General features: G+C 70.7%; 47 protein-coding genes and 1 pseudogene (2 of these 48 cut by a window edge). 20 read left to right on the top strand and 28 right to left on the bottom strand.

Features of this window, described 5'->3' with window-relative positions; translation table 11 throughout:
* Positions 1-1,485: the 5' portion of a beta-xylosidase/alpha-l-arabinosidase gene (locus tag CLT68_RS24510; protein ID WP_099854375.1), read on the bottom strand. 891 nt of this gene lie to the left of the window's left edge; the window shows 1,485 of its 2,376 coding nt (coding positions 1-1,485); its start codon is at positions 1,483-1,485; its stop codon lies off the left edge, out of view.
* Between the two features lie 317 nt (positions 1,486-1,802).
* On the opposite strand from CLT68_RS24510, the gene CLT68_RS24515 reads away from it, so the two are divergent.
* Both CLT68_RS24515 and CLT68_RS24520 read left to right on the top strand, forming a co-directional pair.
* On the top strand, positions 1,803-2,840 hold the full coding sequence (locus CLT68_RS24515; RefSeq protein WP_099857585.1) for a LacI family DNA-binding transcriptional regulator: 1,038 nt from the start codon (positions 1,803-1,805) through the stop codon (positions 2,838-2,840).
* A 22-nt stretch (positions 2,841-2,862) separates the two neighbouring features.
* The gene (locus CLT68_RS24520) at positions 2,863-3,879 is read left to right on the top strand and encodes an acetylxylan esterase (protein ID WP_099854377.1); all 1,017 of its coding nucleotides are present in this window, start codon (positions 2,863-2,865) and stop codon (positions 3,877-3,879) included.
* Positions 3,880-4,270: 391 nt separating this feature from the next.
* Here the strand turns inward: CLT68_RS24520 and CLT68_RS24525 are convergent, their stop codons facing one another.
* From CLT68_RS24525 to CLT68_RS24580, 12 genes are all read right to left on the bottom strand, one after another.
* Complete coding sequence (locus CLT68_RS24525; RefSeq protein WP_099854379.1) at positions 4,271-5,638, bottom strand: glycoside hydrolase family 10 protein; 1,368 nt, start codon at positions 5,636-5,638, stop codon at positions 4,271-4,273.
* Between the two features lie 374 nt (positions 5,639-6,012).
* Positions 6,013-6,477: a MaoC family dehydratase gene (locus tag CLT68_RS24530; protein WP_099854381.1), complete on the bottom strand. Its 465-nt coding sequence runs from the start codon at positions 6,475-6,477 to the stop codon at positions 6,013-6,015.
* 17 nt (positions 6,478-6,494) lie between these two features.
* Entirely contained in the window at positions 6,495-7,643 is a 1,149-nt protein-coding gene (locus CLT68_RS24535) for an acyl-CoA dehydrogenase family protein (RefSeq protein ID WP_099854383.1), read from the bottom strand.
* Positions 7,644-7,689: 46 nt separating this feature from the next.
* The gene (locus tag CLT68_RS24540) at positions 7,690-10,512 is read right to left on the bottom strand and encodes a LuxR family transcriptional regulator (RefSeq protein WP_099854385.1); all 2,823 of its coding nucleotides are present in this window, start codon (positions 10,510-10,512) and stop codon (positions 7,690-7,692) included.
* Positions 10,513-10,576: 64 nt separating this feature from the next.
* On the bottom strand, positions 10,577-11,188 hold the full coding sequence (locus tag CLT68_RS24545) for a TetR/AcrR family transcriptional regulator (protein ID WP_099854387.1): 612 nt from the start codon (positions 11,186-11,188) through the stop codon (positions 10,577-10,579).
* 94 nt (positions 11,189-11,282) lie between these two features.
* Entirely contained in the window at positions 11,283-12,050 is a 768-nt protein-coding gene (locus CLT68_RS24550; protein WP_099854389.1) for an SDR family oxidoreductase, read from the bottom strand.
* A gap of 145 nt (positions 12,051-12,195) precedes the next feature.
* Positions 12,196-13,482, bottom strand: a complete 1,287-nt coding sequence (locus tag CLT68_RS24555) for an ABC transporter substrate-binding protein (protein WP_088951818.1) — start codon at positions 13,480-13,482, stop codon at positions 12,196-12,198.
* 83 nt (positions 13,483-13,565) lie between these two features.
* A complete protein-coding gene (locus tag CLT68_RS24560; RefSeq protein WP_099854391.1) occupies positions 13,566-14,663 on the bottom strand; it encodes a branched-chain amino acid ABC transporter permease in 1,098 nt (365 codons plus the stop codon).
* A complete protein-coding gene (locus CLT68_RS24565; RefSeq protein WP_099854393.1) occupies positions 14,660-15,538 on the bottom strand; it encodes a branched-chain amino acid ABC transporter permease in 879 nt (292 codons plus the stop codon). The genes CLT68_RS24560 and CLT68_RS24565 overlap by 4 nt, the downstream gene beginning before the upstream one ends.
* Before the next feature lie 30 nt (positions 15,539-15,568).
* Positions 15,569-16,300, bottom strand: a complete 732-nt coding sequence (locus CLT68_RS24570; RefSeq protein WP_231927426.1) for an ABC transporter ATP-binding protein — start codon at positions 16,298-16,300, stop codon at positions 15,569-15,571.
* Entirely contained in the window at positions 16,297-17,082 is a 786-nt protein-coding gene (locus CLT68_RS24575; RefSeq protein WP_088948641.1) for an ABC transporter ATP-binding protein, read from the bottom strand. Before CLT68_RS24575 ends, CLT68_RS24570 begins: the two co-directional genes overlap by 4 nt.
* A 136-nt stretch (positions 17,083-17,218) precedes the next feature.
* A complete protein-coding gene (locus CLT68_RS24580) occupies positions 17,219-18,118 on the bottom strand; it encodes a poly(ethylene terephthalate) hydrolase family protein (RefSeq protein WP_099857587.1) in 900 nt (299 codons plus the stop codon).
* Between the two features lie 182 nt (positions 18,119-18,300).
* Between CLT68_RS24580 and CLT68_RS24585 the strand changes: the two genes are divergently transcribed.
* The gene (locus CLT68_RS24585) at positions 18,301-20,562 is read left to right on the top strand and encodes a catalase (RefSeq protein ID WP_099854395.1); all 2,262 of its coding nucleotides are present in this window, start codon (positions 18,301-18,303) and stop codon (positions 20,560-20,562) included.
* Between the two features lie 84 nt (positions 20,563-20,646).
* Here CLT68_RS24585 and CLT68_RS24590 read toward each other — a convergent pair whose 3' ends face one another.
* Positions 20,647-22,668, bottom strand: a complete 2,022-nt coding sequence (locus CLT68_RS24590; RefSeq protein ID WP_486482299.1) for a serine/threonine protein kinase — start codon at positions 22,666-22,668, stop codon at positions 20,647-20,649.
* A gap of 400 nt (positions 22,669-23,068) precedes the next feature.
* Between CLT68_RS24590 and CLT68_RS24595 the strand changes: the two genes are divergently transcribed.
* The gene (locus tag CLT68_RS24595; RefSeq protein WP_099854399.1) at positions 23,069-23,461 is read left to right on the top strand and encodes a hypothetical protein; all 393 of its coding nucleotides are present in this window, start codon (positions 23,069-23,071) and stop codon (positions 23,459-23,461) included.
* Positions 23,462-23,535: 74 nt separating this feature from the next.
* Here the strand turns inward: CLT68_RS24595 and CLT68_RS24600 are convergent, their stop codons facing one another.
* Together CLT68_RS24600 and CLT68_RS24605 are read right to left on the bottom strand one after the other, a co-directional pair.
* The gene (locus CLT68_RS24600) at positions 23,536-24,420 is read right to left on the bottom strand and encodes a S41 family peptidase (protein ID WP_099854401.1); all 885 of its coding nucleotides are present in this window, start codon (positions 24,418-24,420) and stop codon (positions 23,536-23,538) included.
* A 57-nt stretch (positions 24,421-24,477) separates the two neighbouring features.
* On the bottom strand, positions 24,478-25,350 hold the full coding sequence (locus tag CLT68_RS24605) for an LLM class F420-dependent oxidoreductase (RefSeq protein WP_088948646.1): 873 nt from the start codon (positions 25,348-25,350) through the stop codon (positions 24,478-24,480).
* A gap of 149 nt (positions 25,351-25,499) precedes the next feature.
* On the opposite strand from CLT68_RS24605, the gene CLT68_RS24610 reads away from it, so the two are divergent.
* From CLT68_RS24610 to CLT68_RS24620, 3 genes are read left to right on the top strand one after another with little or no spacing between them, the layout of a single operon-like run.
* Entirely contained in the window at positions 25,500-26,648 is a 1,149-nt protein-coding gene (locus tag CLT68_RS24610) for an acyltransferase family protein (RefSeq protein ID WP_099854403.1), read from the top strand.
* Entirely contained in the window at positions 26,645-27,787 is a 1,143-nt protein-coding gene (gene alr / locus CLT68_RS24615; protein ID WP_099854405.1) for an alanine racemase, read from the top strand. Before CLT68_RS24610 ends, alr begins: the two co-directional genes overlap by 4 nt.
* Positions 27,784-28,803, top strand: coding sequence for a D-alanine--D-alanine ligase family protein (locus CLT68_RS24620; protein ID WP_099854407.1), 1,020 nt, complete (start codon positions 27,784-27,786; stop codon positions 28,801-28,803). Before alr ends, CLT68_RS24620 begins: the two co-directional genes overlap by 4 nt.
* 18 nt (positions 28,804-28,821) lie before the next feature.
* Here CLT68_RS24620 and CLT68_RS24625 read toward each other — a convergent pair whose 3' ends face one another.
* The 4 genes from CLT68_RS24625 to CLT68_RS24640 are packed head-to-tail and all read right to left on the bottom strand — an operon-like array spanning position 28,822 to position 32,474.
* Entirely contained in the window at positions 28,822-29,325 is a 504-nt protein-coding gene (locus tag CLT68_RS24625; RefSeq protein ID WP_486482300.1) for a hypothetical protein, read from the bottom strand.
* Positions 29,322-30,782, bottom strand: a complete 1,461-nt coding sequence (locus CLT68_RS24630; RefSeq protein WP_099854409.1) for a sensor histidine kinase — start codon at positions 30,780-30,782, stop codon at positions 29,322-29,324. The genes CLT68_RS24625 and CLT68_RS24630 overlap by 4 nt, the downstream gene beginning before the upstream one ends.
* Positions 30,779-31,474, bottom strand: coding sequence for a response regulator transcription factor (locus CLT68_RS24635; protein ID WP_099854411.1), 696 nt, complete (start codon positions 31,472-31,474; stop codon positions 30,779-30,781). Before CLT68_RS24635 ends, CLT68_RS24630 begins: the two co-directional genes overlap by 4 nt.
* A 16-nt stretch (positions 31,475-31,490) precedes the next feature.
* Positions 31,491-32,474 (bottom strand): phosphatase PAP2 family protein, encoded by a 984-nt coding sequence (locus tag CLT68_RS24640; protein WP_158240921.1) that lies wholly within the window; start codon positions 32,472-32,474, stop codon positions 31,491-31,493.
* A 268-nt stretch (positions 32,475-32,742) separates the two neighbouring features.
* Here CLT68_RS24640 and CLT68_RS24645 point away from each other — a divergent pair, with 268 nt between their 5' ends.
* Complete coding sequence (locus CLT68_RS24645; RefSeq protein WP_099854415.1) at positions 32,743-33,249, top strand: winged helix-turn-helix domain-containing protein; 507 nt, start codon at positions 32,743-32,745, stop codon at positions 33,247-33,249.
* A 42-nt stretch (positions 33,250-33,291) separates the two neighbouring features.
* Here the strand turns inward: CLT68_RS24645 and CLT68_RS24650 are convergent, their stop codons facing one another.
* Together CLT68_RS24650 and CLT68_RS24655 are read right to left on the bottom strand one after the other, a co-directional pair.
* On the bottom strand, positions 33,292-34,392 hold the full coding sequence (locus tag CLT68_RS24650) for a beta-eliminating lyase-related protein (RefSeq protein ID WP_099854430.1): 1,101 nt from the start codon (positions 34,390-34,392) through the stop codon (positions 33,292-33,294).
* 148 nt (positions 34,393-34,540) lie between these two features.
* A complete protein-coding gene (locus tag CLT68_RS24655; protein ID WP_486482301.1) occupies positions 34,541-38,866 on the bottom strand; it encodes a S8 family serine peptidase in 4,326 nt (1,441 codons plus the stop codon).
* A 285-nt stretch (positions 38,867-39,151) separates the two neighbouring features.
* On the opposite strand from CLT68_RS24655, the gene CLT68_RS24660 reads away from it, so the two are divergent.
* Together CLT68_RS24660 and CLT68_RS24665 are read left to right on the top strand one after the other, a co-directional pair.
* Positions 39,152-39,727, top strand: a complete 576-nt coding sequence (locus CLT68_RS24660) for a winged helix-turn-helix domain-containing protein (protein WP_099854433.1) — start codon at positions 39,152-39,154, stop codon at positions 39,725-39,727.
* Between the two features lie 92 nt (positions 39,728-39,819).
* Positions 39,820-40,326 (top strand): VOC family protein, encoded by a 507-nt coding sequence (locus CLT68_RS24665; protein ID WP_158240922.1) that lies wholly within the window; start codon positions 39,820-39,822, stop codon positions 40,324-40,326.
* 67 nt (positions 40,327-40,393) lie between these two features.
* Here the strand turns inward: CLT68_RS24665 and CLT68_RS24670 are convergent, their stop codons facing one another.
* The gene (locus tag CLT68_RS24670; RefSeq protein WP_099854437.1) at positions 40,394-41,290 is read right to left on the bottom strand and encodes an AurF N-oxygenase family protein; all 897 of its coding nucleotides are present in this window, start codon (positions 41,288-41,290) and stop codon (positions 40,394-40,396) included.
* A gap of 48 nt (positions 41,291-41,338) precedes the next feature.
* On the opposite strand from CLT68_RS24670, the gene CLT68_RS24675 reads away from it, so the two are divergent.
* From CLT68_RS24675 to CLT68_RS24710, 8 genes are all read left to right on the top strand, one after another.
* Positions 41,339-42,067 (top strand): TetR/AcrR family transcriptional regulator, encoded by a 729-nt coding sequence (locus CLT68_RS24675; protein WP_099854439.1) that lies wholly within the window; start codon positions 41,339-41,341, stop codon positions 42,065-42,067.
* Complete coding sequence (locus tag CLT68_RS24680) at positions 42,064-42,363, top strand: DUF4873 domain-containing protein (protein WP_099854441.1); 300 nt, start codon at positions 42,064-42,066, stop codon at positions 42,361-42,363. The genes CLT68_RS24675 and CLT68_RS24680 overlap by 4 nt, the downstream gene beginning before the upstream one ends.
* A complete protein-coding gene (locus CLT68_RS24685; RefSeq protein WP_099854443.1) occupies positions 42,364-43,857 on the top strand; it encodes a flavin-containing monooxygenase in 1,494 nt (497 codons plus the stop codon). It begins immediately after the preceding gene.
* Complete coding sequence (locus CLT68_RS24690; protein WP_099854445.1) at positions 43,847-44,719, top strand: SDR family oxidoreductase; 873 nt, start codon at positions 43,847-43,849, stop codon at positions 44,717-44,719. The genes CLT68_RS24685 and CLT68_RS24690 overlap by 11 nt, the downstream gene beginning before the upstream one ends.
* Positions 44,716-45,576 (top strand): alpha/beta fold hydrolase, encoded by an 861-nt coding sequence (locus tag CLT68_RS24695; protein ID WP_099854447.1) that lies wholly within the window; start codon positions 44,716-44,718, stop codon positions 45,574-45,576. The genes CLT68_RS24690 and CLT68_RS24695 overlap by 4 nt, the downstream gene beginning before the upstream one ends.
* A gap of 41 nt (positions 45,577-45,617) precedes the next feature.
* Positions 45,618-46,238 carry an acyl-CoA-like ligand-binding transcription factor gene (locus CLT68_RS24700; protein WP_099854449.1) on the top strand — a complete coding sequence of 207 codons (621 nt, stop codon included), beginning with the start codon at positions 45,618-45,620 and terminating at the stop codon, positions 46,236-46,238.
* 73 nt (positions 46,239-46,311) lie between these two features.
* The gene (locus CLT68_RS24705; protein ID WP_088948664.1) at positions 46,312-47,892 is read left to right on the top strand and encodes an MDR family MFS transporter; all 1,581 of its coding nucleotides are present in this window, start codon (positions 46,312-46,314) and stop codon (positions 47,890-47,892) included.
* Positions 47,893-48,139: 247 nt separating this feature from the next.
* The gene (locus tag CLT68_RS24710) at positions 48,140-49,699 is read left to right on the top strand and encodes an OFA family MFS transporter (protein ID WP_099854451.1); all 1,560 of its coding nucleotides are present in this window, start codon (positions 48,140-48,142) and stop codon (positions 49,697-49,699) included.
* Positions 49,700-49,775: 76 nt separating this feature from the next.
* On the opposite strand, the gene nrfD is transcribed toward CLT68_RS24710, so the two are convergent.
* The 4 genes and pseudogenes from nrfD to CLT68_RS24735 form a co-directional block, all read right to left on the bottom strand.
* Positions 49,776-50,840: an NrfD/PsrC family molybdoenzyme membrane anchor subunit gene (gene nrfD, locus CLT68_RS24715; RefSeq protein WP_099854453.1), complete on the bottom strand. Its 1,065-nt coding sequence runs from the start codon at positions 50,838-50,840 to the stop codon at positions 49,776-49,778.
* Positions 50,837-51,880: a 4Fe-4S dicluster domain-containing protein gene (locus CLT68_RS24720; protein WP_099854455.1), complete on the bottom strand. Its 1,044-nt coding sequence runs from the start codon at positions 51,878-51,880 to the stop codon at positions 50,837-50,839. Before CLT68_RS24720 ends, nrfD begins: the two co-directional genes overlap by 4 nt.
* 30 nt (positions 51,881-51,910) lie before the next feature.
* Positions 51,911-55,159: pseudogene (gene fdh, locus CLT68_RS24725) on the bottom strand (formate dehydrogenase); the annotation flags it as partial.
* 145 nt (positions 55,160-55,304) lie between these two features.
* Positions 55,305-56,102 (bottom strand): PrsW family glutamic-type intramembrane protease, encoded by a 798-nt coding sequence (locus tag CLT68_RS24735; protein WP_099854461.1) that lies wholly within the window; start codon positions 56,100-56,102, stop codon positions 55,305-55,307.
* 109 nt (positions 56,103-56,211) lie between these two features.
* On the opposite strand from CLT68_RS24735, the gene CLT68_RS24740 reads away from it, so the two are divergent.
* Entirely contained in the window at positions 56,212-56,916 is a 705-nt protein-coding gene (locus CLT68_RS24740) for a permease-like cell division protein FtsX (protein ID WP_099854463.1), read from the top strand.
* 116 nt (positions 56,917-57,032) lie between these two features.
* Here the strand turns inward: CLT68_RS24740 and CLT68_RS24745 are convergent, their stop codons facing one another.
* Positions 57,033-57,452, bottom strand: coding sequence for an ASCH domain-containing protein (locus CLT68_RS24745; protein ID WP_099854465.1), 420 nt, complete (start codon positions 57,450-57,452; stop codon positions 57,033-57,035).
* A gap of 77 nt (positions 57,453-57,529) precedes the next feature.
* Here CLT68_RS24745 and CLT68_RS24750 point away from each other — a divergent pair, with 77 nt between their 5' ends.
* Positions 57,530-57,671, top strand: partial view of an NUDIX domain-containing protein gene (locus CLT68_RS24750; protein ID WP_099854467.1) — the beginning only. It continues 257 nt past the right edge of the window; only the first 142 of its 399 coding nucleotides appear in the window; the start codon lies at positions 57,530-57,532; its stop codon lies off the right edge, out of view.

The following is a 57,671-nucleotide window of genomic DNA, read 5'->3' on the forward strand; positions in this document are numbered from 1 at the left end:
GGCGGCGGCAGCCGCGGCAACCGCCGCCGGGATGCCGGAGGTGTCCTCACCGGTGATGGTGCAGCCCTGCTCGTGGCTGAGCAGCGGGACGCGTCGAGCCAGCTCGTCGCGCAGCGAGGGGATGTCCAGGCCCAGCCCGAACTCGCTGTGGTGGACGCCGACGTGGTTGGGGAACGAGTAGCAGCCGAGCATGGCCATCGGGTCGTCGGCGACGGGGCCGACCAGGGCGACCCGGTTGCCCACGGGCAACGGGAGGACGCCGGTGTTGCGCAGCAGGACGACGGCCTCCCGGGCCAGGCGTACGGCGACGTCCTGGCTGGCCTCGTCGTCGAGACGCAGCGACGCCACGTCGTCGGGCAGTTCCTGCCAGCCCTCGTCGAGCAGACCGATCTCGATCTTCTGGATCAGCACCCGGCGCAGCGCGCCGTCGATCAACGCCTCGTCGACCTCGCCACGGCGCACGGCCTCCACCAGCGTGGTGCCGAAGGTGTCCACTGTGGGCAGCTCGACGTCGATCCCGGCCCGCAGGGCGAGCCTTGCCGCGTCGGCGGGGCCGTCGGCGACACCGTGCAGGGTCTCCAGGAAGCGTACGGAGAAGTAGTCAGCGACCACGGTGCCGGTGAAGCCCCACTCGTCGCGCAACAGCCCGGTCAGCAGCCCGTGGTCGGCGGCCACGGGCAGGCCGTCAATCTCGGCGTAGGAGTTCATCACCGAGCGGGCGCCGCCGTGGCGCAGCGCCATCTCGAAGGGCGGCAGGATGACGTCGGCCAACTCCCGGGGGCCCATCGGCACCGGCGCGAGGTTGCGTCCGCCACGGGAGGCGGAGTAACCGGCGAAGTGCTTCAGCGTGGCGACCACGCCGGCCCGCTCCAGGCCCCGCACGTACGCGGCACCGGTCGTCCCCACCAGGTAGGGATCCTCGCCGATCGTTTCCTCGGTGCGGCCCCAGCGGTAGTCGCGGGTGACGTCCAGGACCGGGGCGAGACCCTGGTGTACGCCGGCTGCGCGCATGGACCGCGCGATCCGGTCGGCCATCGCCTCGACCAGGTCGGGGTCGAAGGACGCGCCCCAGCTCAGCGGGGTCGGGTAGACGGTGGCCCGCCACGCGGCGAACCCGGTCAGGCATTCCTCGTGCACCTGCGCCGGGATGCCGAACCGACTGGCGGCCACGATCTGCGCCTGCGAGGCCGCCAGCGACCGGGCACCGAGCACCGGGTCGACCGGCGCGGTGCCGAACGGGCGGGTGAGCTGGCCCAGCCCGTGCTGGATGACGGTGCTCCACTGCGGCAGCTCGCTGATCATGTCGGACTGGTGTGGCGCCACACCCTCGCCGGTGGCCTCCGCGCCGACCCACACGCCGACGAGTTGGGCGATCTTCTCCTCCAGCGACATCTTCGGCAGGAGCGCGTCGGCCCGCTCGGCCGGCGTCAGCCGCGGATCGCGCCACGGCGCGGTGTCGCTGTCCCCGGGCAACTGACTACTCATGCCTTGACCCCTCAGCTCCGGCCACGTCCCCGTGCCCTCGTGGAACCCGTTCCGTGGCGGACATTTCACGATCCGAAACTTTCCGGAAATCCGCGTAACCTTTTCGGCAACCTAAGGTCCCCATCGATGTGTGTCAAGAGTCTCAATCGGACGTCCGACGGCCGCATCCTGCACACAGTGACTCCGCCGATGGCACTCCGTGGCGCACACGCCATATATGGGCCCACCTACGGCCGGACCGGCTGTCGCACCGGCTGGTGTGGCCGACTGATCGTGTTAAGGTCTGCCGAAACTTTCGGATGCTGCTTGAGGTCGCGATGACAGAGCACCGCCCGCTCGACCCACCCGCCTCCACCACCATCGCGACCATCGCCAACGATGTCGGCGTCTCGGTCGCGACGGTGTCCAAGGTCCTCAACGGACGCGGCGATGTCGCCCCCGGCACCAGAGCCCGCGTGGAGGCGAGTCTCGACCGCCACCAGTACCAGCGCCGCGCCCGCCGGCCCTCGCCCGGCGGAGGACGTGTCGAACTCGTCTTCCACGAGTTCGACACGGGATGGGCGATGGAGATCCTGCGAGGCGTGGAGGCGGTGACCACCGCGGCCGGCGTCGGGTTGTCGGTCGCCCAACTCGACGGCGCGCACCGACCGCCGGCGCGATGGCTGGAGGCGTTGCTCGCCGACCGACCATTGGGCGTGGTGTTCGTCCTCTCCCACCTGGCCGAGGCGCAACAACAGCACCTGAGGCGCCAGGGCATACCGTTCGTCGTCGTCGACACCGACAGCGCGACCTCGGCCTCCGTGCCCACCGTCGGCTCGAACAACTGGAACGGCGGCCTGCTCGCCGCCCGGCACCTGCTGGATCTGGGCCACCGGCGGATCGCCATCATCTCCGGGCCACCCGACGTGCTCTGCAGCCGCGCCCGCGCCGCCGGCTTCCAGTCGGCCCACGAGGAAGCCGGGATAGCGGTCGACCGCGAGCTGGTCCGCTACGGCAGTTTCTCCGCCGGCGCCGGGCACGCCCACGGGCTGCAACTGCTACGCCAGCCGTCCCGACCGACGGCGATCTTCGCCGGGTCGGACATCCAGGCCATGGGGGTGCTCCGGGCCGCACGCCAGTGCGGCCTCCGAGTGCCCGAGGACCTTTCGGTGATCGGGTACGACAATCTGCCCGTCTCCGCCTGGACCGACCCGGCTCTCACCACGATCAACCAGCCGTTGCGTGACATGGCTGGCATCGCCACCCAGATGTTGCTCGACCTGACCCGGGGCAACGAGCCGGCGACCAGCCGGATCGACCTGGTGACCGAGTTGGTCGTCCGGGAGAGCACCGCACCCACCGCCGATCCGCACTGATCCCGGCCCCCTGCGAGGACCCGTGTCTGACTCCGCCTTCATCCCCGACGAACTCCAGCGATACGCCCCCGAGGTCGCCGAACCCGACGACTTCGACAGGTTCTGGCGGGACACGCTCGCCGAGGCGGCTGCCCGACCGGTGCTCGTCGACGTCCGGCCGGAGCCCACCGACCTGCGGCTGCTCGACTCGTGGGACGTCACGTTCGCGGGCTTCGGCGGTGACCCCGTACGGGCCTGGTACACCCGCCCGGCCGATCGACCCGAGCCGCTGCCCACCGTGGTCGAGTACGCCGGGTACGGCCGCGGCCGTGGCCTGCCGCACGAGCGGCTGATCTGGCCCGTGGCCGGCTACGCGCACCTGCTGATGGACAACCGGGGTCAGGCGGGTCAGTACGGGGCCGGGGACACCCCCGACCCGCACGGCGCGCCGGGCGGACCCTCGCCGGTCACCTGGGGCATCCACGACCCGCGTGACTACCACTTCCGGCGTCTGATCACCGACGCGGTGCGGGCGGTCGAGGCGGTCCGCGCCCTGCCGGGGGTCGACGTCGACCGGGTCACCGTGGTCGGCAACAGCCAGGGCGGCGGTCTGGCCCTGGCGGTGGCCGGTCTGGTCGCCGACCTGAGCGCGGTGCTGACCACCGCGCCGTTCCTCTGCGACATGCGACGGGCCGTCCAGCTCAGCGAACCCGCGCCGTACGGCGAGATCGCGCGTTACCTGGCCGTGCAGCGGGAGGCCGAGGAGTCCGTGTGGCGCACCCTGTCCTACGTCGACGGTGTGAACTTCGCACGGCGTGCGACGGCGCCGGCGCACTTCGGGGTGGGCCGACGTGACACCGTCTGCCCGCCGCGCACGGCCTTCGCCGCCTACAACCATTACGGCGCCGGCAACGGGAGGCCCGTCCGGCCGGAGCGGGAGATGCACGTCTACCCGTTCAACGGCCACGAGGGCGGCGAGGCCGTCCACGTCCGGCGGCAGCTGCGCTGGCTCGACTCGGTGCTCCAACCTGACCGGTGGCAGGACTGCGCCCCGTCATGATCGACACGGCTTTCAGGAAACCGGGGTGTCGCACCGGTCCGGACACCGCGCCTTCCGGCAAACCGAGTCGATCATGGCGTGATCGCTCCGAACACCTCGGTCGACGTCGGCTTCCAGGCGACCCACACGGGCAACGCCGGCCGACCGTCCGGGTTCACCCTCAACGGCACGGCCTGCACGACCGTCTGACACCCGTCGCGGTGCCGGGCAGCCGAGGCTCGGCACCGCGATAGGAGCGCCCGCCATCGCCGACCCCTGGCGGGCGCTCCCCCGTCGCGAGGCCGACTCTCTCGTCCACGTCGCCGGGCATGGATGTCACCGCTGCCTGCGGGTGCACAGATGACAGGGCGGCGACGGGATCCGTCGCCGCCCCATCAGCGTGTGGTGGTGCTCAGGAGACGGTGCAGGAGCGCACCACCGGACGGGTCCAGGTGCCGTTGGCCATCGTGGTGAAGCCGAAGACGTTGCCGCTGCCGTTCGACCGCATGGTCATGACGTTCCCGCTGCTGTCCCAGGTCGGGCTGCCGTTCCAGGTGTTGGAGACCTTCTGCGGCGGGGTGACGGCGACCACGACGGTCCAGTTGCTCGCCCCGCTGACGGTCACCTGGCTGTTGAACCGGTCGCCCCATCGAGTGCTGTCCTGCAGCGTCGCGGTGCAACTGCCGCTGGGCGGGGTCGTCGGTGGGGTGGTGGGCGGAGTGGTGGGCGGGTCGGTCGGCGTGGTGCCGTTGTTCAGCGCCGCCAGCACGGCGTCGTACGCCGCCTTCTTCTGACCGCTGCTGTTGAACAGCAACGGTGTCTGCGACGCACGCCACGAGTCACTGTCGCGGATGCCCCACACCGTAATGCCGTTGCAGCGGGCCACGGCCAGGCAGTCCTCCACCACACTGCGGTAGGTGGCCGCCGGGGCACCCTGGATGTCCAACTCGGTGACCTGCACGTCCACACCCAGTGCCGCGAAGCTCGACAGCGTGGTGCGGTAGTTGCTCACGTAGGGCGAGTCGTTGTTGAAGTGCGACTGGAAACCGACGCAGTCGATCGGCACACCGCGAGACTTGAAGTCGCGGACCATGTTGTACACAGCCTGCGTCTTGGCGTGCGTCCAGTTGTCGGTGTTGTAGTCGTTGTAACAGAGCTTCGCACCCGGATCAGCCGCCCGCGCGGCCCGGAACGCCGCCTCGATCCAGTCGTTGCCCGTGCGCTGGAGGTTCGAGTTACGACGCGCACCGGAGGTGCCGTCCTCGAACGCCTCGTTCACGACGTCCCACGCCACGACCTGACCACGGAAATGCGTGGCCACCTGCGTCACGTGGTTGAGCATCGCCGACCGCAGCGCGCTGCCACTCATGCTCTCCATCCACGGCGGCTGCTGCGAGTGCCACGCCAGGGTGTGACCCCGCACGCTCATCCCCCGACTCCGCGCGTGGTTCACGATCTGCTCCGCGGCGCCGTAACTGAACCGACCCTGCTGCGGCTCCGTCGCGTCGATCTTCATCTCGTTCTCGGGCGTCACCGAATTGAACTCTCGGTTGAGGATCGTCGTGTAGTTGCCATCCGACAACCTGCTCGCCGCCACCGCCGTACCGAAATACCGGCCCTTCTCCGCGGCAGAAGCGCCAAGGGTCGTCCCGGCGCTCGCCGTGCCGGGCAGGAACGCGGCGCTCGTGGCGGCGAGCAGAGCCGCGGCGGCGAGAACGATCGCCGTACGCGCTCGGGGGCCCGTCCGTGGACGGGTGTCCCTCTGGCACCTTTCGGTCATGTCTCTTCCTTCCGTGGGGCCCGGGGCGGGGCAACTGACGCACCGCTCCGGCGGTGGTGGGTGCCGGGTCGGGACCGCGCACGGAAAAGGCGTCCGGGAAGAGGCGCCAACCCTCGGTCATCGACTCCGGTGGATGAGGAGTATGTCAGCGCCGTTCATTGACGAGCAAGAATTTCCGGAAGTTTAACGAGACCTGGACCGACCCGGTCATCACACCAAGAGACTGCTGCCCAGGTGGCACCCCATGCCGCAGCACGGTGAGGTCACGGCGCGTCGACCCAGGAGGAGCGAGAGGAACCCGCCGCCGCAAGTTCCGGAACTTGTTCCGCAACGCCCACCCGCCAAACGGGCAGAGCGACGTTCCCGCTAGATGATTACCGACCGGTGGCGGGGTAGAGCCGGCTCACGGTCTCGGCCACGCAGACGGGCTTGCCGCCGCTGTCGCTCTCCACGGTGACCGTCGCGACCAGCTGCACACCGCCGCTGACCGGCGACACCTCGGCGATGACGACGGTGGCGCGCACGGCGGCGCCGACCCGGACCGGCGCGGGAAAACGCACCTTGTTCAGCCCGTAGTTGACCCCCATGGCCACCCCCTCGACCCGGTAGAGCCGGCCAGCCAGGGCCGGCAGCAGCGACAGGGTCAGGTAGCCGTGGGCGATCGTGCCGCCGAACGGCCCCGCCGCAGCCCGCTCCGGGTCGAGGTGGATCCACTGGTGGTCGTCGGTGGCGTCGGCGAAGAGGTCGACGCGGCTCTGCTCGATGCGCTGCCACGGGCCGGGCCCGATGGTCTCGCCGACAGCGGCGGCCAGCTCTTCGAACGAGCCGAAGACTCTCATGCCGGATCTCCTTGGAGCTAGAAGGCGTTGACGCCGGTGAGCGCGCGTCCGATGAGGAGTTGCTGGATCTGGCTGGTGCCCTCGTAGAGGGTGGCGACCCGGGCGTCGCGCAGGTACTTGCCGACCGGGTACTCGTCGATGTAGCCGTACCCACCGAAGACCTGGACCGCGTTGTTGGCCGCGCGGACGGCGGCCTCGCTGGCGAAGAGCTTGGCCATCGACGCCTCGGTGGCGAACGGCTGGTCACGGTCGATCAGGTCGGCCACCTGCCACACCAGCAGCCGGGCGGCGGCGGTGTCCACCGCGATGGCGGCGAGGAGTTGCTGGACGAGCTGGTGCCCGGCGATCGGCTTGCCGAACTGGGTTCGCTGCCCGGCGTAGCCGACCGCCGCGTCGAGGCAGCCCTGGGCGATGCCGACGCACCCGGCGGCCACCGACATCCGTCCCTTGGCGAGGGTGGCCAGGGCCAGCCGAAACCCGCCGCCCTCGGGGCCGAGGCGGGCCGCGTCGGGCACGCGTACCTCGTCGAAGCCCAACTCGCCGGTGGCCTGGCCGCGCAGGCCCAGCTTGCCGTGGATCTCGCGTCGGGTCAGCCCCGGGCTGTCGGTGGGCACCAGGAACGCGGTGATGCCCCGGTGCCCGGGGCCGCCAGTCCGGGCGAAGACCAGCGCGACGTCGGCGGTGGTGCCATTGGTGATGAACATCTTCGTGCCCGTGAGCAGCCAGTCGTCGCCGTCGCGGACCGCGCGGGTGCGCAGCGCGGCAGCGTCCGAGCCGCTGTCCGGCTCGGTCAGCGCGAAACAGCCGAGGGCGGTGCCGGCGCAGAGCCGGGGAAGCCACTCGGCCCGCTGCTCGGCCGACCCGTGGGCGGCGATGGACTTCGCGACCAGGCCGAGGGAGACCGAGACGATGCCGCGCACCGCCGAGTCGCCCCGGCCGAGCTCCTCCAGGACCAGGCAGTACGCGAGGTGGTCGCCACCGGAGCCGCCGTCGGCCTCGGCGATGGTCAGCCCCAGGAAGCCCAGGTCACCGAGCTTGCCGACGATGGCGGGGTCGACCGACTCACGTCGATCCCAGGCGGCCGCGTGCGGCAACAGCTCCCGGTGGGCGAACTCGGCGGCCAGTTGGCGCACCGCCGCCTGCTCGGCGGAGAGAGTGAGCTCCATGGCGCTTAAACTAGCGGTGATAGTTTACCGCGTCCAGACCGGACGATCACCGATCCGAGGCCAGCCCGACCTGCCGCTCGGTGGCGAACGCTCGCGCCAGCTCGGTACGCGAGCGGATGCCCAGCCGGTGGAAGACGTTGCGCAGGTGGTGGTCGACCGTGCGGGTGGAGAGAAACATCCGGGCCGCGATCTCACGGTTGGTCGCCCCCTCCGCGACCAGCTCGGCGATCTTCAGTTGCTGGCCGGTCAGCAACCGCGCCGCCGGCAGGTCCGGCGGACCGACCGACTCCCCGGCCGCCCGCAGCTCGGTGGTCGCCTGCTCGGCCCAGCAACTCACCCCGAGCAGCGTGAACATCTCACGGGCCTGGTGCAGGTGCGTACGCGCGTCTCGCGGGCGCCGGCTGCGGCGCAGCTCCTGACCGAAGAGCAGCTCGGTGCGGGCCCGTTCGAACGTGCCGGCCTCCGTCGGGTGCAGCCGCAGCGCCGTCTGGAACTCCTGCTCGGCCTCGGGGCCGCCGCGCGGCGCGAGCAACGCGTGGCACCGGGCGGACAGGGCCCGGCGCAACGGGCTCGCGGTGCTGCTGGCCCACCTGTCGAACACGGCGAGCGCAGCCGTCGCCGCAGGTCGGCAGGGCAGGTGGGCCGCCGCCTCCACCAGGTAGGGGGTGGCCATCACCTGCACGAGAACCTGACCGCGCCCGGTGCCCAGCCGGGCCAGTGACGCCAACCGGTTCGCGGCCTCGGCGTGCCGGCCGTCGACCAGGTCGAGCACCGCAAGGGCCCACCCGGCAAACGCGTGCGGACGGCTGCCCGGCGTCGGCGTCTCGCCCATCTCGCGGATGCGCCGCAGGCTGGTGTCCCGGTCGGCCCGCACGGCGGCGAGCACGGCGAGCATGCCGAGGTGGACGTTGGCGCAGTTGGCCTGACCGGTGGCGCGCGCGACCCGCAGCCCGTCGCGGGAGGTTTCCGCCGCCGCCTCGTGCCGGCCCAACCAGTATTCGGCGACCGCCCGCAACTCCAGCGCCCGGGACAGCATGGACAGCTCACCCCGCTCCCGGGCCAGCGCGACGGCGCGATCGGCGAGCCGGTGTGCCGCGCCGTCCACGGCGACCACCAGGCCGGCAGCCGCGGCACAGCTCAGCGCGGTGGGGGTCAACGCCGACCCGGTCAGTCGGCCACCCAGCACGACGGCGCGACGCAGTGCGGGGCCGGCCCGCTCGTGGTCGCCCCGCAGGGTCGCCGCCACCCCGCCGACCAGGCTGCCCATCAGCTCCATGGATGGAGGATCGTTCGGCCGCCGCAACGCCGACGCCCGGCGGCCGACCTCGGCGTACCGGTACTGGTCACCGGCGAAGCAGACCGCCTCGCCTGCCCGTACGAGCCCGGACATCGCCAGCGCGCGGTCGGTGCCGGCCACCGCTCCGGCCGAGGCCAGCAATCTGGCCGACGCCCGGGCGGCGGTGCCGCACCGCAGCTCCAACTCACCGCGCAGCAGGTCGGCGCGACCCCGGACGGCCGGGTCCCGGTAGACCGCGCGGAGACGGTCGAGCAGGAGCCGGGCCACGTCGGGCTGGCCCCCGGTCCAGGCGTAGTGGGCGGCGGTCAGCAGGCGGGCGGCCGACTGGGTCGGCTGGTCGCTGAGGTCGGCGGCCCAGCGCAGCGCCGCCGAGGCGGTGGCCCAACCGTCGGCGCCGCCAGCTGCCGCCGCTTCCAGCTCGTCGGCGAGGGCGGGGTCGGCACCCGCCGCCGCGGCGGCGAGGTGCATCGCGCGGCGCAGCCGCTGCCCGTCGGCCACCAGCACGCCGGCGAGCAGTCGGTGCGCCGCGCGCCGCTCCGCGAGTGGGGCGCTGGCCGCGATCATCGTGCGCACCAGGGGCTGAGGAAAGGTGACGCCTCGCGGCTCGACGCGGACCAGGCCGGCGACCTCCGCCGGGGCGAGCGCCTCGATCTCGGACCCGGCGACCGCCGCGGCCCGGATCAGGGTGCCCGGCTCGCCGTCCTCGTCGAGTGCCGCGAGCAGCAGCATCCGTCGGGTGTCCGGTGGCAGCCGGTCCAGCCGGGCCCGGTACGCGCGGCCCAGAGCACCGTCCGCCGGTGGCGCGTCGGGTAGCGACTCCTCCCCCCGCCACTGGCCGGGACTGAGCACGTCGACGAGGTCCACCAGGGCCTGCGGGTTGCCGCCGCCGATCGCGGCCAGCGCGGTCACGACCGACTCGGCGGGCCGCTCGGGGAGCCGGTCGCCGCTGCCCCGCTCGATCAACGATCGGAGTCGGTCGGTGAGGATGGCGCTGCTCTCGTGCTCGGTCAGGGCGCGAAGCCGGTGTGCCGGTATCCCGTCGACAGTGGTGGTCACGTCCGCGGTGAGCAGGATGGCGATCGGCAGGTGGCGCAGCCGGCGGGCCACGAAGGCCAGCACCTGGGCGGTCTGCGGGTCACCCCGGTCGACGTCGTCCATCGTGGCGAGCAGCGGACGGTCGCCGGCGGCGGCGGTGAGCAACCCCAGCACCGCCATCGACAGCGTCAGCTGGCGGTCGGCCGGGCAGCTCTCGCCGCCCAGCGCGCGCCGCAGCAGCCGGCGCTGCTCGTCCGGGAGGACGGTGGCCCGGTCGAGCACGGGGTCGACCAGACGTTGCAGGCCGGCGTACGGCAGGGTGGCCTCCTCGGCGAGCCCGCTCCCGCCGAGCACAGTGCAGCCCTCGGCGTGCCGGTGGGCGTAGCCGACCAGCGCCGTCCGACCCGATCCGGGCTCACCGTGCAGCAGCAGGGCACCGCCGCCGTTGGGCATGCCGTCGAGGAGGCTCCGGACAGACCGGCACTCGTCGTCCCGGCCACGCAGCACGGTTAGTTGCACTCTCGATGCAGTAACCATGCATGTCAGTGTCACTCATCGGAAACCGAATGGAAAGAGGGGGCGATATCGGGCCGGACCGGAGTCAGTCGGCCGCGACCTCCGCCAACAGGGCCCCCACCGTCCGGGTCATCACCGCGCGGGCCTGGTCCACGCCCAGCCCGAGGCCGTAGCGCAGCATCGACCAGGCTGGCCACATGCTCGCCGCGACCAGGGCGTTGAGCAGTTGCTCCCGACCCCGACCGGCCTGGGCCAACTCGGCGGCGAAGAGCTCCTCGACCTCGTCGCGGACCCGGTCGATGTGCTTGAGGCGGTTGCGGTGCAGTTGGTCGGAGACCGGCTCGCGCATCTGCGCGGCACGCGCCGACGGCGTGATGAGCTGGAGCAGCCGGGCCCGCTGCCGGCAGTACGCGTCGACCCGCTTCGCCAGCGGCAACCCGGGCGAGACCGGCCGGTAGGCGGCGTCCTGCTGGCGGAGCACCTCCGCGCCGCTCGCCTCGAAGAGCGTCTCCATGTCCTTGAAGTTGGTCCAGAGCGTCCGCAGCGAGATGCCGGCCCGTTCGGCGATGCGCTCCCCGGTCGGGCGGAGGTCCCCCTCGCCGATGAGCGCGAGATGAGCCTCGACGATGGCCGCGCGGGTGCGCTCGGCCCGGGCGGTACGCCCGTCGACCCGGCTCGCGACCTCGACCCCGTCCATCCGCCCCCGCCCTCTCACCGCCACGGCGCCTCCTGACGCACCGCCGAGTCTAGACAGGCGGTGATCAGCGGTTCCGGGCCGACCGCCGGGGCTGTCATCCGGCTCGACCGGTCAGCGTGACGCCGCCGTCGCAGACGATGGTCTGCCCGGTGATCCAGCTGGCGTCGTCGGAGGCGAGGAAGGCGACCGCGCCCGCCACGTCCTGCGGCAGGCCGAGGCGGCCCAGCGGGTACCGTGCCGCGACCTCGTCCTCGCGACCCTCGTAGAGCGCGGCGGCGAAGCGGGTCTTCACCACGCCGGGTGCGACGGCGTTGACCCGGACCGTCGGCCCCAGCTCCACGGCGAGACTGGCGGTGAGGTGGTTGAGCGCGGCCTTGCTCACCCCGTAGAAGGCGATGCCGGGCGACGGCGTGAGACCGGCGATCGACGAGACGTTGACCACGCAGCCGCCGCGCTCGGTCATGCCGGCGGCACACACCTCCTGCACCCAGCCGAGTGTGGCGACGACGTTGACGTCCAGGATCTTGCGGGCCGCGGCCGGGTCCAGCCCGATCAGCGGACCGTGCACCGGGTTGATGCCGGTGTTGTTGACCAGCAGGTCCACCGGCCCGAACGCCTCACTGACCTGGCGCACCGCCTGGGCGCGATGCTCGGGGTCGTCGGAGCGGCCGGGCACGGCGACGGCGTACGCCGACCCGCCCAGGGCCGCGACCGCCTCGGCGAGCGCCTCGGGATGTCGGGCGGTCAGCCCGACCCGGGCGCCTTCGGCGACGAGGCGTTGGGCGATGGCCAGACCGATGCCCCGACTGGCGCCGGTCACGATGGCGACCCGTTCCGCGAGCCGACCCGAATATGCATTCACGGTGCAGATAGTAGGAGGGCTGATCGGTGTCGGTCAACGTCCCGGACAGCCGGTCGGGAGACCCCGTCACCCGAGCGCGGACAGCCGTCCGACCGGGCGTGGTCACGCGAGACCACGCCCGGTCGGGCGTCGCTGGTGCGGGCAATCAGGAGACGGTCGGCACCCCGTTCGCCGGCGGCGCGGCCGGGGTGGCGGTGTACTCGTTGACCGGTCCGTCCGCCTCGTCGGTCTCGTACGCGGGCCCGAAGTAGGTCTGCACTCCCCCGGTCACCCGGCTCAGCCGCTGGCCGCCGTAGCCGGAGTGGTCCTTGGCGGAGAAGCGCAGCGGCACCAGCCCGGGGCCCTGGAAGCCGCCCTTCTGCACGGCGTCCAGCACCTTCTCCCGGGTGACGTCCTTGCCGGCGGCGAGCAGCACCTGCACGAAGAGGTAGCCGACCGACATGCCGTAGACGGTGTTGCCGTCGAACGGCGCGTCCCCGTTGTGCTCCTTGTTGATCTTCGTGAAGAGCTGCACCCACGGGTTCGCGGTGTCGTTCTGCATCGGCAGGTAGTTGGTGCCGACCATGCCCTCCAGCAGCGGGGCGGCGGCACCGAGCTGCTTGGCCAGGGTCGGGTGGTCGGCGCCGACGTTGGACACCAGCCACTGCGGCTTGAAGCCCAGCCGAGCGGCGGTGCCGACGGACAGCGCGGTGAAGCCGGGCACTGTGGCGAGCACGACGACCTGGCAACCAGCCGCCTTGAACGCGCCGATCTGCGGCGCCACGTTGGTGTTGCTGGTGACGTACGTCTGCTTGACCGCCACGGCCGACGCACCGAGCACCTTCTCCACGCCGGCCAGGCTGTCCCGGCCGAAGTCGTCGTCCTGCCCGAGGAAGCAGACCTTCTGACCGGCCAGGTTCGTCTTCGCGTAGGTGGCGAGGATCTTGCCCTCCACCGTGTAGTCCGGGTTGAACCCGAACGTCCCGGGATACTTGTCCGGCTGGTCCCAGCTGCGGCTGCCGGAGGCGACGAAGAGGTCCGGGACCCGGTTGGTCTTCAGGAAGTCGAGCACGCCACTGTGCGTCGGTGTGCCGAGGCCGTTGAGGATCGCGAAGACCTTGTCCTGGAGGACGAGCTGACGGACCACCTGCTGGGTGTTCGCCGGGTTGTAGCCGTCGTCCATGACCTTGTAGGTGATCTTCCGACCGTGCACACCGCCGTTGGCGTTGACGTAGTCGAAGTACGCCTTCGTCGCCGGGGAGATCTTCGAGTAGCCGGCCGAGGCCGGCCCGGTGAGCGGCATGTGGGTGCCGACGACGATCTCGGTGTCGGTCACGCCCGGCACCGACGCCGCGCCGGGACCGGAGCCGTCGTCACCACTGCAACCAGCGGCGGCGGCCAACAGGGCAATGGTGCTGGCGATCGCGAGACCACGTTGTGCCAAACGGTGCATGGAGAACACCGACCTTTCTCGGTCCGGTTCGGGGGAACGGTGTGTGTGGTGGAACGCCCGGCCGGGGCCGGGCGCGGAGCAGCTCAGGAACGCCGGGCCCGCAGGCGCCGACCAAGACGGGACAGCAGCCCGTGGATGCCACCGGGTGCGGCGATCATGACGACGATCAGGGTGAGGCCGAAGATCGCCAGCGGCAGGTTTCCCTCCAGCCGCTGCGCCACCGCGGGCGAGAGCGTGAGCATCTCGGTCGCGGAGTGGGTGAGGTCGGGCAGCGCGACCAGCAGGACGGCCCCCCAGAGCGCGCCGGTGAGCCGGCCGAGACCGCCGATCACGACGGCCATCAGCAGGAACAGCGACAGGGTCAGCGAGAACGCCCCGGGCGAGACGCTCTGCGCGAGCACCGCCAGCAACGCCCCGCCGAGCCCGGCGGTGGCGGCACTGACCACGAATGCGAGGACCTGGGTGCGGGCCACGTGGATGCCGGCGAGGCGGGCCGCCACCTCGTCGTCCCGGACCGCCCGGAAGGTGCGCCCGTACCGGCTGCGGATGAGGTTGGCCAGCAGCAGCAGGGCGAGCAGGGTGGCCGCGCCGGTGAGCCAGAGCTGCCACCGCTCGTAGGGGAAGTACGGGCCGAGCGACATCGGCGGTGGCTCCACCGGCACCGACAGCCCCTGCTCGCCGTTGAAGACGCCGTCGAAGGTGACGGCCAACGCCGGCACGACGACGGCCACCGCCAGGGTGACCCCGGCCAGGTAGGGACCACGCAGCCGGGCCGCCGCCACGCCGACGACCGCGCCGATCGCGACCGTGCTGACGATCGCCGCGACCAGCGAGAGCGGCAACAGCCAGCCGCCGGTCATCCCCCGGTCGGAGAACGCGTTCTGGCACAGCGCGACGGTGTACGCCCCGGTGGCCATCAACGCGCCGTGCCCGAGCGACAGTTGACCGTTGAGGCCGGTGAGGACGGTCAGCCCGGCGGTCGCGCAGAGGTAGGCCGCCACGGTGGCGAGCTGGAAGTTGCGGAACGGCTCGACGGCGTAGCTGACCCCGACCAGCAGGAGCCCGACGACGAGCACGATCGCGAGGTGCCGCAGCAGTGTCGAGCCGCGTCGCCGGTCGACGGGTCGGCCCTTGTCGACGAGCTGCTGTGTCGGCGGCAGGGCCGCCCTCGTGGCGCTCACACCCGCCTCGCCGCGACCGGGGCGAACAGCCCACCGGGCCGGACCAGCAGCACCGCCAGCAGCAGGACCAGCACCGCGAGCGGCGTGAGGTCACTGCCGGCGTAACCGCTCACGTAGGAGAGCAACAGACCCACCACCAGGCCACCGACCACCGCCCCCGGTGGACTGTCCAGCCCACCGACCACCGCCGCGGTGAACGCGGAGACGAACACCAGGTCCATCGCGTGCGGGTGCAGGCCCAGCTCGGTCGGGATGACCAGCATGGCGGCCAGCGCGCCCACCCCGGAGGCGAGCGCCCACCCGAGGGTCAACATGCCACCGACGTTGACCCCGAGCAGCCGGGACACCTCGGGGGCGAAGGCCGCCGCGCGCATCCGCAACCCCACCGGGGTACGGGCGAACATCCAGGCCAGCCCGCTGACCACCACCCCGATGGTGGCGAAGACGAACAGGTCGTACGGCGACAGCACGGCCAACCCGCCCACGGTGAGAGCGGACCGACTGAACGGCGCCTCGGCGGGGCGAAACTCGTTGCCGTACACCATGCCCAGCACTGCCTGGATCAACAGCACCAGACCGAGCGCGACGATCACGGGGTTGAGGTGTGAGGCGTGGTCGACGTGCCGCATCACGACGCGGTCCACCAGCGCACCGAGCAACAGGCCGGCGACGATCGCGACAGCGAAGCCCAACCAGTAGGAACCGGTCGCGGCGGAGACGGTGTAGGCGACGTATGCGGCGGCGACGGCCATCGCGCCCTGGGCGAAGTTGACGACCCGCGCCGCCCGCCAGATGAGCACCAGGGCCAGCGCGAACGCGGCGTACACCGCGCCTCGGGACAGGCCGTCGATGGTGAGGAAGACGAAGCGGTCCAACAGTCCTCCCTCCGGGGGACGAGGTGGTGGTCAGAAACCGAGGTACGCGTGGCGCAGGTCGACGTCGTCGCGCAGCTTCGCCGCCGGGGCGGCGATCACCACCCGGCCGAGGGACATCACGACGCCCTGGTCGGCGACGGCGAGCGCGCTGCGGACGTTCTGCTCGACAAGCAGCACGGTCAGGCCGGTGCGGTCGCGTAGCTGACGGAGCAGTGCCATGGTCCGGGCGACCACCCGCGGCGCCAGGCCGAGCGACGGCTCGTCGAGCAGCAGCAGCCGGGGCCGGCCGACGAGGGCCCGACCGAGCGCGAGCATCTGCCGTTCACCGCCGGAGAGCTGGTGGCCGAGGTGCTTGCGACGCCGGGCCAGGGGCTCGAAGAGTTCGTAGACCTCGTCGAGGGCGCGCCCGGCGTCGGCCCGGTCGCGTCGCCACAACCCGCCGAGGCGCAGGTTCTCGTCGACCGTCAGTTCGCTGATCACGCCCCGTCCCTCCGGCACGTGCGCCATGCCGCGTCGGACGAGCTGCTCCACAGGCGTGCCGCGCAGGTCCTCCCCGGCGAGGAGCACCTGGCCGGCGACCGGGCGGATCATGCCGGAGAGCGCGCGCAGCAGTGTGGTCTTGCCGGCGCCGTTGGCGCCGACGACCGCGGCGATCGTGCCGGCCGGGACGGTGAGGTCGATGGCCTGCAACACGGGCGCGGCACCGTAACCGGCCACCAGCCCTCGCACCACGAGCAGGTCAGGTGTGCTGTCCGCGCTCACGGATAGGCCTCCTCGACGGCGGCGCCGAGGTAGGCGTCCGTCACCGCCGGGTCGTCGCGGATCTCGTCGGGGGTGCCGGCGGCGATCACCCGGCCGAAGTCGAGCACCACGAGCTCGTCGCAGACCGCCATCACCAGGTCCATGTGGTGCTCGACCAGCAGCACCGCACAGGGGTTGTCGTCGCGCCGGGGCAGCTGCCGGACCAGCTCGGCCAGCTCGGCGATGTCGTCGGCACCGAGGCCACCGGCGGGTTCGTCGAGCAGCAGCAGCCGGGGTCGCGCGGCGAGCGCACGGGCCAGGGCGACCCGCTGACGTACGGCGAAGGGCAGTGTGGTCGGTGCGGCCTCGGCGTGCCCGGCGATCCCCAGGTCGTCGAGGATGTCCAGGGCGTCGCGGCGCAGTCGGCGCTCATCGCGGTCGCTGGCCGGCAGCCCGAGCAGCGCCGGGACGAAGCCCGCCCGGGCGGTGTGGGAGGCGCCGGTCATCACGTTCTCCAGCACGGTCAGACCGGCGAAGAGCCCGGTGCCCTGGAGGGTTCGGGCGATGCCGAGCCGGGTGAGCCGGTGCGGCCGTGGCCGCAGCGGTCGACCGTCGAGGGTGAGCGAACCCGTCTCCGGTGCGACGAAGCCGCAGATCACGTTGAACAAGGTGGTCTTGCCGGCGCCGTTGGGCCCGATGACGCCCACCACCCGGTTGGGTGGCACGCGCAGTGAGACGTCGTCGAGGGCGGTGAGGCCGCCGAAACGGACGCCGATGTGGTGCAGTTCGAGGCCGCGCTCCATCACCCATCCCTCTGTCGTGGCGGGTGTTTATTTACACTCGCAGTGTACGTTTCTCGGGTATCGCGTCAAGACCTTCAATACCCGGCCCCACACGCGGACGGGGCGGTCGCCACCGGCGACCGCCCCGCGACCACGGTCAGGCGCTGGGACAGGTGTTGCGGTACTCCTGGATCTGCGAACCGCTCGGGCCGGGGCACAGGAACTGCTCGTAGCGGGTGTCGTCGTCGACGAAACGCTTCAACCAGGCCACCATCTGCCGGGCGGTCGGCGTGTTCGTCGTCTGCGGGAAGAAGTGGCTCGCCCCGTTCAGCTCCAGGTACGCCTTCTCGGCGGAGGCCGGGATGCTGTTGTAGAACGGCACCGAGTGCGACGAGACCGGCGCCACGGAGTCGCTCTCCCCGCCGATGATCAGCGTGGGCACCCGCAGCTCCGACCAGCTCTTGTCCGAGTTCCACGGCGCGAGCGGCACCGCGGCCTGCAACGACGGCCGGGACGAGGCCGCTTCCAGGCTGCCCCCGCCACCCATGGAGTGACCGGCCACCGCGAGTCGACTGCTGTCGATCCGGGTGCGCACCGAGCTGCGCTGGGTGAGGTAGTCCAGCGCGGCGAGGAGCTGCCGACCCCGGCTGTCCGGCTGGTCCAGCCGGCTGTTGGTCTCGATGCCGATCACCACGAACCCGTGCGAGGCGAGACGCGGCCCGAGCCAGCTGATGCTGGACCATGCGGCGGTGAAACCGGGCGAGATGGCGATGGCACCGAAGGTGCCCTCGCTGGTGCTGGTCGGGTAGTAGATGACGCCGCCGCCGAAGCCGGTGACACTCAGCGAGGACACGCTCTGTGAGGCCGTGGCGAACGGACCGCGACTGGCCTCCAGGATCGCGGTGGTCGGGGCAGGGCCCCGCTCGTACGGGCTCGCGGCCTGGGCGGCGCCGGACGATCCGGCCAGGACGCCGCTGGCGGCCAGGACGGCGGCCAGCGCGAACCGGGTCGCTCGGGCGGCGACGGAACGGGGACGGGTGGTGGTTGGTGACGACACGTCGGGCACTCCCTAGAGTCGAGGGATATCGACGTGCGTCAGTTTTGGCTGCTCCTCCGATCCACGCATCGGTGAAATCACCAGTCCCGGTGGCGGATGCCACGACCAGTTGTGTTTCGAGCCTCTGACCAGGGGTAGCAGGGCAGGCGTCTGCCCGACACGCACCACCGAGAGGTTGTTCAGTGGATTCAAGCAAGCCCGCCGAGGCGGTCAAGAACGTTGTGAAGAGCGCCACGGGGAAGATCTCCGACGCCCTGTCCCCCGATGTTCCCGGCGCACCGGGCAGCGGGACGCCCACCGTCGAGGAGCCGACGACGCCACACGACCCGCTGCCGCCGAAGCCGGAGCAGGGGACGCCGCAGACGCGTACGCCGACCGGCGCCGAGACCGGCGTGCCGGCGATCGCGAACGGTCAGCAGGGCGCCTACCTCACGACCGCGAACGGGGCGCGGCTGCGCGACACCGATCACTCGCTCAAGGCCGGCCCGCGCGGCCCGGTGTTGCTCCAGGACCACCACCTGCGCGAGAAGATCATGCATTTCGACCACGAGCGCATCCCGGAGCGCGTGGTGCACGCCCGGGGCGCCGGTGCACACGGGGTGTTCACCGCGTACGGCACCGCCGAGGCGGTCACCAGGGCCGGCTTCCTCAAGAATGGGCGTGAGACCGAGGTCTTCGTCCGGTTCTCCACGGTGCTCGGCTCGCGGGGATCGGCCGACACGGTCCGCGACACCCGTGGCTTCGCCACGAAGTTCTACACCGACGAGGGCACCTTCGACCTGGTCGGCAACAACATGCCGGTCTTCTTCATCCAGGACGCGATCAAGTTCCCGGACATCATCCACGCGGCCAAGCCGCACCCGGACCGGGAGATCCCGCAGGCGCAGAGCGCCCACGACACGTTCTGGGACTTCGTGTCGCTGCACACCGAGGCGCAGCACCACGCCATGTGGAACATGTCCGACCGGGGCATCCCGCGCTCGTACCGGACCATGGAAGGGTTCGGCGTACACACCTTCCGCCTGGTCAACGAGGCCGGCGAGACAGTGCTGGCCAAGTTCCACTGGAAGCCCAAGCTGGGCGTGCACTCCCTGACCTGGGAGGAGGCCCAGATGCTGAACGGCATCGACCCGGACTTCCACCGGCGGGACCTCTACGACGCCATCGAGGCCGGCGCGTACCCCGAGTGGGAGCTCGGCATCCAGGTCTTTCCCGACACTCCTGAGGAGACCTTCGCGGGGATCGACCTGCTGGACCCGACGAAGATCGTTCCGGAGGAGCTGGCGGAGGTGCAGCCCATCGGAAAGCTGGTGCTCAACCGGACGCCGACAAACTTCTTCGCCGAGACCGAGCAGGTCGCCTTCCACCTGGGTCACCTGCCGCCGGGCATCGACGTCACGAACGACCCGCTGCTGCAGGGCCGACTCTTCTCGTACCTCGACACGCAGCTGACCCGCCTCGGCGGGCCCAACTTCACGCAGATCCCGATCAACCGCCCGCACGCGGCCGTCAATGACATGCTGCGCGACGGTTTCCACCAGCACGCCGTGCACGCGGGTGTCGCCCCGTACCGGCCGAACTCGCTCGACGGCGGTAACCCGTTCCCGGCGGGCGACGCCGAGAACGCGTTCGTCGACGTGCCGGTCACGGTGGCCCAGGCGCCGAAGGTGCGCGCGAACCCGGCCTCGTTCGACGACCACTACAGCCAGGTACGCCTGTTCTGGCTGAGCATGTCGCCGGTCGAGAAGGAGCACATCATCCGGGCGTACACCTTCGAGCTGGGCAAGTGCTACCACCAGGCGATCAAGGAGCGTCAGCTGCAGAGCCTCGCCAACATCGACCCGGTGTTGTGCGAGCAGGTCGCCACCGGTCTGGGCCTGCCCGCCCCGCAGCCCACAGTGCCGCTGGCCGATGTCGCGCCCAGCCCGGCGCTGTCGCAGGTCGGCCGGGAGTGGCCGGCGGACGGGCGGATGGTCGGGATCGTGGTCGACCCCGACGGTGACCTGGACGGCGTCGCCGAGGTGCGTCAGGCCGTGTTCGACGCCGGCATGGTGCCGCTGCTGATCGCCCCGCACGGCGGCATGGTCGGCGGCATGCCGGTCCAGCGCACCTTCGCCACCGGCCGGTCGGTCGAGTTCGACGCGGTCCTGCTGGCGGGAGCGCCAGCACCCGCGCCGGATGCGATCCCGGCCCGTGACGACAAGGCGGGCAGGCCGGGCCCGGCGGCCGTGGACCCCCGCGTGCTGCTCCTCGTCGAGGAGTGCTGGCGGCACGCCAAGGCGATCGGCGCCTGGGGCGCCGGCGTCACAGTGCTGGAGCAGGCCGGGGTGGCCGGCACCCCCGGCATCGTGGCGGCGGGCTCCGGCGCCGAGGCCCTGACGGCGGTGCAGCAGTTGATGGCCGCACACCGGGTGTGGGAACGGTTCCCGGCCTCGGTCGCCTGACCCGTCACCGAGTCGCCTGACCGATCACCGGCGAGGGCTGTCCTCCGCAGTACGGGAGGACAGCCCTCGCCCGTGCTCAGGCTGTCATCTCCGGATCCACCGCAGGTGGTCCGTGCCGGCGCCACAGCTCCGCTGCTCGATCAGCGCCCCGCTCGCGGTGCTCTGGCCGACCGCACCCAGGCACATCCCGCTGTGGACGTTGACCAGGTGCTGGTCCCCGTCCAGGGTGAACCGCTGGGCCGGTGTCGTGTTGCAGGTGGTGAGCTGGATTGCCGCTCCGGCGTCGCTGGACGCTCCGAGCACGTCCAGGCAGCGCCCGCCCAGCTGCACACTCCCGTCCGGCTTCATCGTCCAGAGCTGGTTGCGGGCCCGGTCGTCCCGGCAGTCCGCGAGCTGGAGCCGGACCGGATCCGGTGAGTCCGGCGCCGCGATGTCCAGGCACCTGTTGCTCGCCACCCCGACGAGCCGGTGGCCCGACCGGGCCGCAGGTGCGCTCGGCGTCGGCGACACGCTGAGGTCGGGCCTGGCCGACGGCGTGGCGTCGCCCGGTGCCGACCCCGGCCGGAAGCCCGCGGTGACCTCCCGGAACGCCTCCACCCCGGCCGCCCAGGTGGCCTCGGGCGTCAACCAGGCGATGCTGTAGCCCTTCCGTTTCGCCGTCGTGAAGGTGCGCTGGCGCGCGTGCATCGCCGTGCCCGCGTCGCTGGTGTAGACCCACTCCAGTTCGGCAGCCTTGAGCTGGTAGTTGACGGCGTGCAGTTCGACCCGGCGATAGTCGCGGTACCGCTCGCCGACGGCCGGGCGGCCCAGCTCGACCGCCGGGTCGGTGGGCGGCGAGTCGGTCTGGCTGACGACCAGCGTCCGTTCACCGTTCGGCTCGCGGAACTCGACCTGCTGGCCGTGCCGGACGACCCGCCAGTCGCGTGGCGCCGGCACGGCGAACCCGGTGCCGTCCCGGTAGAGAGACCACGAAATCGGCGGGAGGGTCACGGTGGTCGGCGTGCTGCCATTCGTCGACGGCGCACCCGGCGCGGCGGCGTCCACCAGCTCGGCTCCGCTGCCGGGCACGCGCGGCTGGCGGCGTCCGACCAGCGGAATCCCGATCACCAGGCCGAGCGCGACCAGGGCCGCGAGGCCACCGAGGAGCCAGGTCCGTCGTCGGCGGGCCGGCCCCGGCCGGTCACCCTCCGCCGCGACACCGGCCGGTGCTGGGGGTACGCCGTGAGCGCCGATCGGGTGCGGCACCGCCCTCGCCTGCGGCACGGTTGCCGCCGCTGACGGGGGCGCGGTGGGCGCTGGACGCCAGGTCACCGTGATGGGCTGTGCTGCCCCGTCGAGCGCCGCGCGCAGCAACCGCTCGGCGGTGTCGGCGTCCATCCGCTCGGCCGGGTCCTTGCGCAGCAGGCCGGTCAGCACCGGTGCGAGCGGTCCCGCGTGTCGCGCCGTCGGTGGTGGTTCGGTGACCAGCGCGGTGAGGCTCATCAGACTCGACGGCCGGGCGTACGGCGACTGACCCTCGACCGCGGCGTAGAGGGTCGCGCCGAGCGACCAGAAGTCCCCCTCCGGGCCCACGGTGCCGCTCATGGCCCGCTCGGGCGAGACGTACGCGGGCGAGCCGAGCACCACACCGCTGAGCGTCAGGTTCACGTCCTCGACGGCGGTGGCCAGGCCGAAGTCGGTGAGCACGACCCGGCCATCCGCGCCGACGAGGATGTTGGCCGGTTTGACGTCGCGATGCATGATCCCGGCGCGGTGGGCGGCGCGCAGCGCACCGAGCACGGCCAGCCCGATGGCGGCCGCCCGCACCGGCGGGATCGGGCCGTCGGTGGTGATGGCGTCGTGCAGGGAACGGGACGGCACGTACTCCATCACGATCTGCGGGTCACCGTCGGCGCTCAACAGCACATCGAAGACCCGGACGACGTTGACGTGGTCGAGCTGGGCGATCACCCGGGCCTCCCGGAGTGACCGAACCCGCAATTCCTGTCGCGCCTCAGTGGTCAGATTGGGCGGCGGAACGATCTCCTTGATGGCGACGTCCCGTTGCAGCATCCGGTCGCGGGCTTTCCACACTCGACCCATTCCGCCCTGGCCAAGGAGCTCCACGACGTCATACCGATCGGTAACAAGAAGCGGTGGGATCTGCGGCACCCGGAGAGGCTACCTGGCACGCCGCGCGAACAATTTTCGGCAGCCCGGGCGACCTTTATCTGGGGGACCATTCTGCGTCTGCAACAACTGGGACCATCTGCGGAGAGCCCCGTAACGACTCCGACCCTGGGTGAAAGCACGGTCGGCTCCACCGTCGGGGGTGGTCGGATGCTGGCAGGCCGTGGTGCCATCCGACAGATACCACCCTGAAACTACCTCAATCGTCATCAGACACAGGTGGACGCCAGCTTCCGATTGACCCGCCGGACTACGTCGTTTCAGGTGCTTGACGTGTCAATTTTCCGCCGGTAGTTTAAATTTGCATCTACAAGCATCTATCTAAAGCAGGTGAACCGTGCTGTTGAAATCCATCGCCATCGCCATCGCCGCGTCCGTCGCAGGCGTGCTGGCCGCCGCCCCCACCGCCTCGGCGGCAGCACCCGGAGTGTCGATACAGGGCTGGGGGTCCGGGAACTGCCCGCAGGGCATGCTCTGCATCTGGCCCAACTGGAATCACCCGCCGCAGGGTCCCGTGGAGACGCCGTCTCTGACGACCAACAGCGAGTGGACCGGCAGCATCCAGGGATTCAACTTCTACAACGGCACCGGCCGCGACGCCGTAATATCCGGGTTCACTTTCGGCTCGTCGATTCCCTTCAAAAACTGCGCTCCTGCCGGCGGGACCGGGGGCGACCTGTATATACCGGTCAACGTGACGAAGGTGACCTGGCAGCTGACCCCCTGCTGATCCTCCACTGGGCCTTTCCGAGTAAGGACTTGGAAAGGCTCGGTGAGCCGACCGCGTGACGGACGCAGCCGCGCCTACGCGCCCGAGATGGCAGTGAGTGCCGTGTCGAGTGCCTGGTCCGCCGGGACCTGCACATCGGGGACCACTCCGACGCCTTCCCAGTTGGTGCCGGTGACGCTGTTGATGGTCCGGGCGGTCGGCACGGTCACGAGGATGTGTTCGGTGACCGCGTGGCGGGCCGTCGGATGCGCACCGCCACGTGTCGTCTCACCGACGACGACGCTCCGGCCGTGCGCCTGCAGCGTGTACGCCACGTCCTCGCCCCCGGAGAACGTGATCGCGCTGGTGAGCACGTAGACCGGGCGGTCCGTGTAGCGCGGCGCGGGAAGGTGCGCGGTCGTCCAGAACTGGCGGGTGGCGTCGGTGGACCGCTCGTAGAAGTCGTTGAGGTGCACCTGATCGTCGGGGAAGAAGTAGCTGCACCACATCGCGGCTCCCTCGGGTGCTCCGCCGGCGCATGCGCGCAGGTCCAGGATGAGCGCGGAGCTGAGGGCGACCAGTCGCATGGCCGCGCCGATCGCCTCGGCGCCTTCGTTGGCGTACGCGATGCGCCGCACGTCGATGAGCCCGACGTTCCCGTCCAGGTGCTCGACCCGGCGGATGCCCTGGTTCTCCGCCCGGAGCAGCGCGAGGAAGGCGGCCCGTCCTCCGTCCTCGTCCGCTGGATCCAGCGACTGCGGCTGGTCGGACCACAGCAACCGCAGATGCTTGTCCGGGCACGCCTCTTGAAGGTGAGCGGTCACCGTCTCGCAGAGCGTCGGCCCGGCCAAGCCGTCGTACTCGCCCGCCGCGAGACGGCGCCGGATCGCGGCGTCGATGTCCACGACCTTCGCAGGAAAGACGTACCCTGCCTCGATCCGATCCAGGGCCTGTCCGACGATCTGTTCGTTGGTGAGCACGGCGGGCCACGGTAGACCGTGGACAGCCCCACGACCACCGAATTTCGCGCAGCGGGATCAGCCGATGTCGGCCAACCGTGGCAGCACCTCGTCGCCGAGCCGCTGGGCGAACTCCACCGGGTGCCGATCCGGCGTGACCTGCACCTCGGTGACCCCGAGCGCGGCGTAGGCGGACACCTCGGCCAGGAACCCGTCGGTGTCGTCCAGTGGCGACCGGTCGGCGACCACCGTCTTCTCGATGGTGTCGTAGTCGCGGCCCTCGGTGGCGCAGTGCCCGCGCAGGACATCCAGTTTGCGCGCGACGTCGTCGGTGCCGCCGCGACCGAACAGGTTGCAGGCGTCGGCGTACCGGGCCACCAGCAGGAGGGTCTTCTTCTCGCCGCCGCCACCGATCATGATGGGCGGGTGCGGTCGGCTCAACGGCTGCGGTGAGTTGATGGTCTCGGCGAGCTGGTAGTGCTGTCCGTTGAACGGGCCGTCGTCGGCACTCCACATCTGCAGGCAGATGCGCAGCGTCTCCTCAAGCCGCTCGAACCGCTCGGCCACCGGAACGACCGGCACGCCCAGCCCGAGCTGCTCCCGCTCGTACCAGGACGCGCCGATACCGAGGCGGGCCCGGCCGCCGGACAGCACGTCGAGGGTCGACACGGTCTTGGCGAGCAACCCCGGGTAGCGGTACATCACACCGGTGACCAGCACACCCAGCGTCATCCTCTGCGTCTTCGCCGCGACGTAGCCCAGCGTGGTGTACGCCTCCAGCATCGGCTCCTCGGCCGCGAACACCGCGTCCATCTGGAAGAAGTGGTCCATCACAGTGAACGACGCGACACCGGCCTGCTCGGCGGTGGTCGCCGCCTCCGCCAGGGTGGGTGCGATCGCGGCCGGGTCGGCCGGGGTGGAGTAGTTCCAGTAGTGCAGCCCGAGCTTCATGTTCGGCACCTCCGCAACGAGCCTAGTGCTCCTCGGCGTCACCGGTATGCGGCTCGGGGACCCCGCCGGCCCGCCCCGCGCGACGTCCATTACCGGTTCATGACAATTCGTGGATCACCTGCGGATATCCGGCTGGCAGCTTCTGATGGGTGATCCAACAGCTGTCTCCCACCAATCCCAGGCCCGCCGACACGGTGCCCGACACGACGCGCGTCCGGTTCCGCCACCGGCAACGGATCGGGATCGCACCCGCCGCGGGACTGTCACAGCGGGCGGAGTGGGCCGACGCCGCGAAGGGTGCCTGCATCATTCTCGTCGTCCTGTGGCACGTCGTCGTCAAGGACTACCTGCAGATCGACTGGCACATCGGCGTACCGGTGCCGGGCCTGTGGGGCACGTTGGGTGAGCAGTTCCTGCCGCTGCGGATGCCGTTGTTCTTCACCATCTCCGGCGTCTTCGCGGCGAACGCCGCCCAGCGGCCCTGGCGGGTCGTCGCCCGCAGCCGGATCGCCGGGTTCCTCTACCTGTACGCCGTCTGGCTGCTGATCCACACCGCCATCCTCGCCGCCGCCCCGCAGCTGCCGACCGACCGCGCCACCTCCGCCCTCGGCCTGCTGGAGCAGCTCACCATCACGCCGTCCAACCTCTGGTACCTGTACGCCCTGGCGGTGTACTTCACGATCGCCAAGGTGACCCGCCGGGCGCCCCGGGCGCTGGTGCTCGTACCCGCCGCCCTGCTGTCCGCCGTCGCCGCCGCCGGCCTGCTCGACACCCCGGGCAACCGCGCCGGTCTCTACCAGAACCTGGTCTTCTTCCTGGCCGGCCTGTACCTGCGGCCGCAGATCCAGCAGTGGGCCGCCACCGCCAGCCGGCGTCGGCTCGCGCTGACCTCCGGCGCCTATGTCCTCGCGCTCGCCGCGATGGCGGTGGCCGGCGCCCAGCAGTGGTTCGGCGTATGGATTGCCGTCTCGGTGGTGGCGGTCGCCTTCGGTGTGACCGCCGCCGCCCGACTGGCTCACTGGTCGGCCATCAGCAGACCGCTGGCCAGGCTCGGCCGCATCACCCTGCCGATCTACGTCGTCCATATGCCGGTTCTGGCCGTACTGCACCGGCTGTTGCTCGTACCGGTTTCCGGCCTGGGCGGGTCCGCTCAGGGCCTGCTCGTGCTCGGATATCCGATTCTGCTGACCGGTCTGGTGATCGGCCTGAGCCTGGCCGTCCACCGCGGGCTCCTGGCACTTCGCGCGGGGTGGCTGTTCGCGCTCCCCGGGCCGCGACGGGTGGAGGCGGCCGGATGAGCGCCCTGGCCGAGGCGCTGGTCGACCTGGACGCGGTCGCCAGCAACGTGCGGGCCATCACGTCGGTCACCGGCACCAGCCTGATGGCGGTGGTGAAGGCGGACGGGTTCGGTCACGGCGCGGTGCGGGTGGCCCGTGCCGCGCTCCGCGCCGGCGCCACCTGGCTGGGGGTGACCTCGGTGACCGAGGCGCTGGCCCTGCGCGACGCGGGTGTGACAGCACCCACGTTGAGCTGGCTGCACGGGCCGAACGACGACTTCGGTACCTTGATCAAGAGTGGTGTCGACGTCGGTGTGTCGACGACGACGCACCTGCACGCCGTCGCCGACGCGGTCCACCTGCTCGGCGTGCCAGCGATGGTGCAGCTCAAGGCGGACACCGGCCTGTCCCGCAACGGAGCCGCCGGGGACGACTGGCCCGAGTTGGTCGCCTGGGCCCGCAAGTACGAACGGGAGGGCGGGATCCGGGTGCGCGGCGTGTGGTCCCACCTCGTCGACGCGGACCTGCCCGGCGCTCCCGAGTTGAGCCGACAGGTGGCCACCTTCGAGGAGGCCCTGCGGATCGCGCGGTCGGCCGGTCTCGACCCCGATCTCGTCCACCTGGCCAACTCGGCGGCCGCGCTGTCGGCGCCCCGGACCCGCTTCGACCTCTGCCGGATCGGGATCGCGTTGTACGGAGTCGACCCGTTCGGCGCCACCGGCCCGGGCGAGTTCGGCCTGCACGCCGCGATGACCCTGCGCACGAGCGTGATCAACGTCAAACGGGTGCCCGCGGGCACGGGCGTCTCCTACGGGCCGGAACACGTGACCGGGGCGCCGACCACGCTGGCACTGCTGCCGCTCGGTTACGCCGACGGGCTGCCCCGGGCCGCCGGAGGCCGCGCCGAGGTGTGGCTCGGCGGCCGGCGGTGCCCGATCGTCGGGCGCATCGCCATGGACCAGTGCGTGGTCGACGTCGGGGACCTTCCCGTGGCGATCGGCGACCCGGTCGTGGTGTTCGGTCCCGCCGAGGGTGACCAGAGCCCACCGACGGTCGTCGAGTGGGCCCGCTGGGCGGGCACCAACCCGCACGAGATCTTGACCGGCATCGGGGCCCGGGTGGCCCGCGACCACCTCCACGGAAGGGCACGGACCTCATGACGATCCGACTGGCAGTGCTGTACGGCGGGCAGAGCGGCGAGCACGACGTGTCCTGCCGCTCGGCGGCCAGCATCCTCGCCAACCTGGACCGGAAGCGGTACCAGGTCACCGAGGTGCTCATCGACCGCGACGGCGGGTGGCATGTCGGGGGACGCCCGACGCCACTGCCTGCGGCGCTGCGTGTCCTGCGCGCCCAGGATGTGGTGTTCCCGGCCCTGCACGGCCCGTACGGCGAGGACGGCACAGTGGCGTCGCTGCTGGAATGGCTCGGCGTGCCGTATGTCGGCAACGGTGTCTTCGCCAGTGCCGCCGGAATGGACAAGGGTGTCACCAAGCGGCTCCTCGCCGCGGAGGGCCTGCGGGTCAGCCCGGGAGTGACACTGCGGCCGGGCGATGAGCTGTCGCCCGACGACCGGCGACGACTGGACCTACCGGTCTTCGTCAAGCCGGCTCGGGCCGGGTCCAGCCTGGGCGTCGTCAAGGTGGACGACTGGGCGGGAGTTCCCGCCGCTCTGGAGCTGGCCCGACAGGTCGACCCGAAGGTGCTCGTCGAGCAGGGAGCCCGGGGGCGGGAGATCGACGTGGCGGTCCTCCAACACCCGGACGGCCGGGTGCAGGCCGGCCCACCGCTGGAGATCCGGGTGACCGGTGCCGGCTTCTTCGACTACGACGCGAAGTACGACGGTGGGGCGGTCTTCCAGATCCCCGCCCCGCTCGACGCGGCCACCACCGAGGTGCTCCAGGACCGCGCGATCCGCACCTTCCAGGCCCTCGACTGTCGCGGCCTGCTGCGGGTCGACTTCTTCCTGCCCGCCGAGGGGTCACCGGAGCCCATCGTGAACGAGGTCAACACGTTCCCCGGTTTCACCGCCGCGTCGCAGTTCCCACAGATCTGGCAGAAGGCCGGCATCGGGTTCGCCGCCCTGATCGACATCCTGATCTCCGGCGCGCTGGTCGACCGGGACCGGACCAGCCACAGTGGGTTGCCCCGGCCACGAGCGGCCAACCTGGTCTGAGGCGGTGGCCGTGCCCGCTCACCTGATCGGGCACGGCCGGGGCGGTCGGGCGCCGTCGGACCCGACGATGGTGACCGGCGCGGAGCTGTCAGCGAAACCGTCCTGCTGGGCGGCGTCGACGACAGTGCAGATGATCTGGTCGGCCGCGTCGGCCGACAACGTCCGCACGGCGGTGGTCGTGCGGACTGTGAGACCACCGGCCGGATCGGCCCCCGACGTCACAGTGACCGGGTCGAGCCCGGCCGGAACGTCGCTGGTGAAACCCTGGCGCCGCTCGTTCTCGTCCGGACCGGCGGCGAGCAGGGCGAGCGTGTCGGCGGGCGACGAGTCCACCTTCACCGGGCGCAGGACGAGCACGAGTTCGCCCCGCGCGAGCAGGTAGAGCCCCGTGCCCTGTGCCGGGCCGCTGACCGCCGGGCGACCCCTGATGACCTCGCTGGGCCGTACCCCACAACCAGGCGTGAGCAGCGCGAGCAGCAGTCCACCGGCGAGCAGCGCGCGGCCCGTCCGCCGGCCGTTCACCGGGCACCTCCGGTGTCCGCCGTGTCCCGGGGCAGGCGAAGCGTGAACACCGCGCCTCCGCCGGGGCCGTTGGCCGCGACGAGACTCCCCCGCCGCTCGCCGTGGCGGTGCAGGCGGGCGTTCTCCCAGGAGATGGCGAGGCCGAGGCCGCTTCCCTCGGAGCGGGTCCGCGCGGTGTCGGCCTTGTAGAAGCGGTCGAAGACGTGCGGCAGCACCTCCGGGTCCAGCCCCGGCCCCTCGTCGGTCACCTCGATCGTGATCCAGTCCCTGTCGGCGTCCAGGCGTACGGACACCGGCTCGGCACCGTGCCGGAAGGCGTTGCCGACCAGGTTGGCGACGATGACGTCGAGCCGACGGGGGTCGATTCGAGCCACCACTCCGGGTGGCAGCTCGGTGCGCACCCGGTCCAGCCAGCCCCGGATCCGCAGGGTCGCGGTCACCGCCGCGGCCACGTCCACGTCGTCCAGGGCGAGCCGAGCGGTGCCGGAGTCGAACCTGCTGACCTCGATGAGGTCGTTGACCAGCTGGGTGAGGTTCTGCGTCTCCTGGCTGACCAGCCGGGCGGCCCGCCCCGCGTCCCCGGGCAGGTGGTCCGCCTCCTCGTCCAGCACGTCGGTGACCGCCGTCATCGCGGCCAACGGCGTACGGAGCTCGTGCGAGACGTCGGCCACGAAGCGGCGGGCGTCGGACTCCATCCGCCGCAGCTCACCGACCTGCCGCTCCAGCGTGCCCGCGGTGTCGTTGAAGGTCCGCGCCACGTCCGCCAGCTCGTCGGCGCCCCGAACCGTCAGCCGGGTGCTCAGGTCGCCCTCACCGAGGCGGCGCGCCGCCCGGCCGAGGTCGCGGACGGGTCGCAGCACGCCGCGGGCGGACAGCAGGGCCAGCAGGACGGCGAGGATCAGGGACAGGCCGCCGGTCATCCACGCCCGGTTGGCGAGACGGTCGATGCTCTGCTGCTCGGGCGCGAGGTTGCGCACGGAGTAGACCTCCAGCCCGGAGGCCCGGGACGTGCCGTCGGGCCGGTCGAGCTCCAGCTGGGTGCCGATGAGCAGCCAGGGCTGCCCGTCGAGCGAGACACGTTGCCAGGCGATCCTGCCGTCGCCGACCTCCTGCCGCAGCTCGGGGGTGAGCGGGTCGGCGAAATCGGAGCCGCCCCGCGACCGCATGTCCCGGTAGACGACCACCGCGAAGCCCTCCCGATCGGAGAGACGCTGGGCCAACAGGTCCAGATCGCCCTGGGTCGGCGGAAGCTGGGCTATCGGGTAGACCTTGGTGATCTGGTCGGTCAGCGACATCACCGCGGCGTCCTGCGCCTGTTGGAGAATGACGGTCCGAGCCTGGAAGTAGCTGCCGCTGGCCACGACCGCCGTCGTGGTCACGCCCAGCAACGCGAACGCCAGGAGCAGCCGGACCCGCAGGCCCGAAACCCGGGCGCCGACCCAGCGCCACGGTGTCACAGCGGCCCGAACCGGTATCCGAAGCCGCGCACGGTCTGGATGAAGACCGGTGCCGACGAGTCGGCCTCGATCTTGGCGCGTACCCGCTGGACGCAGGCGTCCACGAGCCGCGAGTCACCGAGATAGCCGTGTTCCCACACCGCCTCCAGCAGTTGCTGGCGGCTGAGCACCTGACCTGGGGTGTGTGAGAGCTCCAGGAGCAGGCGCAGCTCCGTCGGGGCGAGGCTGACCGGCGCCCCGTCCCTGCTGACCACCAGCGCGGCCCGGTCGATGGTCAGCGCGCCGTGCTGTTCCACGCCGGCCCGCTCGCCACCGGCACGCCGCGACTCGCCACCGGTCCGCCGGAGCACCGCGCGGATGCGTGCCTCCAGCACCCGGGCCTGCACGGGCTTGACCACGTAGTCGTCGGCGCCGGCCTCCAGGCCCGCCACCACGTCCATGTCGTCGTTGCGGGCGGTCAGCATGATGATCGGCAGATCGCCGAGCTGCCGGATCCGGCGGCAGACCTCGAAGCCGTCCATGCCGGGCAGCATGAGATCGAGGACGACGACGTCGGCCGAGGTGGTGCGCAGCCGCTCCAGGCCCTGCTCCCCCGTCCCCACGGCGTGCACCGTGTGGCCCTGTCGCGTGAGCGCCAGCTGAAGCCCGTCGCGCACCGTCTGGTGGTCTTCGATCAGCAGGACCTGGGACATGTCGTCAAGTATCCCATCATGAGATCTTTTGGGGTTCGACCACCGGTTGCGGTGGTCCGCCACGGCACGCGGAGAGCGGGGCCGCGAAATCGGCCGAACGCACCAGGAACACCACTGAACCCACCAGGAACATCGTGGACGCGCCGGCCGCCACGATGGCGACGAGCGCCCCGCGCGGCACCGACGCCGCCAGGCCTGGCACGACGACCACCAGTGTCCAGACAAGCGCGACCAGCGCGAGCGCCGTCTCGGTCAACCGGCGCCACAGACCGCCGCCGTCGGGCCCGCCGACCCTGTCGTGGTCGCCACGCCAACCGGCCAGCGAGGCCGCGGCCAGGCAGAACAGCGCCACACCCAGCAGTACGCCGCCGAGCGCGTCACTGAACCGGTGCCACCCCGCGACCATCGTGGCCGCCGCGATCACCGAGACACCTGCCGCGCCCGGCACCACGAGCCAGCGTCGGGCCCACCCGGGCAGGACCAGCATGAACGCCAGCAGCAGTGTCGTCGCCGCCGCGACGTGGCCGCTGGGGAAACTGTTGTGGGTTGTCGAACTCTCGATCTGCAGGTCCGGGCGGGGCAACGCCGACTTCACCGCACCGGCCACCACCACCGAGCAGAGGACCATGCCCACGCCGACGATGCCCGCCACCAGCCGGCGGCGGAGCACACCCACCAGCAGCATCGCGCCGAGCAGGGCAGCGAGCAGTGTCGGGCTGCCGAACGTGGCCAGCACGGTCCTGGCCGGACCCACCAGGACGGTCTGCTGCTCGTACCCCCCGCCCCGCTCCGCCCTCGGCAGGAGCACTCCGTCCAGCCACTGACCGGGGTACGTCCGCACGAAGACGGTGGCGGTGAGGGTCAGGGCGAGCAGACAGCACAGCGCCACCGCGAGCAGCCGGAGACCGAGAGGCGCCGCCGCGTGGGCGTGCGGCAGCGGTCGCGCCGGCTGCGGACCGGGCGTCGACCGCCCGACGGGGTACGACGATCCGATGGACATGCCGACCATGCTCGCCCCGGCAGGTCCGTACGCCGTACTCGAATTGTCTTGGTTCTGTCACAACCGCCCCCGGCGCTTCCGGAAAGCGGATCGTCGGCGGTAGGGCCGGGTGGGCCCGGACGAGGCAGCGGGATTCACATGCCTGCATGCAACGATGTTTTACCCAGCCGAGATCAGCCACCACTAGGGTCAGGACGCTGATCGATGTCTGGTCGACGGTGCAGGAAATCCATCCGGAGTGAGTTGGGGAACCGGAAGGGGTTGGGGAATGCAGGAAATTCCAGTCGCCAGCCTGGTCATCGGCATCGCGTCCTCGCCGGCCGAGCGCCGGCACCTGGCTCGGCTGCTCGGCGGCAGTGACGCCTTTCTGATCGTTTCGAACGTCGACCAGGCCCGGGAGTTCCTCGGGGTGATCGAGGCACCTCCGGTCGCGGCCCCGCAGGCCGTCGCCGTGCTCGCCGAGGTGGCGCCGAGCCCGCAGCCGCCGCCACCGGATCTGGCCGTCGACTCCGACCGCCGGGTGCTGCGGTGGCGCGACCAGGAGATCGACCTGACCCGGTTGGAGCACGACGTCCTGCTCTGCCTGGTGCACGCGCCCGGGCAGATCTGGACCTACGAGCGTCTGCACCTCGAGGTCTGGGGCAACCGGCACCTCGGCCGCAACTCCGACATGCACTCGGTGGTCCGCCGGGTGCGCGGCAAGCTCGCGCGACTCAACGCCGCGACGACGATCCACTCGGTACGCGGGGTCGGCTTCCGCCTCGCCCCGATCTAGGACGTCGGCGGCGTGCGGGCCCCTCGTTCACCGGCGGGAGGGTCAGCGGTCCTGGACGCGGCTGAGGAAGCGTGCTCCGATCTCGGTGACGTCCTCGGTGGTCAAGTCGAGAGCAGGATCGGCGACGGTGATCTCGGTCATCGCCAGGCCGGGCACGTCCGTCTCCTGCCAGCCGGCGGCGAACCACACCTTCTCGTCCTCCGCGAGCGCCAGTGCGGCGTCATCGAGCGCCTGCGCCGGATGCGGCAGGAACAGGCGGAATCTCTGGGTGTGCGGGGGCTGCGGGTACACCAACGCGCCGGGCAGGGCGGTGAGCGCCGTGGCGACGGTCCGTGCGTGTCGCACGTACTCGGGGATGCGGGGCAACTCCCGTTCGAGACCGGCGAGCGCGCTCAGCGCGGCCGGCCACTGCTGGAACACCTGACCGCCGTAGCGGTGCCGCCAGACGCGGGCGTAGGAGGCGAGCTGCTCGGTGCCCGCGAGCGCCGCGCCGCTGAGACCGCCGATCGTCTTGTAGAACGAGACGTAGGTGCTGTCGGCGAGATCGGCGATCTCGCTGAGGGTGTGCGCCAGATAGGGGGTGGATTCCCACAGTCGGGCACCGTCGAGGTGGAGGCGGGCGCCGATGGAGTGCGCGGCGGCGGACGCGGCGGCGAGTTCGTCCCAGGTGGGGAGGACGAAGCCGGCGTCGCGCAGCGGGAGTTCGATGACGACGCTGCTCACGGGGTCGGCGAGCGCGCTGATCTCGGCGGCGGTGGGGTTTCGGGGTTCGGTGGTCGGCCAGGTGCTGCGCAGCCCGCTCAGGTTGGCGTAGGCATGCCGTTCGTGCACCTCCAGGTGGCCGAGCGGGTGCAGAGCCACAGTCGGGTGTCCGCTGTGCTCGGCGCCGTAGCGCAGCGCGACCTGCTGTGCCATCGTGCCGGTCGGGAAGAAGACGGCGGCCTCGGTGCCCAACAGCTCCGCCACGCGTTCCTCCAGCGTGGTGACCGGGCCGTCGCCGTAGAAGTCGGGCTGGCCATCCAGGTCGCCGCCCGCGGCCAGGTCGACGAGCCGCTCCCGCATGGTCGCGGGCCGGCTGCCGGACAGGATTCGGTCGCAGGCGCGCTGGGCGGCCAGCCGACGCTGCCGTGTGTTGTGGGACATCGGCGGATCTTCGCACTTCAGCGCGCGAGGACCAATCAGTTTGCCGACGGCGGGCGAACGGTGTCGTCCCGCGACGACCCTCCGGACACGGTCCGGCCCGCCTGGTCGGTGACCAGGCGGGCCGGAGGTGTGCGCTACCGCTCAGACGTCAGCACTTGATGGGCGCCAACCCGAAGTTCTCCACCGTCGGAGCGGCGGTGACGATCTTCGTCTGACGGGTCTGGGGCTTCCAGCCGTCCTTGGCGACGATCATGGTGAGCGGGTTGTTGCGGCGGTCCATCCAGTAGGCGTACCTGCCCTCGGCATCGGTGGCGAAGGTGTACGACGCCGCCCACGAGTCGACCTGGACGACCGCGCCGGTGAGCGGCGAGGTCGCACCCTGGCAGCTGGTGCCGGTGACCGTACCCATGAGCTTGCCCCAGGTCTTCGGGGGGTTCGCGGTCATGGTCACCGCGACCGGCGCCACCGAGTACGGGGTGTTCTCCGAGATCCCGACCGAGCCGGAGTAGGTGCCCGGCTGGTCCACGTTCGCCGTCATTCCGACGGTGACAGTGACCTTCGCGCCCGGCGCGAGGGTGGCCGACGACTTGTCGATGGTCATCCAGCTGACGTCGGCCGCCGACTCGGCGCACCCCTCGAAGCCCGGGAGCACCTCACTGTTGGCGGCCGCGTTGAAGCTGCCGGACGAACCACCGACCTTGTAGAAGCCGCACGCCGCACCACCGCGGTAGCGGGCCGTGTTGGCGTTCGGCAGGTTGGACCACGAGCCGACGGCCGGGTCGAAGGCGAAGCCGGCGTTGCTGATGGCCCCACCCTGCGAGCCACCGACGACGAGCAGCTTGCCGTTGGCGACGGCGTACGAGCTGGCCCAGTTGTCGGCCGGCGCGTCGGCGATCGCCGTCCAGGTGTTGGCACCCGGGTCGAAGGCGTAGCTGGACTTCTGCGAGGCGGAACCGTCGTTGCCGCCGGTGCAGTAGAGGATGCCGTCGATCCCGCCGCAGGAGGCGAAGGCCACCGACTTCGGGTAGTTGGCCATCGTCTCCCACGTGTTCCCGGCCGGGTCGTACCGGACGACGCTGTTCGACATCGGCAGGCACTCCGCGGTGGTGCAGCCACCGACGGCGTACAGCTTGCCGTCGACGACGGCCTGACCGGCCGCGGCCCGTGGCGCCGGGTTGTCGGCCAGCTCCGTCCAGGTGTTGGCCCCCGGGTCGTACGACCAGGTGGCGGAGTCCGGGCCGGCGTCGCCCCAGCCACCGGTAGCGATGATCTTCCCGTCCGCGACACCCACGGTCAGGGCGTTGCGGGCACCCGGAAGGTCGGCGATCGCCGTCCAGGCCTGGGCGGCCGGGTCGTAGGCGTAGGCCTTCGCGGTGGAGGCGCTACCGTCGCCACCACCGAGCGAGTACACCTTGCCGTCCAGGTGCACCACCCGGTTGTCCATGATCGCGGACGGGTAGTTGGCGATGTCGGTCCACGGTGCCGCGTGCGGGCCGACCCCGGCGACGGCGGCCTTGGCGAACTTGCCGGACGCCTTGGCGGCGAACGACGTCGGGGCGTTGAGCCGCTGCTCCGGCGCGCCGCTGGCCCCGAGCACCTGTTGCCTGGTGACAGTGGACCCGTCCGCGCGGAGGAGTTCGAACCCGTTGTCCCGCTCGCTGAACTTCACCTCGACCGGCGCGCCGCCGGTGTTGGTCACCGTGAACGTCTTGCTGGCCTTGCCGTTGGGCATCTGGAGCGTCGCGCTCAACTGCGTCGGGGTCACCGACAGCCGACCGGCCGCGAGCTGGAAGTTCGCCACGGTCGCCCAGTCGGCCTCGACGTCGACCTGCTTGGTCTGGCTGACGTAGTTGCCGGCGCTGGCGGTGAACGGGTGCGTGCCGGTCACCGTCGAGTAGATCCAGTAGAAGCCGTCGGCCAGCCCCGGGTCGTCCGGGGTCGCCACGGTGACGGCCTTCTCGGCGGGCCGGTCCTTGCTGGTGACGGTAGCGCCGTTGACGTAGCTGTTGTCGTTCTTGTCGCGGACGTTACCGACGACCAGACCGCCGTCGACCGGCACGCAGGTGACCTGGCTGCCGATCAGCACGTTGTCGACCTCCCACCACCACTCGTACGAGGCGTCGTAGTAGCGGAACCGCACCTGCACCTGCGCCTGGCCGGCCGCCTGCGGGATCGGGATCTCGGTCACCTTCGGTCCCCGGACGTCGGTCTCCTGCCGGAGCAGGTTGGTCCAGGTGGTGCCACCGTCGATGCTCAGATCGACGTCGGCGGTGTCGTCGGCCAGCTGGTTGAAGTCCTGGTTGAAGCGGACGACCGGGGCCGTCACACCGGTCAGGTCGACCACCGGGCTGACCAGCGAGGTGTCCTGGCTGCTACCCGCGCCGTACGCGTCGCTGTCGATCATCGCGAAGTTGCCGGTGCCGCCGGTCAGGTTGCCCCGGTCGCCGTCGTCGGTGAACTTCCAGACCTGACCGCTGCCCGCGTTGTCCACGACGGTCCAGCCGGCCGGCGTGGTCGTGCCGTCGAAGGTCTCGTACTCACCGTCCGAGCCGAACGTGTATCCGGGGGCGGTGGTGCAGGTGGTGGTGTCCACAGGAACGGCGACGTTGGCGGTGACGTTGCCGGAACCAACCACGACCTCCTTGGTGACGGTCTGGTAGCCCGGGTACTGCGACTCGTACTTCAGGGTGTACGTCTGCCCGGCCGGCAGCGAGATGCTGTAACGGCCGTTCGACGGGGTGGTGTAGTCGTAGACGCCGGACACGCCCGTGACGGTCACCTTCGCGTACAACGGCCACCCGTGGCCGGAGCCGTCGGTGACCGCGCCGGTGACGTTGACACTCGGCACCGGCGTCAACGCGACGGTGAGCGTCGTGGTCGCGCCCTTGGTGACCGTCGCCGGCTTCGTGGTGCTGGCGTAGCCGAAGGCCGCCACGGCGACCTGGTAGTCACCGGTGGGCAGCTGGGTCGAGAACTTGCCGTCCGCGCCGGTGGTCAGCTCGCGGGCGCTCGGGCCGGTGAGGGTGAGGGTCGCGCCGGCGATCGGGGCTCCGGTGGCCGCGTCGGTGACCGTGCCGGCCAGGGTGCCGATGTCGCCGGTCGGAGCGGCGTTGAGCAACGCGAGTGCGTCGAGCCGGCCCTCTCCGTAGACGTTGTTGTCGGCCGCGGTGCCACCGCACTGGTCGTCGGCCTTGTCGACGGCCGCGCCGTTGAGCAGCGCACGGGTCGCGTCGACGTCACCGATGAGCGACGGGGCCGCCGAGTACAGCAGCGCGATCGCGCCCGCGAGGTGCGGCGCGGCCATCGAGGTGCCGCTGATGCTGCCGTAGGAGTTGCCGGGAATGCTCGACCGGACGTTCACGCCGGGGGCCGAGATGTTGGGCTTGATCTCGCCGTTCTGCCCGGTGCCCCGGGCGGAGAAGCCGGCGATGTTGTTGTTGACGTCGTACGCGCCGGTCGAGTAGTTGCTGGCGAGGCTGCCCGGCGAGCCGCTGGTCTGGCATGCCGGTCCGCTGTTGCCGTTGGACCAGACACCGAAGATCCCGGACGCGGTCCAGGCGTTGGTCACGTCCTCCATGAAGGGCTCGTTGGACGGGTCCCGGGTGCCCCACGAGTTGTTGATGACGTTCGGTCGCTTGCTCGCGTCCGCGTTCTGGCCGTTGAGGTCCAGCGGTTCGAGCATCCACTGACCGGATTCGATCAGAGCGGCGTCGCTGGGGCAGCAACCGTTCGCCGAGATCCACCTGACCCCGGGGGCGACACCGATCTGGTTCGCGCCGTCGGAGCCGGCCATGGTGCCCATCGTGTGCGTACCGTGGCCGTCGTCGTCGCAGGGGGCGGTCGCGCAGGTGCCGGCGGCGTCGAACCAGTTGTAGTTGTGGTCGAACGTCCCGTCGCCGTTGTTGCCGCGGTAGGAGTTCACCAGCGCCGGGTGGTCGAACTGGACACCGCTGTCAATGCTCGCGATGGTGATGCCCTCGCCCTTGACGCCGTACTGGGACCAGACGTCGTCGGCGTTGATGTTGGCAACGCCCCACTCGAGGGCGTTCACGGTCTTCTCGTCGGTGCCCTTGGTGGTCTCGGGCACCTTGTAGGCAACCGGGGCGTAGAGGCCCTCGACCTCCGAGTGGCCGGCGAACCTCTGCGCCATCGCGAGCGAGCCGCTGCTCACCTTGATCGCGTTGGTGGCCCAGAAGGTCTGGTACTTCGCGCCCGAACTGTCGAGGTCGGCCCGAATCTTGCCCTGGCTCGCCGCGGCGGTCTTGCGCAGAGCGTCCGCAACAGCGGTGCCACGCTTCGACCAGTCCTTGATGGCGCTGGCCTTGCTGAGGTCCGCCCGGTCCTTGAACCGGATCCAGAAGTCCCCTTCACTCTTGGCCTGGAGCTGCCTGGCGAGCTCCGGTCGGATCTTGTCGCCGGTCGGGGCGCCCGCCCCCATCCCGCCGCCCGGCGCGGCCTGCGCGCCCGAGCCCATGGTGGCCAAGCATGTCGCGGCGAGGATCGTCGCCGCCCCGGCGCTCACCAGTGATCTGGCTGCGCGCCGCCATTGTGGACGTCTGAACATCGGTGCTGCCTCCCTCAGAACGACCCAGGGTGAAAATGGGCCATGGTGGACCTCCCCCATGCACCGCGCGGGTCACGCCGGTTGCCCGAGTGGACACTATGATCGAGAAGAAAGGACGATCAAGAACTTGCCGTGAGCAACTTGTCGCTAAGAGTTGCCCTGCTGGCGGCGCGCTTGCCAATCATTGTCAGGACCATGACGAGAGTTGGGCAGGGATGCCCATCGATCCCGGGCGGTGCTGTGGCCGAGGACGACGAGGCAACGTTGAACAGGGGTGATCCGGCCGACGAGCCGTTCCCGCTGCTGATCGCGGTGACCTCGTCGCCGGCCGAGCGCATCCGGCTCGCGGAGCGCCTCGACGGCATCGCGCCACTGCTGCTGGTGGCCGACCTCGACGAGCTACGCCGGCTGATCGCCGCCCCGCAGCAGGTGGCCGCCGCCGCGTCCGAGCCGCCGCCGGTCGCCGCCCTGGTGATCGACTCGTCCCGCTCCAGCGCCCGCTGCGGTGATCGCGAAATCGATCTCACCCGCCTGGAACACGACCTGTTGACCTGCCTGATCACCGAGCCGGCCCGGGTCTGGAGCTACGCGGAGTTGCACCGGTCGGTCTGGGGTGACGAGGGGCGCGAACGCAAGGCGGACGTGCAGTCACTCGTGAAGCGGCTGCGCCGCAAGCTGCACGACCTCGGCACCGGGACCACCATCGACGTCGTTCGAGGGGTGGGGCTCCGGCTGACCGACCACCAGCAGGCGCGGGTCGAACGGGCCTGACGGCGCCGTCGCATGAACCGGTCTCACGGGGGGTACGACGTGAAGATCAGCAACACGACAGGCGACGAAGAACGCTGGTAAGGAGAGTCAAAGTGGCATTCCCGAACCTCGCGAACGTGTCCATCGGCCTCAGGTCGGCAGCGCACGTCGGGATCGCGGTGAGTGACCTGGACCGCTCGGTCGCGTTCTACCAGGCCCTGCTCGGCAAGGAACCGGTCGTACGGGACGAGAGCATGCACGGGGCCGGCTTCGCGCAGTCGCAGGGGCTGCCGACGACGAAGCTGCGGTACGCCACCTTCAACCTCGACAACCTCGGGATCGATCTGATCCAGTTCCAGGAGCCGGTCGGTGACATCGCCCAGGTGGCGGCCAACCGCCCCGGTTCGATGCACCTGTGCTTCCACGTGGACGACGTGCGCTCGGTCTTCGACCGGATGAGCGAGGCCGGGTTCGAGTTCCTCGGTCAGCCGTACACCTTCGCTGCCGGCGAGGTGAACCCGCCGGCTGCGGTCGGCACCGAGGTCGCGTACTTCAACGATCCCGACGGCACGAACCTTGAGATCATCGCGCCGAAGGGTGGCTTCGCCCGCAGCGAGTGAGCCCACCGGGCGGCGTGGGGGCCGGCCGGAGACGGCGCCCCCATGCCGTTCCACGAGCGACGACAGGTCAGATCAGCCCGGCCCGCGCCCACAGCAGACGCCCCGGCCCGGCCACCAGGCCGACGCCCGCCAGGTTGGCGTGCACCCGCTCCGCCGACCAGCGCAGGGTGGCACGCCAGTGCGGGTTGGCGCGGGCAGCGGCACGACCGACCGCCGGTGGGATGCCCACCGCCGCGTACGCGTCGGGATGGACCAGGCGGTTGGCGATCGTGTAGGCGGCGCGACCAACCAACAGCCGCGCGTACGCCATGCCCACCGGGCCGGTGGCCTCGACGGCGGCGGCCAGTTCCTCACGGGCGAACCGGACGTGTCGCGCCTCCTCCACCACGTGGATGCGGGAGACCATCCGGATGAGCGGCTGGAGCGACTCGTCCGCCATGATCTCGCGCTGGAACGCGTCGAGGATCTCCTCCGCGATGAGGATCGCGGCGTACATCCGGGGGCCGCTGGCGGTGGCCTTGAGGAAGCGCCCGAGGTGGTGGTCCACAGTGCTCGCGCGGTAGACCGGACAACCCATCGCCTCGATCAGCCGGCCGAACATGATGGAGTGCCGGCACTCGTCGGCGACCTCGGTCAACGCGTACTGGGCCTGCCGACTGGTCGGGTCGGCGCGGTAGTACTCCCGGATCAGCATCTGCATGAGGATCGTCTCGAACCACAGCCCGGCGCTGGCCGCGCTGGCCACCTCGTGCTTGGTGAGCTCGACGCGCTGCTCCTCGCTGAGCTGCTCCCACAGTGGCGTGCCGTAGAGGCTGCTGCGCTGCGGCGGGAGCCAGTAGGCGCCGGGGGTGTGCGGGGCGTCCCAGTCGATTTCGACTGTGGGGTCGTAGCTGGTCCGCAGTGAGGACGTGAGTAGTCGCTCGGCGACCGCCGCACGCCCGGTCTCCGCCGATGCGGCTTCCATGGCTCCTCCATATTGACGTGACGACCGGTAACTGTTACGAGTAGTAGCATGCAATCGCCGCTCACCGATGTCAATGCATCCGACCCGCCGGTCACGCCCCCCGACGGCGGTCCGAAGGCGAAGGGCAACGGCCGCCGGGACCGCTGGGCAGACCATCGTGAGCAACGACGGCAGGAGCTGGTCGGGGCTGCCGTGCAGGCGCTGCTGCGGCACGGGCCGGAGGTCGACATGGAACAGGTCGCCGCCACGGCAGGCGTCAGCAAACCGGTCCTGTACCGCTACTTCGCCGACAAGTCGCAGCTCTGGGTCGCGGTCAGCGAGGTGGTGGCGGCCCGGGTGGTCGACGCCATCGCGCCGGCGATCGAGCAGGTCCGCGAGGAGCGTGACCTGGTCGAGGCGACGATCGACGCGTACCTCGGGGTGATCGAGTCACAGCCCACGCTCTACCGGTTCCTGATGCGACAGTCCGGCCAACCCGGCATCCACCAGGTGGTCGCCGGCACCAGCCGACAGGTTGCCGCCGGGCTGGCCCGGGTGATCGGTGACCGCCTGCGGGCTCTGGGCCTGGACGCCGGCCCGGCGGAGCCGTGGGCGTACGGCCTGGTGGGTTTCGTGCAGGCGGTCGGTGACTGGTGGACCACGCACGGCCAGCCGATCAGTCGGGCCGCCCTCACCGACTACCTGACCGCTCTGCTGTGGAGCGGCATCGAGGGGGTACGGGCCAGCGCCGACCTGCCGCACGAGCTCACCCGCGCCCACGAGCGGATCGTGCCGTGAGCTACCACGGCCCGGCGGGTGTCGAGGGCACCTCGGTCCGGGTGCACCTCAGCGGGCGGTGGGAGCCGGTCGACGGCCGCTTCCACTGGGGTGGGCGGATCGAGCCCGAGCCACGGGTGGCCCACCTACTGCGCTCCGGCCGACGCGACGTCGAGTTGCGCATCGCCGACCGCGTCCGGGCCGCCCGACTGGCCGAGGTCGACCCGTGGGGCGGCGTACGGATCACCGGCGTGGGCGATCCGCCCTGGCCGCCCGTGGCCGACCCGACTTCCGCGTCCGAGCTCACGGAGGGGTGAATGGAGACAGACGTTGCCATCATCGGCGCCGGCTTCGGTGGCCTGGGCGCCGCCATCCGCCTCCAGCGGGCCGGCTTCACCGACTTTCTCGTCTTCGACCGGGGTGAGGACGTCGGCGGCACCTGGCGTGACAACACCTACCCGGGCTGCGCCTGCGACGTCCCGTCGCACCTCTACTCGTTCTCCTTCGCCCCCAACCCCCGCTGGTCGAACACGTTCTCCGGTCAGCCGGAGATCTGGGACTACCTGCGCGGCTGCGTCGACCGCTTCGGGATCCGCCCGAGGTTGCGGTTGCGCCACGAGGTGCACGAGGTGAGGTGGGACGACCAGCGCCAACGCTGGCTGCTGCGCACCTCCGGCGGCGACCACAGCGCCCGCGTCCTGATCTGTGCCGCCGGCCCGCTCAGTGACCCGGCCGTCCCCGACCTGCCCGGGATCGACGGGTTCGCCGGCACGGTGTTCCACTCCGCCCGTTGGCGGCACGACCACGACCTGGCCGGCCGGCGCGTCGCGGTGATCGGCACCGGCGCCTCGGCCGTCCAGTTCGTGCCACAGATCCAGCCGACGGTCGAGAAGCTGACGCTCTTCCAGCGCACCCCCGCGTGGATCATGCCGAGGTTGTCGCGCCGGATCAGCGGGGTCGAGCAGGCCGCGTTCCGCACCGTGCCCGGCGCGCAACGGGCCGCCCGGGCAGGGCTCTATCTGGTACGCGAGGGCATGGGCCTGGGCTTCCTGCACCCGGCGGTCAACCGCCTCGCCTCGCGCCTGTCCCTGCGTACGCTGCGGCGTCAGGTCCCCGACCCGCACCTGCGGGACAAGCTCACCCCCCGCTACGCGATGGGCTGCAAGCGGGTGCTGATCTCCAACGACTACTGGCCGTCGCTCACCCGACCGAACGTCGACGTGGTCACCGCCGGCATCGCTCGGATCGTGCCGGACGGCCTCGTCACCGACGACGACGTCCACCACCCGGCGGACACGATCATCTTCGGCACCGGCTTCCACGTCACCGACTCCCCCGTCGTCCGACGCATCCACGGTCGGGGTGGGCGCAGCCTGGCAGATGCGTGGACCCCCAGCATGCACGCGTACCGGGGCACGACCATCGCAGGCTTCCCCAACCTGTTCTTCCTGCTCGGCCCGAACACCGGGCTCGGGCACACCTCCGTGGTGCTGATGATCGAGGCACAGCTGCAGCTGGTGCTCGCGGCACTGCGTCACATGCGGGCCAAGGGCATCGGGGCCATCGAGCCCACCGGTGACGCGCAACAGCGCTGGACCGAACGGATCGATCAGAAGATGACCGGCACCGTGTGGGAGACCGGCTGTCAGAGCTGGTATCTCGACAGCACCGGCCGCAACACCACCATCTGGCCGGGCTTCGCCACCAGCTTCCGGATGCGGCTGCGCCGGTTCCGACCGGCCGACTACCAGGTCGTCACGCCCGGGAACACCCCCAACGACGCGGAACGGGAGCACGCCGATGCGGTATGACCTGGCGGGCAGGACAGTGCTCATCACCGGCGCGGCGCGCGGCATCGGGGCGCAGATGGCCCGCGAGGCGGTCGCGCGGGGCGCCCAGGTCGCCGTCGTTGGTCTGGAGGGCGAGCTGCTCAAACAGCTCGGTGCCGACCTCGACGCGCACTGGTACGAGTGTGACGTCACCGACCAGGCGGCGTTGGACGCGGCAGTGGCGTCCACTGTCGACCGCTTCGGTGGCATCGACGTTGTCGTGGCCAACGCGGGCATCGCGAACCTCGGCACCGTCGCCGTGGGACCGGTCGACGCGCTGGTCCGTACCGTCGAGGTGAATCTCTGCGGCGCGATCCGCACGGTCAGCGCGGCGCTGCCGCACGTCACCGCCGCCCGTGGCCACGTCCTGATCATCTCGTCGGCCGCCGCTTTCACGGCGATGCCCGGGATGGCGGCCTACTGCGCGTCCAAGGCGGGTGTGGAGCAGTTCGCCAACGTGCTGCGCCTGGAGACCCGCTCACGCGGCGTCACCGTCGGCACGGCGCATCCGATCTGGATCGACACCGACCTGGTCCGCGACATCCGTGACGACCTGGCGTCCTTCCGCGCCACACTGCGCCGGTTGCCGTGGCCCCTGTCCACCGTCGTCCCGGTCGAGCAGTGCGTCGAGGCCCTGCTCCGCGGCATCGAGCGCCGCAAACGCAAGGTGTACGTGCCACGGTCGCTGGCCATGGTGCAGGCGCTGCGGCCGGTGGTGCTGAGCGGCCCCTCCGACGCGTTGATCACCCGCTTCGGTGGCCAGACCATGGTCGGCCAGATGGAAGACGAGGTACGCCAGCTCGGGCGTTCCTTCGGCAGGACGTCGGTGGGAGGGCAGTCATGAGCATTCAGTTCCGACGTGCGGGCAGCGGCGAGCCCCTCCTGCTCATCCACGGCATCGGTCACCGTCACCAGGCGTGGGAGCCGGTGTTCGAGCGGCTCACCGCCCACCACGAGGTGATCGCGCTCGACCTGCCCGGATTCGGGAACTCTCCGGTGCCGGGCACCGGCATGCCCGCCGACATGGCCGCTACCGTGGCCGGGGTCCTGCCGGTCCTGACCGAGTGGGGGCTGGAGCGTCCGCACGTCGCCGGCTACAGCCTCGGTGGGGCGATCGCCCTGGAGCTTGCGGCGATGGGGGCGGCCGCCTCGGCCACCGCCTTCTCCCCCGCCGGCTTCTTCACCCCGGCGGAGCGCCGACGGGCGCTGGCCATCCTCCGGATGCTGCGGGCCAACTCGTACCTGCCCACCCCGATCATGCGGGTCGCGCTGCGCTCGGCGTACCTGCGGGCGTTGTGCTTCGCGCCGCTGATGGCCCGCCCGACCCTGCTGGACGTCGAGCGCGCGCTGGGTGACGCGCTCGCTCTGCGACGTGGGCTCGGCTTCAACGCCGTGGCCCGAGCCGCCCGCGACTATCGCTTCGACTGCCTTCGGCTGTCCGACCCGACGGTGCCGGTGACCATCGGCTGGGGCGACCGCGACCGGATCTTCGGCGTCCACCAGGCCGAGCGCGCCCGGGCGGGCCTGCCGGCGGCACGGGTGGTGACGCTGCCCAGGTGCGGGCACGTCCCGATGAGCGACGACCCGGACCTGGTCGCCGGGCTCATCCTGGAGACCACCGGCGCCGTGCCCCGCACCGAGAGACCGATCCGTCCGGCTCCGACCAGCATCGCGAGTCAGGAAGATCACTTCACACTCTAAAAACTTGCAGGGTGTGCAAGTTCGCTCCTAATCTCGCTCGCGTGACCGACACCGACCAAGCCGCGCCCGGGCGTCGCGACCGCAAGAAGGCGCAGACGCGGGCCGCGCTGACCGCCGCCGCGCTGCGGCTGGTCGCCGAACGCGGCCTGGAGCACGTGACGGTGGAGGAGATCAGCGAGGCCGCGGACGTGTCCTCGCGGACCTTCTTCAACTACTTCACCTGCAAGGACGAGGCTCTCACCGACGATCCGGCGCTCGACGGCAACCCCGTCGTGGCGCGTCTGGCGGCCGCCCCTGCGCAGGTGCCGACGTTGCAGGCCGTCCGGCTGGCCCTCGACGAGGCGATCGACACGATCCAGGCCGATCGGGAATTGTGGCGGCTACGGCTGGCGGTCATCACCCAGAACCCCGCGCTGCTGCCCCGGCTGGTGTCCGGCAACATCGCGACGGAGCGAGCCATGGTCTCGGTCATCGCCACCCGCCTCGGCGTAGGTGCCGACCACGGACTCCCGCCGCTCATCACCGCTGTCACCAGTGCTGCCTTCCACACCGCGATGCTGCGCTGGTCCGCCGACGACGACACCCGCCCCCTGCGCGACTTCGTCGACGAGGCGTTCGCCGCGATCGCCGCCGGGCTGCCGGATCCGCCGTCCCCCTCCTGACCCGCCACTGCCCGCCCCGCCGCACCAGCTGCTGGGCCAGTCACCCCGCCACAAACCCGCCGAGGGAGCGTCAATGACCACCACCGTCCCGCCCGCCGACACCGCCGAGGTCGGCACGCGCATGTCGCGTCGGGAGGTTCTCCAGGCCCTTTCCGGCCTGATGGTCGGCATGTTCGTGTCCATCCTCGCCTCCACGGTGGTGGCGAACGCGCTGCCGCGGATCATCGCGGACCTGAACGGCAGCCAGACCGTCTACACGTGGATCGTCACCAGCGAACTGCTCGCCATGACGGCGACGGTGCCGCTGTGGGGCAAGATGGCCGACCTGTACAGCAAGAAGCTGCTGATCCAACTCTCGCTGGGCCTGTTCGTGGTGGGTTCGCTCATCGCGGGCTTCACGCCGAACGTCGAGGTGCTGCTGCTCAGCCGTGTCGTCCAGGGCATCGGCGCCGGCGGCATGACGGCGCTGGCCACGATCGTCATGGCGGCGATGATCCCTCCCCGTGAGCTGGGCCGCTACGCCGGCATCTTCGGCGCGGTCTTCGGTGTGGGCACCATCGCCGGTCCGCTGATCGGTGGCCTGCTCGTCGACACGTCCTGGCTGGGCTGGCGGTGGTGCTTCCTGATCGGCGTCCCGTTCAGCATCATCTCCATCGCCCTGCTCCAGCGCACCCTGCACCTGCCGGTCATCCGCCGCAAGGCAAAGATCGACTGGCTGGGCGCCCTGCTCATCACCTCTGGTGTCTCCACGCTGCTGATCTGGTCGTCCCTGGCCGGGAACAAGTTCGAGTGGGCCTCCGGCTGGACGGCCCTGATGGTCGTCGGCGGTCTGGTCCTGCTGGCGCTGGCCGTGCTCGTCGAATCTCGCGCCGAGGAGCCGATCGTCCCGCTGGGCATCTTCCGCAACCGCACGGTCTCCCTGGCCACGATCGCCAGCGTGCTGGTCGGTGTCGCGCTGTTCGGCGGCACCGTCTTCCTGTCCCAGTACTTCCAGATCTCGCTGGGCAAGTCGCCCACCGTCGCGGGCCTGATGAGCCTCCCGATGATCTTCGGCCTGCTCGTCTCGTCGACGGTCGCCGGACAGCTCATCACCAAGTACGGCCGGTGGAAGGCATACCTGGTGGCCGGCGCCGCGGTGATGAGCGTCGGGATGCTGCTCCTGGGCACCATCGACGCCAACACCAGCGTCCTCGTGCTGTCGATCTACATGGCCGTGCTGGGCGTCGGCGTCGGCATGCTCATGCAGAACCTCGTGCTGGCCGCACAGAACGACGTACCGGCCCACGAGCTCGGCGTCACCACCTCCGTGCTGACGTTCTTCCGCAGCATGGGCGGCGCCATCGGGGTCAGTGCCCTCGGCGCGGTCCTGGCGAACCGGGTGGCCTCGCTGACCGCCGAGCGGCTCGGCCCGGCGGCGACGGCCGGCGGTGGCTCCGCCGAGGTGCCCGACCTGTCCACCCTGCCCGAGCCGGTGCTGCGCATCGTGCAGGACGTGTACGGCATCGCCACCGCGGATCTCTTCCTGGTCGGCGCGCCGTTCGCCCTGCTCGCGCTGATCGTCGTGCTGTTCATCAGGGAGAAGCCGCTGCACACCCTCAGCGGGGAGGAACGACGCGTCCAGGAGGAGGCGGCCGCGAAGGCCGCGATCCACTGAGCGGTACGACAGCAGTCGGGGGCGGGCCGGTAGGCCCGCCCCCGTTCTGTTTCCACCTCCCGCCGCGTTTTTCGGTAATGACATGGCGTGAACCAGCCGACACGTAACGTGAGGTTAAGCCGGAAATCGGCTGACGCCAGACGTGCGCCGGGCCGCCACTGCGGCGGCGCCGCTCGGCCAACTGCCGGGTCGGGACAGCTCGGCAACGTCGCGGCCTACTCAGCCGCAGGAGGTGTGGACGATGCCCATGCTGTCGGTCTTCGATCCCCGGCACACTGTCGCTCCCCCGGGATACAGCCGCTGGCTCATCCCGACCGCGGCACTGGCGGTGCACGTCTGCATCGGCCAGGTCTACGCGACGAGTGTCTACAAGAACTCCCTCATCGCGCACTTCGACACCAGTCAGACGGCGATCGGCGCGATCTTCAGTATCGCCATCGTCATGCTGGGTTCGTCCGCGGCGGTGGGTGGCCGTTGGGTGGAGCGCAACGGGCCGCGCCGGGCCATGTTCGTCTCGGCGTGCTTCTGGGCCGTCGGGTTCCTGGTCGGCGCGCTCGGCATCGCGACCCAGCAGCTGTGGCTGCTCTACCTCGGGTACGGCGTCATCGGCGGCATCGGGCTCGGCATCGGTTACATCTCGCCCGTCTCGACCCTGATCAAGTGGTTCCCGGACCGCCCCGGCCTGGCAACCGGTCTGGCCATCATGGGGTTCGGCGGTGGCGCCCTGGTCGCTGGCCCGCTCGCGCGCCAACTGCTCTCCCTCTACGACTCCGGCTACAACCCCGACAACCCGGCCGCCGTGGCGTCGGGCAGTGCCCTCGTGGCGCTCTTCGTCACGTTCGGCATCGGGTATTTCGTGATCATGATGTTCGGCCCGTTCAACGTCCGGGTTCCGGCGCCGGACTGGCGCCCCGCCGGGTTCGACCCCGCGACCGTGGCCGCTCGACCTCTGGTGACGACGGCGAGCGTGTCGGCGTCGAACGCCGTGCGTACCCGGTCGTTCTGGTTGCTGTGGATCGTGCTGTTCTGCAACGTCACCGCGGGCATCGGCATCCTGGAGCAGGCGAGCCCGATGATCCAGGACTTCTTCCGGGACAACGGGACCGCCACCACTGTCTCGGTGTCGGCTGCGGCCGGTTTCGTGGGAGTGCTGTCGCTGTTCAACATGGCTGGGCGGTTCGTCTGGTCGACGACGTCCGACCTCATCGGCCGCAAGCCCATCTACATGGTCTACCTCGGCGTGGGCATGGTGCTGTACGTGCTGCTCGCCGTGGCCGGCCACTCCGCGACCGCGGTCTTCGTGCTGATCGCCGCCGCGATCATCTCCTTCTACGGCGGTGGCTTCGCCACCATGCCCGCCTACCTGCGTGACCTGTTCGGCACCTTCCAGGTCGGGGCCATCCACGGCCGGATCCTGACCGCCTGGTCGGCCGCGGGTGTCGCCGGCCCGCTGATCGTCAACGGGATCCTCGACACGCAGGGCAAGCCCGGCACCCTCACCGCGGCGGCGTACCGGCCCGCGCTGTTCACCATGGTCGGCATCCTCGCCATCGGGTTCATCGCGAACCTGCTGGTGCGTTCCGTGCCCGAGCGGTTCCACGAACCGGACCGAGGGCCGACCTCGCCCGTGGCGAAGGCGAGTGTCACCGAGCCGGTCGCTCTCGGGCGGGAAAGCCAGCCTCCCGCGCCTCCGCGGGTCGGTAGCCAGACCGGGCGGCTCTGGTTGTCGTGGCTGCTGGTCGCGGTGCTGCTCGGCTACGGCATCGTCCAGACCGCCATCACCGCCGCGAAGCTGTTCACCGGCTGACGCGCGGCGGCCAGACCTCTTGCATCACAACGGAAGGCGCCCCTTCACAGGGGCGCCTTCCGTTTCACCGATCCGCTCAGAGCTGGGTGGTCGACCTGAGCCGCTCCCGTTGTGGCACCACCGTGTACTTCGGATCGCGTGCCGACACCCGTCCCGCCTCGAAGACGCCGAACCGGGTGGCGACCGACGATGCCACGAGGGCGGCGCCGGAGATCGCCGACAGGACCCGGCTGCGTCGGCTGAGCAGGGCGGTGACGGTGCCCACGGCGAGCAGGACGCGTCCCGCCTTCACCAGCCGGCCGCTGCGTCCGTGCTGGTAGGGCTCGCTGGTGAGGCCCTGCCGCTCCAACTGGTGCCCTCCGCCGAACTCGACGGCCGCGGCGGCCAGGGCGAGTCGGCGCAGTGGGGCGGTCTCCGCGGCCGGTGCCGCGATCAGTCCCACCCCGGACGCGGCGGCGAGCGCGCTGCCGGCGAAGACGAACGGCAGCGACGGGTAGGCGTCGTGCCAGGACGGCACGGCCGTGTCGGCGAGCAGCACCCCGGTGTACGTCGCCAGCGCCGGTGCGGTGGCCGCGGCGGCCAGGCCGGCGACGTTGCCGATGGGCGGTGCGATCCGACGGGCGAGGCCGAGCACACCGTGCTGCGGGAGCAGCGGCGCGAGCTCGGCGACCGCGGCCACGCCGGCCAGAGGTCCGAACGCGGCGAGGATCCAGGTGCCGACCGACATCGGCGAGGTCACCTTGGCGACCCGGAGCATGTGATGGAACCGGGACGGCCGGCCGAGGTCGTGAACCAGCAGGTACGTGCTGGCGGCGACACCGCCGAGGGCCGTCCAGCGGCCCACCTTGCGCAGCCCGGGTCGTCCGGTCAGTTGGCCGCCCGCGCCGATCAGCGCACTTCCCGCGGCGAGGCCTCCGGTGAACAGGTAGCCGGCGATGTCGTACTTCCACACCGGCGGCTTCAGAACCGGCCGGCCGTAGTAGGAGGCGAAGTCGGCCGGCGGCACCGTGAGCTGCTCACCGCCGTCGCCGCCTCGTCTGCGGGGCTGCCGGTGACGTTTCCCGTCGGGCTGATCGAGGCCGGCCTGGAACTCGCGGAACCGGGCGCCGACCGGCTCGTTCGATGGTGTCTCGTCGGTCATTGCCGCCTACCCAGGAACGCGACCGCCGTGGCGACCGCCATCGTCATCGCCGCCAGGCCGGCGCGCTTCCACATGGCCGGCAGGTCGCGGGTGGTCACGATCGGGTCCGGTGGCAGCCCATACACCTCCGGCTCGTCCAGCAGCAGGAAGAACGCACCGTCACCACCGACGCCGTCGTTCGGGTCGTGCCCGTACAACCGCGCCTCCGGCACTCCCCGCTCGTGCAGCTTCGCCACCCGCTCGGCGGCCCGCTCCCGCAACTCGTCGAGCGGCCCGTACTGGATCGACTCCGTCGGACACGCCTGCGCGCACGCCGGCGTCATGCCCGCACCCAACCGGTCGTAGCACAGCGTGCACTTCCACGCCCGACCGTCATCCTTACGCTGATCGATCACCCCGTACGGACAGGCGGAGATGCAGTAACCGCAGCCGTTGCAGATGTCCTCCTGCACCACCACGGTGCCGAACTCCGTCCGGAACAACGAACCCGTCGGACAGACATCCAGACACGCCGCGTGCGTGCAGTGCTTACACACGTCCGACATCATCAACCACCGGAAATCCGTCCGCCCCTCCGCACCCGAGCCACGCCCCGGCGGCTGCGTACCCGGCATCCCCAGAAACTCCGGGCCGCCCGACATGCGGGCGGCCGCTGCGGGTGAGCCGGTGGGCAGTCCGGGGTCCGTGCCGGTGTCGGTGCTGGTACCCGCGCCCACGGCCGCCGTGAGCGGGCTGACCGATGGCCCGTCGGGTTGCTCCTGGAACGCCGGAGTCGCCCACCCGGCCGAGCGGGGCTGCTCCACGAACGCGACGTGGCGCCACGAGTTCGCGGTCAGCGCGCCCGTGTTGTCGTACGACATGCCCAGCAGGTCGAGCCCGCTCTCGGGGACGCCGTTCCACTCCTTGCAGGCCACCTCGCACGCTTTGCAGCCGATGCAGACGCTGGTGTCGGTGAAGAACCCCATCCGCGGCGGCGGGTTCTCGTAGCCGGCGTCCGGTGCGGGGTCCAGCGGCCCGTACAGGGCGTTGGCGTGGGGCATCGGTCAGGCCTCCTGGTCGCTACTGCTGTCGGCGACGTCGGTCGTGACCATCGGCGGGTATCGGTGGACGAGGTTCCCCGACCGCCGCCGGTAGTCGACGACGAGGCCCAACAGGTCCTGTCCTCTGGGGCGCCGTCCGGGCCGGACGTCGCAGGTGCCGACCTTGCTCTCCTGGATCAGGACGTTGGGGTCGAGGGTGATGCCGAACAGGTCGTTCGCCGAGTCGCCGGTCACCAGGCCCTCGTAGCCGAAGTGGTACGGCAGCCAGACCTGGTGGATGATCCGGCCATCCACGCGCAGCGGCGTGACGCGGTCGGTCACCAGCACCTTCGCCTCGACGGCCGCGCGGCTGGTGACCAGGTGGGCCCAGCCCAGGTGACTCAACCCTCGCAGGGCCGCCAACTCCGGCGACACCTCGACGAACAGCTCGGGTTGCAACTCGGCCAGGGGCGACACGTTGCGGCTCATCGCGCCGGCGGTGTGGTGTTCGGTGAGCCGGCTGATCGTGAACACGTACGGGAAGACGTCGCTGTGCTCCTGCGGCGGGCTGGGATTCAACGAGTTGATCGGGTGCGTGTAGACCTTGCGGGTCGGGTTGGCCTGCTGCCGGTACAGCGGGTTGCGCACCGGCGACTCGACCGGCTCGTAGTGGGTGGGCATCGGTCCGTCGAGCACGCCGGTGGGCGCGTACAACCAGCCCTTGCCGTCGCCCTGGAGGATGAACGGATCGTCGCCGGCAATGCCCGCCACGCCCGAGGCGTCGTGGGCGGGTCGGTATGACGGCGCCTTGTTCTTCTCGAAGTCCGGGACGTCGTAGCCGGTCCACTCGCCCTTCTCCGGGTCCCACCAGACGTAGCGCTTTCGTTCACTCCACGGGTTGCCGTCCGGATCGGCCGAGGCACGGTTGTAGAGGATGCGACGGTTCGCCGGCCAGGCCCAGCCCCACTCCAGGGCGACCAGGGACTGCTCGCTGGCGGGTTTGCGCCGGGCGGCCTGGTTGACACCGTCGGCGTACACGCCGCTGTAGATCCAGCACCCGCAGGCGGTGGAGCCGTCGTCCTTCATCTCCGTGAAGGACGCCAGTGGCCGGCCGGTCGCCACGTCGTACCCGTTGATCTCACGCAGCACCGCCTCGGCGCTCGGCTCGGCGTTCGGGCCGTGCGTGGGGTAGTTCCAGTTCAGGTCGAGCAGCGCCCGGTCGCGCTGCAGGGTCGACTGCGCCAGCCGTTCCCGGATGATGCGGCCGAGGTGATAGAAGAACCACAGCTCGGAGCGGGCGTCGCCTGGCGGCTCGACGGCCTTCTCCCGCCACTGCAACAGGCGCTGCGTCTGGGTGAAGGTGCCCTCCTTCTCCACGTGGGAGGCGGCGGGTAGGAAGAACACCTCGGTGCGGCACTGCTCCGGCGTGATCTCGCCGGTCTCAATCTCCGGCGCGTGCTTCCAGAACGTGGCGCTCTCGATCTCGAACAGGTCCCGGACCACGAGCCAGTCGAGATTGGCCATGCCGAGACGCTGCGCCCGGCCGTGCGCCGAACCGACCGCCGGGTTCTGCCCGAGCAGGAAATAGCCCTTGATCTTGCCGTCGATCATGTCGAGCACCTGCTGGTAGGTGCCGTGGTCGCCGGTCATCCGCGGCATGTACCCGTAGCAGTAGTCGTTCTCCGCGGTGGCGGCCTCACCCCAGTACGCCTTGAGCAGGTTGACGCCGTAGGTGCGGGCGTTGCCCCAGAAGCCCTTCTGGCCGGGGTGGTGGATGCTGTCCACCCACTCGTCGAAGGTGGGGTGGTCGGCGTGGTGCGGCATCGGCAGGTAGCCGGGCAGCAGGTTGAACAGCGTCGGAATGTCCGTGGAGCCCTGGATGCTGGCATGACCGCGCAGCGCCAGGACTCCGCCACCCGGGCGACCCATGTTGCCCAGCAGCAGTTGGATGATCGCGCCGGTGCGGATGTACTGCACACCCACACTGTGCTGCGTCCACCCCACCGAGTAGACGAGCATGCTCGTCCGTTCCCGGCCCGAGTTCGCCGCCCAAGCCTGAGCCAGCTCCAGGAACCGGTCCTGCGGGATCCCACAGACCCGCTCGACCATCTCCGGGGTGTAGCGGGAGTAGTGCCGCTTGAGGATCTGGTAGACGCAGCGCGGATGCTGCAACGTCTCGTCGCGTTCGGTATCGCCGTCGACCGGAGCACCGTGCGACTCGTGCTCCAGCCCGGACGCGGTCTCCCGCTGCGTCTCGGTGTCGCGGGTCGTCTTGTTCTGCCCGTTGCCCGCGTACCGCCAACTGGCCTGGTCGTAGGAGGCGTTCTCCTCCTTGAAGCCGGAGAAGAGCCCGTGCAGGTCCTCGGTGTCGGCGTAGTCCTCGGTCACGATGGTCGCCGCGTTGGTGTACGCGACGACGTACTCCCGGAAGTCCAGCTCGTTTTCGAGGATGTAGCGGATCACGCCGCCGAGCATCGCGATGTCGGTGCCCGCCCGGATCGGCAGGTACGCGTCGGCCACGGCGCTGGTCCGGGTGAACCTCGGATCGACGTGGAACACCTTCGCCCCGCGGCGCTTGGCCTCCATCACCCACTGGAAACCCACCGGGTGCGCCTCGGCCATGTTCGAACCCTGAATGATGATCATGTCGGAGTTCGACAGGTCCTGCTGGTACTGGGTGGCGCCGCCACGACCGAAGCTGGTCCCCAGACCGGGGACGGTGGCGGAGTGTCAAATACGCGCCTGGTTCTCGATCTGCAACGCACCGGCCGCCGTGAACAACTTCTTGATGAGGTAGTTCTCCTCGTTGTCCAGCGTCGCCCCACCCAGACTGGAGATGCCCAGCGTCCGGTTGAGCGGTCGGCCCTCGGCGTCGACGTCCTCCCAGGTCTCGTCCCGGGCGGCCAGGAGCCGATCGGCGATCATGTTCATCGCGGTGTCGAGGTCGAGGTCCTCCCACTCGGTGCCGTACGGCCGGCGGTAGCGGACCGTGGTCTGCCGTAGTGGGCTGGTGACCAGACTCTTGCTGGCCGCGCCCTTCGGGCAGAGCCGACCCCGCGAGATCGGGCTGTCCGGGTCACCCTCGATCTGACTGACCCGCCCGTCCTTGACGAACACCCGCTGACCGCAACCCACCGCGCAGTACGGGCACACCGATCGGGCCATCGAGTCGGCGGTTTCCGTGCGAGCCGTTAGCGCTCGGGATCCATCGGACTTCGCCGCGGCACCCCGCCCCAACGGGTCGGTGCCGGTGAACTGGCGGTAGACCGGCCAGCCCTCGATCCAGCTACGCACCCCCATTGCCGCACCTTCCCGACCAAGCACGCCAAATATGAACACTCTGACGTTAGATGAGGTGCCGGTCCGGTCGCAGCGGGATCACCAACAGTCATGCCTCTCCCGACCTGATCGTGCGGGCCGGGAGAGGCATGAAGTACGGCGATGGTCAGTTCGGTTGGAGCTGACCGAGGGGGTGCTCGGCGAAGGTCCGGTAACGGCGCAGCTCCCAGAACAGCCAGCCGATGCTGATGATCGCCAGCACGATGAAGACCAACGAGCCGGAGAACGTGTCCCAGAGGGTGTGCAGGACGACGACGCCCAGGAACGTACCGATGAACCCGATGAGCCGGCCGACGCTCGGGCTGGCCAACAGCGCCCACAACGCGCCGGCGGTGAGCCCGGTCCAGGCGGTGTGACCGGCGGGCGCGGTCAGACCACGGACGAACAGCGTCTGCTCCACCGCACCGATGTTGCCCTGCGAGCTCAGCAGCGCGCTGAAGGCGTAGCCCATCGTCTCCAGCGCGGCGAACCCCATGCCGGCGGCGATGCCGATGATCAGCCCGTCGGAGGGCACCCGGCGGCGACGCTGGGCCACCACCGTGAACAGCAGGACCACCGGGACGATCAGCTTCGCCGACTCCTCGATCAGCGCGACGAACAGCATCGGCAGGGTGCCGAGCCGGCGCAGGGTGTCGTACTCCAGCGTGCCGGCGACGACAGTGCCGATCACACCACCGAAGAACGCCGACGTCACCAGCACCGACGCCGGCACCTGCCATCGCCCGGTGCGAGCCTGCGCGAACGTCAGGAACGTCAGCGGCACCAGCGTCGCCCCGAGCAGGATCAACGCGGGTACGAAATTCGGGTTCTTGGTGCTGACCAGGGTCCACAGCACCGCCAGGTAAAGGATCAGCCCGACGACGAGCACTCCGACCCACGCCCACCGGCGCCAACGATCACCCATACGGCGCAGTCTGGCGGATCCAGGTTACGAAGACCAGCCACGGAGTTGAGATCCAGACAACGACGCAGGGGCACACTGCCAGCGTCTTGATCACCTACGATCTGCCCCCATGCGTCGCGTAGCACGGTCCCTGGCACTCACACTCCTGCTGGTCCTGTCCACCTGCGCCTCGAAGCCCGAGGTTGCCGGGGACGTGGCATTGACCGTCTTCCTGGACAACGACGCGACGGCGACGCAGAGAGAGGCCGTGCAGCAACGACTCCGGTCGATGCCAAGTGTCGAAGGGGTGGCTCTCGAAACCCGCGAACAGGTGCACGAGCGCTTCAAGGTCGATTTCAAGGACCAACCCGACCTGCTGGCGGACCTCAAGCCGGAGTACGCGCCAGAGCTGGTCCACGCCACCGTCACCGACTCTCTGATCGCCGAAGCGATCGAGGCGGTGATGACCGAGGTCGACGGCGTCGATGAGGTGGCGCTCCGGATCGCCGACGTCGACCCTCGGCCTTCGTGGATCGGGATCATCGTTCGGTTGAAATCCTCGGCGACCAGCGAGCAACGGGCCGCCATCCAGGACGCCGTCCGTGGACTGCCACACGCGAAGTCGGTCGGGTTCGAGGACCGCGACGCCGCGTACGAGCGCCTACGCAAGCGGTGCCAGGGCAAGGGCGACCTCACCGCGCAGCTCAAACCGCCGATGCCGCACGAGTCGTGGCGGTTCGAGCATCCCCTCAACGGCACGGGATCCGGAGTGTCACATCTGATGGACCTCGACGGAGTAGACGGCATCAAACTGGTTCCGGTCGAGATGCTGTAACGCCCTGCTCGCCCGTTGATCGTTGGCAGCTGAGCAGCTCGACACGCCGAGCATCGCACTGCTGAGCTGCCAACGATCGCCCGCCCCGGAGGCCAACCGACGACTCCGCCCGCTGGTCAGACGACGTGCGCCAGCCGGAAGCGCTCGGCTACCACCAAGGTGTCGTCGTCGACGGTGAAGCCGGGGTCGCCCAACTCGGCCCGCACCTCAGCGCTGTGCCAGAACGCCTCGTGCCCCGCGCGCCACTGCGCCACCGACTCGTCACCCTCGCCCTCGTCCAGGGCGTGTTGCAGGTCGACGTCGCCGAGCCGGACCACCCGTACGTCGGTCAGCTCGATGATCGCGACGCGCCGCCCCTCGGAGTCCACCACCGCGGACAGTTGACCCACCTCGGGCAGCGGCTCGTTCGCGCGCTCGTACCCGATCAGCAGGCCGGTCGTCGAGGTCTTCGCGCCGGAGAGGATCGCGGCGACGAGGCTGTCGCGCAGCGGTCCCGGGAACGCGAACTCGGCCAGCGGAAGATCATCGAGTTCCATCAGCGGAGGGTACGCGATCCGGCGTCCCGCGAGGCGACGCCGTCGACAAGCTCGGGGCGACATGGCACGGTCCTCTGGTGGCAACCTATGGCGTCGCTCTCGTGCTGCTGGTCGATCCGTCGGGCGCGGTGCTGCTTCAGCACCGTGATGAGGATGCGCCCGCGTCGCCGGGTCAGTGGAGTCTGCCGGGTGGCCACATCGAGCCCGGCGAGTCACCGG

The organism is Micromonospora sp. CNZ299 (genome assembly GCF_002754415.1).

What these genes read in the sequence shown, in the direction of transcription:
- CLT68_RS24745 (WP_099854465.1), bottom strand. Translation starts at nt 57,452, where the DNA reads ATGGAACTCGATGATCTTCCGCTGGCCGAGTTCGCGTTCCCGGGACCG.
- CLT68_RS24685 (WP_099854443.1), top strand. Translation starts at nt 42,364, where the DNA reads ATGGAGACAGACGTTGCCATCATCGGCGCCGGCTTCGGTGGCCTGGGC.
- CLT68_RS24540 (WP_099854385.1), bottom strand. Translation starts at nt 10,512, where the DNA reads ATGGTTACTGCATCGAGAGTGCAACTAACCGTGCTGCGTGGCCGGGAC.
- CLT68_RS24640 (WP_158240921.1), bottom strand. Translation starts at nt 32,474, where the DNA reads ATGTCCATCGGATCGTCGTACCCCGTCGGGCGGTCGACGCCCGGTCCG.
- CLT68_RS24555 (WP_088951818.1), bottom strand. Translation starts at nt 13,482, where the DNA reads ATGCACCGTTTGGCACAACGTGGTCTCGCGATCGCCAGCACCATTGCC.
- CLT68_RS24530 (WP_099854381.1), bottom strand. Translation starts at nt 6,477, where the DNA reads ATGAGAGTCTTCGGCTCGTTCGAAGAGCTGGCCGCCGCTGTCGGCGAG.
- CLT68_RS24710 (WP_099854451.1), top strand. Translation starts at nt 48,140, where the DNA reads ATGCTGTCGGTCTTCGATCCCCGGCACACTGTCGCTCCCCCGGGATAC.
- CLT68_RS24605 (WP_088948646.1), bottom strand. Translation starts at nt 25,350, where the DNA reads ATGAAGCTCGGGCTGCACTACTGGAACTACTCCACCCCGGCCGACCCG.
- CLT68_RS24635 (WP_099854411.1), bottom strand. Translation starts at nt 31,474, where the DNA reads ATGTCCCAGGTCCTGCTGATCGAAGACCACCAGACGGTGCGCGACGGG.
- CLT68_RS24620 (WP_099854407.1), top strand. Translation starts at nt 27,784, where the DNA reads ATGACGATCCGACTGGCAGTGCTGTACGGCGGGCAGAGCGGCGAGCAC.
- CLT68_RS24690 (WP_099854445.1), top strand. Translation starts at nt 43,847, where the DNA reads ATGCGGTATGACCTGGCGGGCAGGACAGTGCTCATCACCGGCGCGGCG.
- CLT68_RS24650 (WP_099854430.1), bottom strand. Translation starts at nt 34,392, where the DNA reads ATGTCCCACAACACACGGCAGCGTCGGCTGGCCGCCCAGCGCGCCTGC.
- CLT68_RS24655 (WP_486482301.1), bottom strand. Translation starts at nt 38,866, where the DNA reads ATGGGCTCGGGCGCGCAGGCCGCGCCGGGCGGCGGGATGGGGGCGGGC.
- CLT68_RS24670 (WP_099854437.1), bottom strand. Translation starts at nt 41,290, where the DNA reads ATGGAAGCCGCATCGGCGGAGACCGGGCGTGCGGCGGTCGCCGAGCGA.
- nrfD (WP_099854453.1), bottom strand. Translation starts at nt 50,840, where the DNA reads ATGACCGACGAGACACCATCGAACGAGCCGGTCGGCGCCCGGTTCCGC.
- alr (WP_099854405.1), top strand. Translation starts at nt 26,645, where the DNA reads ATGAGCGCCCTGGCCGAGGCGCTGGTCGACCTGGACGCGGTCGCCAGC.
- CLT68_RS24575 (WP_088948641.1), bottom strand. Translation starts at nt 17,082, where the DNA reads ATGGAGCGCGGCCTCGAACTGCACCACATCGGCGTCCGTTTCGGCGGC.
- CLT68_RS24740 (WP_099854463.1), top strand. Translation starts at nt 56,212, where the DNA reads ATGCGTCGCGTAGCACGGTCCCTGGCACTCACACTCCTGCTGGTCCTG.
- CLT68_RS24720 (WP_099854455.1), bottom strand. Translation starts at nt 51,880, where the DNA reads ATGCCCCACGCCAACGCCCTGTACGGGCCGCTGGACCCCGCACCGGAC.
- CLT68_RS24645 (WP_099854415.1), top strand. Translation starts at nt 32,743, where the DNA reads ATGCAGGAAATTCCAGTCGCCAGCCTGGTCATCGGCATCGCGTCCTCG.
- CLT68_RS24705 (WP_088948664.1), top strand. Translation starts at nt 46,312, where the DNA reads ATGACCACCACCGTCCCGCCCGCCGACACCGCCGAGGTCGGCACGCGC.
- CLT68_RS24675 (WP_099854439.1), top strand. Translation starts at nt 41,339, where the DNA reads ATGCAATCGCCGCTCACCGATGTCAATGCATCCGACCCGCCGGTCACG.
- CLT68_RS24515 (WP_099857585.1), top strand. Translation starts at nt 1,803, where the DNA reads ATGACAGAGCACCGCCCGCTCGACCCACCCGCCTCCACCACCATCGCG.
- CLT68_RS24525 (WP_099854379.1), bottom strand. Translation starts at nt 5,638, where the DNA reads ATGACCGAAAGGTGCCAGAGGGACACCCGTCCACGGACGGGCCCCCGA.
- CLT68_RS24735 (WP_099854461.1), bottom strand. Translation starts at nt 56,102, where the DNA reads ATGGGTGATCGTTGGCGCCGGTGGGCGTGGGTCGGAGTGCTCGTCGTC.
- CLT68_RS24545 (WP_099854387.1), bottom strand. Translation starts at nt 11,188, where the DNA reads ATGGACGGGGTCGAGGTCGCGAGCCGGGTCGACGGGCGTACCGCCCGG.
- CLT68_RS24695 (WP_099854447.1), top strand. Translation starts at nt 44,716, where the DNA reads ATGAGCATTCAGTTCCGACGTGCGGGCAGCGGCGAGCCCCTCCTGCTC.
- CLT68_RS24535 (WP_099854383.1), bottom strand. Translation starts at nt 7,643, where the DNA reads ATGGAGCTCACTCTCTCCGCCGAGCAGGCGGCGGTGCGCCAACTGGCC.
- CLT68_RS24660 (WP_099854433.1), top strand. Translation starts at nt 39,152, where the DNA reads ATGACGAGAGTTGGGCAGGGATGCCCATCGATCCCGGGCGGTGCTGTG.